We start from the raw sequence: 56,327 nt of genomic DNA on the forward strand, positions 1-56,327 counted from the left end.
GTTGTTCAGACTGGTGGCGAGGTCGGGCAGGAAGGCGTCGGGGCGCAGCCCGGCCAGCTCCCGCCGGATCTCCACGGCCTCCGTGATCGCAGCCAGTCCTTCCTCCCGTCGCCCCAGGTCCCCCAAATGGTTGGAGAGGTTGTTCAGGCTGGTGGCGAGGTCGGGCAGGAAGGCGTCGGGGTGCAGCCCGGCCAGCTCCCGCCGGATCTCCACGGCCTCCGTGATCGCAGCCAGCGCCTCCTCCCGTCGGCCGAGATCCCCCAAATGACTGGAGAGGTTGTTCAGACTCATGGCGAGGTCGGGCAGGAAGGCGTCGGGGCGCAGCCCGGCCAGCTCCCGCCGGATCTCCACGGCCTCCGTGATCGCAGCCAGCGCCTCCTCCCGTCGCCCCAGACCCCCCAACCGGATGGAGAGGTTGTTCAGACTCATGGCGAGGTTGGGCAGGAAAGCGTCGGGGCGCAGCCCGGCCAGCTCCCGCCGGATCTCCACGGCCTCCGTGATCACGGCCAGCGCCTCCTCCCGTCGTCCCAGACCCCCCAGATCGACGGACAGGTTGTTCAGGACGGTGGCGAGGTCGGGCAGGAAGGCGTCGGGGCGCAGCCCGGCCAGCTCCCGGAACACGTCCACGGACTCCGTGATCGCAGCCAGTGCCTCCTCCAGCCGCCCCAGTCCCCCCCAACCGGATGGAGAGGTTGTTCAGACTCATGGCGAGGTCGGGGAGGAAGGCGTCGCGGCGCAACCCGGCCAGCTCCCGGTACACGTCCACGGACTCCGTGATCGCAGCCAGTGCCTCCTCCAGCCGCCCCAGACCCCCCAGATCGACGGACAGGTTGCTCAGGCTGGTGGCGAGGTCGGGGAGGAAGGCATCGGGGCGCAGCCCGGCCAGCTCCCGGTACATGTCCACGGACTCCGTGATCGCAGCCAGTGCCTCCTCCCGTCGGCCCAGATCGTTCAACCGGTTGGACTGGTTGTTCAGACTCCTGGCGAGGTCGGGCAGGTGGTTGGGGTCGCGGGTGCGCGTGCGGTGGTGGTCGACGAGGAGCTGGGTGAGGTGGGCGGCCCAGGGGGCGAGGTTGTGGCTGGTCTGGGGCAGCCGCTCGGCGAGCTGTTCCAGGTCGGGCAGGGAGGTACCGGGGGCGTCGGTGATCTGCTGGAGGGCGTCGAGGAGGGGCTGGGGGGCTTCGGTCTGGGTGATCACGGCGATGGCCGGTGCGGCCAGGACCGTGGCGTGGCGCGCGCACAAGGTGGTCAGGGCTTCGTCGAGCCGGTGGTCGAAAACCGGGTGGGCGGCGGCCCGGACGTAAAGGGTGAGGAGTTGGGTGGCTTGGTTGTCGGTGGCGTCGGGGACGAGGTGATCGGCAAGTTCGGGGTGGGCTTGAAGGTGGCGGCCGAGGAACCGCTCGACCAGTCGGTCGGGCTGCAGGGTGTCCCAGGGGCGGCCGCCGGACGGTGTGGGGTAGAGGGCTGCGATCCAGCCGCGTACGGCGCCGAGCCGGTCGTCGGGCTGCTTGGCAAGGCCGGGGACGCGGTGCAGGAGTTCCTCGGCCTGGGCTCGGTTCTCGGCGCCGAGGAGGAAGGCCGCTGCCAGCGCGTCGGTGAGGGTGTTCAGGGTCAGGGCCGGGTGCAGTCCGAGGGCGGTGGCGGTGGTGGTCCAGTAGCGACGTTCGTGGACCAGCAGTCGGTCCTCGACCCCCTGCGCGCCCGCGGTCCTGGTCCCGGAGCCGGCCGGGATGGAGACTGCGGCCGGGTCCTGGCCCGCACTGTCCAGCAGGTCGGCCAGTGCGGTCATGTGCAAGGTCAGGGCGGTTTCCAGACCTGGACGGTCCAGCGCGGCACCCGCGCGGTCCGCCATGGGGGCAGTGAGCCGGGCGGCGATGACCGGCCAGTCGTGGTGCTGCCAGCCGCGCACCCGCGGCAGGTGCGCTGCATAGCCGTGTACCGCCTCGCGGTAGCCCTGGGTGCGCGCGGCCCCGGGTTCGGGCTCCAGGGCAGGCACGGCGATCGCGTCGGCGCCGTCCAGTAGTTCCTCGGCGATCGGGCTGGCCGCGTGGAGCGCCGGCCACCAGTCGGCTGGGGTGCGGGCCAGCAGCAGCAGTCTGAACGCGCTGCCGCTGCCGGCGCCGTGACGGGCGGCGGCTTCCAGTAGCGCGGTCAGCTGCGGGGTGCGGGCCTCGGCGTAGTCGACGACGACCAGCAGCGGGACGGCCGCGTGCGAGAGCACCGCCAGGGCATCGACGGCCGCATCCCTGTGCAGCCACAGGGTGGTCCAGCCTTCCGAAGTCAGGGTGTCGGCGAAGTGCTGGGCCAGGCGGGTCTTGCCCTGGCCGCCGGGGCCGTGCAGCAGTCGGGCCCCGAAGCCGTCCTCCTGGCTCCAGGCCCGCAGGTCGTTCATCAGGCTGGTGCGGCCGCGGAAGGGCACGATCTGGCGTCGGGCCCGCAACAGCGCTGCGGAGGAGCCGACCAGGCCTGCGGTCACCGGGTCGGCGGCCTCGGCCAGGTGCTGCCATTCGATCGGCTCCAGCACCATGCCGGCCACGGGATCGTGTGCGGCAAGCGCGGCACGGAAGGCAGGGTCGTGCAGCAGTACATAGGCGGGGACGGCCTCGAGGTTGGCGTGGGAACGGCCCGCGGGGTCGCCGGCGATCACACCGGCCAGCAGGTCGCCACAGAACAGCGCCGCCCCCGACATTCCGCCCCACGGAGAGGACCCGTCCGTCGTGGCGGCCGGTGCGTGCTGGCCCAGATTCATCACGTACCGATTGCCGACATAGCGGTCTCCGGGGTTGAGCGTGCCCGACGGTTGCAAAGTGTCCACCGGCCGGCCGGGCCGCTGCACCACCTCGGGAACCCCCCACGCCTCACACGCGGTACCCGGCCGGTGGGTTACCAGGCGCCCCCAACGAACCGACGCCCCGCGCGGTGGGGGCCATGCGGGATCGTCGATGCGGACGAGGGCCGCATCGTCGCGTCCTCCGGGAGTCCCACGCCAGATCACCGTCCCGCACCAGGCCGGCGCCTGGCCCGGCCGAAACAGGGACACCGTGCTGCCGGGCGTGGGGACCACGTGCGCGGAAGTCAGCACCACCCGCGGACCGATCACATACCCGGACCCCGGCCCACCCGCGCCCTCGACAGCGACCACCCGCGCACGATCCACCCTCTGCCCCCGAAATCCCCCTCGTACTTCAGGCCCGCTGCACGATCAGCTCTCGATGTGACCGGAGAGGTCTCCCGGCCCCCGCAGGCGCCCGGCGTCACCACCCACCAACAGGTCGCCGCCACCGGACCGTCGCGGAGTGAGCGTGATCTTCACCCGGTGCGTACGAGCTCGGGCCGCTCCCGTCTCCACGTCCCCGGTGACCACCCACGCCTTGAATCCGGCTTTCGCCTTCAGATCCGCCCGCAACTCCACAGCGAACTCCAGCTCCACGGGTCCGACCTCGAATGCCAGGTCCTGCCCCGCCCCACGCGCCGCGGCCTCGAGCAGCTCATCACGCACTGCCGCCACCGCATTCGCCAGCTCGATCTCCACGACCCCACCCCCGTCAGCGTCCACTCGGCCGAACAGCCCAACCCCACACCACACCCGGTAGCCCGGGCAAGCCCTTTCGCGACCGCGGCCCCCTCAGGTGGCTCTCACACTCCCCGCCCAAGCGGCTCCCAAACCACATGCCGAAAGCGCTTCTTCTTGCCCTTGAGCCAGGAGTGCTGTCCCTCATGCGTCGGGCCACCCGCCGACGGGGCCTGGCACAGGGCTGCGCTGGGCGAGCAGACCTCGCCGCCACGGGAGAGCCGGTCGATCGCCACCGACGGCTCCTTGTGAAGGCCTGTCAGATCAACGGCTCGGCGTGCGGGGACCGCGGTCCTCGGCGGCGTAGACCGGTGCGAGCCGAGGCCGGGTCGATGCGGCAGGCGCAGCGGCAGGAGCCGGCGGAGGGAGCGGCCGGTCCTGTCCGCCGCTCAGGGCCGCGGTGCGTTCCTCGGTCTCGCGGGCGTGGCGGGCCGGCGCCGCGGCGCGCATCTCCTCGCGCAGGGCTGCCTCGCGTCGCATCACGGTCACGCGGTCGTCGTGCCGTGCGGCCGTGGCGCGGTGCGCCGCCGCGTCGGTGCGCAGTTTCTGGGCGTCCTCGGCGATCCGGGTGTCCATGCGGGCGGCCAGTACCGGGACGCGCTGACGCATCGCCTCCAGGAGGGCGGCCATCTCCTGCGCGTCCCTCGGCGGGGTCCAGTTCCCGCCCGGGCCGAGCAGGGAGACGTGCGGGTGGGCGGCGACGGCCTGACCGGCTTCGCGCAGTGCCTCGGCCGCGGCGCGCGACGCCCGGTCGGCGTCGGAGAGCGCGGCCTCGTACTGCTGTTGGTACTGGTCGGTGAGGGCGAGGGTCTCCCTCTTGCTGGTGCCGGCCAGGCGCAGGGCGAGTCGGCCCTTCTGCCCGGACGCCTCGATGCGCTCGCGGATGCGGCGCACCGACTCGGCGTGCCGCCGCGCCGCCGCGCTGCGCCCGGCTTCCTCGTGCGCCCGGTCGGTCCAGGCTCCGGCGCGGGCGAGGACCTCGTACGCGGCTGCGGCGAAGGCCCCGCCCGGGGTGGGCTCGGCGTCCAGCGCGTCCTGCTGCTCGGCGGCCCGGCGCTCGCAGGAGTCCGCGAGTTCCTGGGCACGCCGCGCGGCTGCGTGCTCCTCGGCCTGCCGGGCCGTCAGGTACGGGGCGGGCAGGTGGCCGTAGGGGCGCCGGCGCCAGGACGCGTACGCCTGATCCTGCGTCTCTTGAACCTCCTGAACCTCCTGAGCCTCCTGCGTCTTGGCGGCGGTCCGGGCGAGTTCGTCGGTGACCATCACGTCCCCGGCGTCTGCCTCGAGCCGACGTCCGTACGCGGCGACCGCGCGGTTCAAACGCTCGGCGTCGCTGCGGACCGGTCCGAGCGCGGCCCGGGTGGGATGGTCCTCCAGCTCCTCCAGCGGCAGGTGGAGGTGGCTCTCCCGGCGGGCGCGGGACATGGCCGGGTAGAGGGTGCGGGAGTCGGTGTGCAGTCCGTAGGCGATGGCGACCTCGGCCGTCAGCCCCTGCGCGGAGGCGACGGTCATGGCGTACGCGTGGGTGAGCCGGCCCTCGGCGATGTCGCGGACGGACATCCACGCCTCGTACGCGGCGAACCCGTCGGCATCCGGGCTCGGCCTGCGCCACTGGACGCGTACGCCCCGGCGCTCGTCCAGCGCCAGGACCACGCCGCGGAAACCGTTCAGGACGTCGACCTCGGAGGCGTCCCGCCGGCTGCGGTAGTCGTTGCGGCGGATGTGGACCAGGTCCCCGGGCGCGAAGGCGATCCGCTCCCCGCCAGCGACCGCGTACGTACGCCCCTGCTCCAGCTCACCGCAGGCGACGAGCGCGGCGCGGGCGCCGGCGTTGAGGGCGGCGACATCGGCGCGGCGGGCGGCGAGGAGCAGGAGCTCGGCGACCTGCCCGTGCGGGTCGCCCGCCCAGCGGGTACGGGCTTCGTTCCAGGTACCGAGCATCGCGGTCAGGGACTCGGCGGCGGTGTCCTCGGCGTGGACGCGGCCGTGCGCGGCGAAGGCGGCGAGCGCGCTGGTGCGGGCGCCGGTCCGCCAGTCCCGCAGGGCGGCCCGTTCCACGATGTCGCGCTGGCGGTGGTTCTCCGTGAGCTCCAGTCCGCCGACGAGGCGGTGGACGCGGGCGAAGGCGCCGCCGATGCCGACGGCGCGCAGCTGGAGCGGGTCGCCGACGGCGACGACCTTGGTGCCGGTGGCGGCCGCGTGCCGCAGGAGGGCGGCGAGCGCCCGGTCGTCGACCATCGCCGCCTCGTCGAGGACGAGTACCCCGACTCCGTGCAGGCCGCGGCCTTCACTGATCTCGCGGGTCCACGCGGCAACGGTCCGGGACTCGGTGCCCGCCTCGGTGCCCGCCTCGGCGGCCGGGTTCGCGGCGGCCGGGTTCGCGGCGGCCAGGTTCGCGGAGGCCAGGTTCGCGGAGGCCAGGTTCGCGGAGGCCAGGTTCGCGGCGGCGACCGCGGCCGTGGAGGCGCCGACGACGCGCAGTCCGGCCGCCTGCCAGCCGGTCCGGGCGGCCCGCATGAGCGTGGTCTTGCCGGCGCCGGCCACGCCGATGACGGCGTCGACCGCGTGCCCGCCGGTCAGGAGCCGTGTCACCACGGCGCGCTGCTCGGCGCTGAAGGCGAAGGGACGGCCGTCGGTGGAGTTCGAGTTCGCGTTCGCGACCTCGACGGAGGCGAGCGTCATCTCGGCGGCTTCGGCGGTGAGCCGGGCCAGGCCCCGGTCCAGTCCGGCCGTGGCGCACTCGATCACGCTCTGCTCGGCGGCCACGACCGTGGTGTGCGCGTAGCGCTGGCGGTGGGCGTGGTGGCCGCGGTTGGAGTCGGCCAGGCGCACCGCATGGCCGCCCACGGCGAGGACTTCGTCCGTGAGTGCCGTCAGCTGCTCGACCGACCGCAGGACGGGCAGCGTCTTGGCGACGGCAGCCATGACGTGCGTATGGGAGACCGTCTTGCGGGACGCGGTGAGCCCGTGTTCGGCGTCCCAGATCTGGGCGGCGATCTCGGCCGGTCCCGGCATCCGGGGGCCACCGTCCGAGGAGGGAGGGATCCCGTCCCAGCCGGGCAGCGCGGCCGCGACCATCGCGTCGACCGCGTCCTCACCGCCATCCGCCCCATCCGCCCCATCCGCGCCGTGCTCGCCATCCGCGCCGTGCTCGCCATCCGTGCCGTGCTCGCCGCGGCCGAGCACGGCTGCCGCGCGAGTACGCCAGGCCTCCCGCGGCGCGCCCGGCCCGGCCTCCTCCTTGGCCTCCGCGCTCCTGCGGGCGGCCGTCTTCTGCTGCTCCCGCGAAGCACCCTCGCCCACGAGCTCGACGACCTGCCGGTGCCGTCGGGAGAACGCCTCGCGCAGCCCTTCGCCGATCCCGGCCAGCTCCCACGCCCCGGTGCGCTCCGACCGCTCGAACGTGGCCCCGTACGACTCCGCCAGCCGCGCCCGGAGCCGGCCTTCGGCGATCTCGTTGACGAGGTGGGCGTAACGGTGCAGGTCCTCGCCTCCGCCCGCGATCGTGCGCCACTTGCCGTCCGCGCACTTGGCCATGTGCGCGATGTTCACGTGGACGTGCAGGTGCGGGTCGCCGGGCGACCCGTCCACCGGGCGCGCGGAACGGTGCAGCGTCGTCCAGCCGATCAGCCCGGACGTCTTCACCCGCTCGGCCTGCCGGCCCTCCCCGTGATGGCCGGCCATCCCGTACGCCGCCCACTGCTCCAGCGCGTCGACGGCCTCGCTTACGGACTCCAGCCAGTCCTCCTCGATCCGCCCGGCGAGCTCGGCGCCGGCCAGGCCGTAGGCGGCCGAGATGCTCTTCGGGAGGTCGAGGGTGATGTCCACGCCGCGCAGACCGACATCGACGCGGTGCCGCATCCACTTCCGCGCCTCGGCCACGCTGTCCGCGCCGTACAAGCCGTCCAGGTCCATGCCGGCGGCAGCGGCCAACTGCTCCGCATCGGCCAGCGGCAGCAAGTGCGCCTCGCCGTCCCGCAGGATCCCGCGCTCGGCCCGCGCGAACCGCTTCGCGAGCACGGGCCGCCCCAGGTACGCCGCGACCGTCATCCCGGACCCGGCCCCGGCGGCCGCGTCGCCGAGAGCGTCCACCAGCACCCGCGCGGCGAGCTTCCCGCGCGGATCGAGGGCCTTCTTGCGCACGACGAGCTGCTCACCGGTACGCCAGTCCCGCCCGTCCATCAGCGCGTGCGCGACGACGGGCTCCACCCGTTCCCCGGCGACGAGCCCCACCTCACCCAGCCCGCCGCCGATCCACCGCAGCGTGCTCTCCCCGGCGAGCCGGTACTCGACTTGGGCATCCTCGGCCCGGTCACATCCGCAGTCCTCGCTCAGGCGGTAAGCGACCTGCTCGGGGGCGTAGATGGGCGTCGCGTAACCCACTTGGCCACCCCCTCACCCGGTATCCATCACCGTGCACCATGATCGTGTATCGAAGATACCTGGAGTGCTAAGAGCTTTCTTCCAACTCCCGCTCATCGGCTCGGTCGTCCCCGACTTTTGTCCGCGGACAAAAGTCGGGGACGACCGAGCCGACAGAACTGTCGGGCGCAGGGTTGATGTCAGTGGGGGCGAACGTTGCCTGATGCGGCACCAGGAGTGACAGCCGTGGGGCGCGTGGCCGCAGACAGCCCAACCGGAGGTGTACGGGACTCCTCGTGGGGTGACATTGGGTTCTGGATGAGTCTTGGGACCAGGGAGGCGCTCGATGCACGGAGCCAGCCAGGCCAAGTGGGCCGGAGGGGTGGTGGCTGTCGCTCTCGCAGCGACGGCATGCGGCGGCGGGAGTGGCGCCGACGGTGGTGGCGACACTGACATCGTCAGCTCCTCCTGGGGCGACCCGCAGAGCCCGCTGGAGCCGGGCAACACCAACGAGGCGCAAGGCGCCAAGGTCCTGGACATGATCTTCCGGGGTCTCAAGCGGTACGACCCGAAGACCGGCGAGGCCAAGGACGCGCTAGCCGAGAAGATCGAGACGGCGGACAGCCAGAACTTCACCATCACCGTCAAGGACGGCTGGAAGTTCACCAATGGTGACCCTGTGACCTCGCAGTCGTTCGTCGACGCCTGGAACTACGCGGCCGACGTACGCAACCAGCAGAAGAACGGAGCGCACTTCTCGGACATCGTCGGATACGACGATCTGCACCCGGCCACTGGCGAGCCCAAGGCCAAGACCATGTCCGGCCTCGTCGTCAAGGACGACAAGACCTTCACGGTCGCCCTCAAGCAGAAGAACGGCACCTGGCCGCAGACCCTCGGCTACCAGACCTTCCTCCCGCTGCCCAAGGCCTTCTTCACCGACCACGCAGGCTGGCTGGCCAAGCCCGTCGGCAACGGCCCGTACACGGTGGACTCGTACACCAAGGGCACCGCGCTGAAGCTCCGCAAGTGGGACGGCTACCCGGGCGAGGACAAGGCGCGCAACGGCGGCGTGGACCTGAAGGTCTACACCGACAGCAACACCGCCTACACGGACCTGATCGCCGGGAACCTCGACCTCGTCGACGACATCCCTGTGCAGCAGCTGAAGCAGGTCAGAAGCGACCTCGGCGACCGGTACATCAACCAGCCGGCCCTCAGCATCCAGACCCTCACCTTCCCGCTGTACGACCCCCAGTGGAGCAAGGAGGGCATGGAGAAGGTCCGCAAGGGCATCGCGATGGCGATCGATCGCGACGAGATCACCCGGACGATCTTCCACGGCACCCGCATTCCGGCCAAGGACTGGACCTCCCCGGCCCTCCGGGCCAAGGGCGGCTTCTCCGACGACGTGTGCGGTGAGGTCTGTACGTACAACCCCACCGAGGCCAAACGCCTCATCCAAGAGGGTGGTGGCCTGCCCGGCGGCAAGATGACGCTGACCTCGAACATGGACACCGGCTCGCACCGAGAGTGGATGGATGCTGTGTGCAACAGCATCAACAACGCGCTGGGCGAGGGCCCGAGCTGCACCGTCAACCCGATCGGCACGTTCGCCGACTTCCGTGACCAGGTCACCGCGCACAAGGTCCGCGGTCCCTTCCGGTCCGGCTGGCTGGGCGACTACCCGTACATCCAGGAATTCCTCAAGCCTCTCTACTACACCGGAGCCCCTTCCAACGATGCGATGTTCAGTGACAAGCGCTTCGACAGTCGCGTCGATGCAGCCCTGGAGGAGGCAGACCTCGCCCGGGCGACCAGCCTGTTCGTGGATGCCGAGAAGGTCCTCGCCGAGCAAGTGCCGGTAATCCCGCTCTGGTACCAGAACGGAACCGCCGGATTCTCGAAGCGCCTCTCGAACGTGACGCTCAACCAGTCCAGCACTCCGGTCTACGACCAGATCAAGGTCGGCTGACACCCGGTGGCCGCGGGGTCCCCCGCCGCCGGACGCCTGGACGGCCCAGGCCGGAGCGTCACCGAAGACGCCGTCAACTCCCGCGCGCCGCGACGCGTACGTGGGGTGTGACCGAGATACGCACCAAAGGGGCAACGAGATGATCTTGAAGCCCTGATCCGCTTACGTGCGGCGACGTGCAGCGGGGTCGCGTGCGGCGACGTGCCGGGCAACCGAGTCGACGCCGGGGCGGGCGTACCGCTCCGGGGAGCGGACGGAGGCGTGGCGGGAGCGGGCCAGCAGCATCGGGGTGGAGGTGCCGCCCTCGGCGTCGTGCGTCAAGGCGCTATGGCGGAGCCGGTGCAGCGTGAAACCGTCCAGGTCCTCGATGTCCTCGGGTGAGGCGAGCGGGTTGGCCAGCAGTCGGGTGTTCTCCTCGAAGATCTCCTCGGCCCGGCGGTACGACAGCCTCGCCCGCCCGGTCTCCGGGCACACGTCCAGCGTCGGTGTCCCGGCCGGTGCTTTGCGTCCGGTGAGGAACAGCGGGCCGCGGTTGCGGCCCGCGATCAGGCGGGGCAGCAACTGGGCGGTGCCGGACTGCCAGTGAATCCACTCGGTCGCCCCGCCCTTGGCCAGGGTCCGGCCCCGCTTGTCGCCCGGGTGCAAATCCTCAACGTTCAGGCACAGCACCTCATCGGCTCTCGCCGCCGATTCATAGAGCATCTTCCAGCACGTTTTCTCCCGGAGTCCGACGTCCAGGCGCCACAGGGCGGCGATCTGGTTCTCCGCCAGGGCCTTGGTGCGGTCCGGCGGTGCCGGCCGCCGCTCGATGCCGATCGTCGGGTCGCCGACGATCCAGCCCTGGTGCTGCCACCAGGCGATCGCCTTGCGCACGACGGACAGCTCCCGGTTGACGGTGTCGGCGTCCATCGCGTCCGCCCGCGCCGCCGCCAGTTCGGCCAGGGCCTCCGGCAGCGCCGGGTCGTCGATCGCCGCGACGGGGAAGACGGGCGGCTTCGCGCCCCGGCGCGCGGGTCCGGTCGGTGCTGGTTCGCCGGCGAGCATCCACCCCCACGTCGTCAGTGAGATCCGGTAGATCCGCGCGGAGGACTTCGCGATGCCCGCGCCGGTGAGGTACCGCTCGACCGCCGCGGTGTACGACGCGGGCGGCGCGGCGAAGGGCACCACCCGGGCACGCGGCAACCGCAGCACGCCCCCGCTTCCGAGTTCGGTCACCGGTTCGATCGCCATGCCCACCCCACGCTTCCGGTGCTGCCGCAGTAAATGCGCACACCTCGCCCCTGCGGCCGGAATGCCCCGCCGCAGGTCGCGGTGATCACCGTAGAGCCCCTGCCGCAGTAAATCCGGCATTTACTGCGGTAGTTCTTCCGGCTCCCGCTGAGCGGCTGCGGTCAGCTGGTCGGCGAGGTTCTTGAGCGCCTGTCGTAGTTCGTCGGGGTGATGGATGGTGAAGGGCCATTCCAGGGAGGCGAGCATGTGGGCCATACCGTCCAGCCGTTCTGCCCGTGCGTGCATCAGGACGCTGGTGGGCTGGGCGGTGAGGGTCACCGCTGAGCGAGGCAGCCGGCGGGCGATCGCATCGAGGGGGCCATGGATCGTCACCTCGACCTGCCAGCGGTAGGGCCCCTGGGCCAGGCTTGAGGTCAGGTAGGCGACGGGGTCGAAGCCGTCCGGGGTAGTGAAAGGGCGGGTTCGGGGCGTGACGGAGGCGATGCGATCGATACGGAAGGTCCGCAGGCTGTCGCGGAGGTGGTCGTGGCCGACGACGTACCAGCGTCCGGTGTGGAAGACCACGCCGTAGGAGTCGAGGTCGCGTTCGGTGTGCTCCTGGCGCCAGGACTGGTGGCTGATGCCGACCGTGATCCGGGCGCGGGATGCCTGGGCCAGGGCCAGCAGGACGCCGGTCCCGGGTGCCTGCCCGATGACGGCGTTGGCGGTGAACGAGAGGGTCTCCCGCATGGCGGCGAGCGGTTCGCGCAGGGCGTGCGGGAGCACCCGCTCGATCTTGGCCAGGGCACCGGCACCGGCCGGTGCGGCCGTGCTCATACCCAGACGTTCCGCGGCGAGCAGACCCAGTACAACGGCGAGAGCCTCGTCGTTGGTGAGGACCAGGGGTGGCATCCGGTAACCGCGGGCCAGTCGATAGCCGCCGTGGCGGCCACGTTCGGCCTCCACGGGGATGCCCAGTTCCCGCAGGTGGGCGGTGTACCGGCGCACCGTGCGGACGTCAGTATCCAGGCGGTCTGCCAGCTCTGCCCCGGTAAGTCGGGCGTTTGACTGGAGGAGTTCCAGCAGGGTCAGCACACGTGTCAGGGGATGCGACATGGATCACTCGACATTTCAGGGCGGATTCTGTCCTGTATCGACTCTACGCTCCGAGCAGCACCTCACTTCAGGGAGATCACATGGCCACCTTCGTACTCGTTCCCGGCGCCTGGCTCGGGGCGTGGGCCTGGGAAGACACCGCCCGCGCTCTGCGAGAGCGCGGCCACACAGCGCTGCCGCTGACACTGACCGGCCTGGCCGAACACGCAGACCAGGGCGGACCCCAGACGGACCTGGACACGCACATCGCGGACATCACCGGATTCGTCGAGCGGAACGATCTGCGCGACGTCACGCTGGTCGCCCACAGCTACGCGGCTGCCCCGGTGACCGGGGCAGCCGGATGTCTCGGCGACCGGCTGGAGCGCGTGGTCTATGTGGACAGCGCCCCGTTCGCCGCGGGCATGTGCATGCTCGACCTCATGCCACCGCAGGCAGCGGACCAGCTGCGCCAGCAGGTCGACGCTTCTGGCGACGGGTGGCGGCTACCGATGCCGCCGTTTGAGGTCCTGGGCTTGTCCAGCAGCCTCGACGGGCTCGATGAGGGCCAGCGGGACGTTCTGCGCTCGCGTGCCACCCCTCAGCCGTTCGGCGCCTTCACCCAGCGTCTCGACGGCCCGGCCGAGCCCGGTCCCGGTGTGGACCGTGTCCTGGTCGCCTGCCATGACTTCACGGGACTGCTGGATGCCGGGGTGCCGATGCTGGCCTTCCTGAACCAGCCGCCATGGCGGCGCTTCGATCTGCCCACCGGGCACTGGCCGATGCTGTCCGCGCCCGCCGAACTCGCCGGCATCCTCGACAAGGCCGTCTCCTGACCGCGCTGGATGAGAAGCACAGCCCGATGCATGACCACGAAAGCCTCGGCAGGCTGCGGGCCCACGCCCAGGCCCTGGCCGGCGGAGCACGGGAGACATCTGCAGAGGCGGTCGTCCGACGGGTCTTCGCCATCCAGTCCCAGGACGCCACGGCCGCCGACCTGGGTATCCGGGTACGCGGCCGGGACGTCACCGCCCAGGCCATCCGCACTGCATACGAGGACGAGCGGAGCAAGGAAGTCGAGCACTTCATGCGTGCGGGGGCCGCTCGCGCGGAGGCCACGCTCGCCGTCGTCCATCCCACCGCGTCGGCCGAGCCGTTCGTCCACGGCCTGATCGACGCGACCGCGCCGGAGGCCACGTTCTCCCTCGGGACCGTCGATCAGCTCGTACTCGCCGCCCAGCCCGCACGTCACTGGATGCTGCGGCTGTTCGGACTGTCCTGCAAAACCGTGATCATCGACGAGGCGCACGCCTACGAGCTCTACCAGGCTGTGAAGCCGACTCGGCATCCCCGCACACGCGGGGCACATGACGTCGGTTTCCCTAGAAGGGGCCATCCCCGCATCGCGGGATCCGCCGCACGGCGGTGACCCGCAATCTACCCAGTCACCGCTCCCGCGCACAGCACCCGCGTTCCACGCGCCCGCCCGGCACGCTCCGAGCGGAGCGGCTTTCGAGCGCTGTTCCCGCCCTCCGCCGAGGAGCTTGTCCGGAGGCGTGAGGGCCCCGACTTTTGTCCGCGGACAAAAGTCGGGGCCCGCGTACGCGCCACTCCGGGCGTTCCTGACCGCTTGACCGGTCGCAGCGAAGTTCGAGCGGTCTCACCGAAGTCCGAGCCCGTTGACGAGGGCCTAGGGTAGGAAGAATGGAGATCATTCTGGTGAGCGGGCCCTCGGGCTCGGGGAAGACGACCGTCGCGCGGATCCTGGCCGAGAGCATGCTGTCTCCCGGCGTGCATCTGCACACGGACGACTTCTATGCGGCGATCAAGCAGGGGGCTGTGGCGCCGTATCTGCCGGAGGCGCAGGCGCAGAACGAGACCGTCACCGGGGTGATCGCACGGGCCGCAGCCGGATATGCCGCAGGCGGCTACCGCACCGTGGTGGACGGGGTGGTCGGGCCGTGGTTCCTGGGTGCTTACGAGACGGCGGCCCGGGCCGCGGGGGTCAGCCTGTCCTATGTGGTGCTCCGACCCGATCGGGAGACCGTGCTCGACCGCGGGACGGGCCGCTCCCAGCACCCGCTTACCGACCGGGAGATTCTCGGCCAGATCTACGACGGTTTTGTCGACCTCGGCCCGTACGAGACGAACGTCCTCGACTCCACTGGACTCACCGCGCAGGAGACCGCGGAGGCCGTGCTCAAACTTCGATGAGACGGCTCAAGGTCCGGTGCGACAAGCCCGTCCGGACGACCGGCGATGATCCGCGTATGGAGATATCAGATCGGCTGACGCGGGCTGCGGAGGACGGCGACGTGGCTGCAGATGGCGCGCTGGCTGCTCGGCCGCGGCGCGACACCGACGACGTGTGCCTTGGACTGGGCCTACCACCGCGCACGGCAGTCACCGGAGAATGCGGAGAAGTACGCGGCCGTCATCCACGCCCTGCATGCCGCACTGCACGAAGCCCGGACCGACCAGGTCTGAGTAGCACGGTCGAGAGATGACACGAGGGGCCCACCGCGGCGGAGATCGCTCGCGGTGGGCCCCTAGGTACGGATCAGCGGCCGTGCCGGTTCCGTCAGTTGTTCTCCATCAGGAGCAGCGTGAGCTCCTCGCGGTGCTTGGCCGACATGTTCGCCGAGATGGCCTCGTACACGGCGCTCGGGTCCTGCCACAGGACCGGGTCCGTGCCCGCTCCCCTGGCCTGGGACGGGATGACGCCCTCCGGTTCGCGCGCCCGAAGGGGCTCTGCCGCTACGGGCACGACCCGTTCCTGAGCCGCCGCCGGCAGGCTCTCGGGCGCCCGACTTTTGTCCGCGGACAAAAGTCGGTCCGGCTCCGGGGTGTGTTCCGAGGCATCGGCCGACAGCTCTGGACTTTTGTCCGCGGACAAAAGTCGGTCGGCCACCGGGGTCTGCTCCGGGGCCTCGGCCGACAGCTCCGGACTTTTGTCCGCGGACAAAAGTCGGGCCGACTGCTGATCCCGCTCCGCGTGATCGGGGACTCCCCCGGCCTGGGTCACCCCGGTCCGTACAGGCGCCGGGACCGGCACCGCGTCGGTCTCTTGCGCGCCGCGCAGGATCTCCCGCTGGACCGCCTTGACCTGGGCTTCCTGTTCCTTGCTCTCCTTCAGGAAGGCGAGCAGCTCGGCCGCGTCCGCACCGGGCCGGTCCTTCGCCGTACGGGCGAGGAGGCGGCCGTCCCGCTCCGGCAGGTCTCCCGAGCTCAGCATGCCCTGGATCTCTTCGGGGAGTTCCAGCAGCACCAGCTGGTTGGTCACCCACGACGGCGAGCGGCCCAGTCGCTCCGCGGCGCGGGACTTGGCGCCGTGCTCCCGGCCCTCGTCCGCGCAGGTGTCGACGAGCTGCTGTACGCCTCGGGCGCGCTCGATCACGTCGAAGTCCTCGCGTTCGAGGTTCTCGGCGAGGAGGTGGTCGATGAAGTCGGTCCGGGAGGCGGCGAGGTCGTCGCGTACGACGAAGTCCAGCGACTCCAGCCCCACGTGCAGGGCGCTGCGGAAGCGGCGCTCGCCGTTGATGAGGACGTACGAGGCCGGCCCGATCCCGGACGCGTGGTCCGGCCACAGCCCCAGGTACGCGTCGCGGGTGACCACGACGCACGCGGAGAGCTGGGCTTCGCGCAGCTCCTCGCCGAAGCGGGTCTTCTCCTCGTCCGTGCCGAAGTTCCGGCGGGGGTTGAGGGGCGTCGCGGAGACCTGGTCGAGGGGGACGCGGATGAGCTCGTACGCCGGTACGTCGCCCTGGGCGATGGCCTTGGCCCGCCCGCGCTCGCTGCGTCCGCTGCTGCGGCGGGCGTTGCTGAAGGCGGCTCCGGTGCCGAGGAGGTCGCTCTTGCTCATGCCGCGATCCTCCGGGCGATCTCCCGCATGGCTTCGGCCTGCTCGCATTCGGGTGCGTAGTGCAGCAGGGGCAGCTTGACGCGCACCGCTTCGCGCTGCTCCTTAAGGTCGCCGATGACCGTGATGACCGGCGGGTCACCGAACTCCTTCCAACTGTTGAGGGAGGAGGTGACGACGAAGCCCTTGCGGCTGTCGTAGAGGTTGACGACGAAGCCGAGCTGGGCGATCTCGATGTCGAGGTCGTCGATCAGGTCCTCGAGCTGCTCGCTGAGCATGTCGTACGCGTCGGCGGAGGTGTCCTCGGCCTGGACGGGGACGATGATGCCGGAGGTCTTCTCGGCTTCGCCCTCACGGGTCCGCGCGTAGTAGAGCGCGGTGTCCATGGTGTAGCCGAGGCTGGGCGGGCAGTCGACGACGATGTAGTCGAACTCCTCCTCCAGATCCTCCAGGGCCTTCTCCAGAGCGGTTTCCTTCGTCCGGACGTGGCGCGTGGTGGCCAGCCGGGCGTCGAGGAGGAAGGCGTCCTTGCAGGACGGCAGCAGGAAGAGGCGGCCGGCGAACACACCGTGCTCGATGGGCACGAGCAGCTCGCGGACGCGGCCCTCGATCTCCCCGAGCATGTGCTTGGCGAGGCTCGGCTCCTTGATGCCGAGCATTTCCGCGCCGAGGTGGCGGGTCAGGTGGCCCTGCGGGTCGAAATCGATGACGCAGACGCGCGCGCCCGTCTCGGCTAGTGCCTGGGAGAGGCCGTTGCTGATGGCGCTCTTGCCCACACCGCCCTTCTGGTTGCAGACCACGATCCGGCGGGCGCCCTCGCTGGAGGGCCGGCGCCGGCCGGTGGGGGACGGGTGGGTGTCGAGCCACAGCCGGATCGACTGGGCGACGCCCTGGTTGTACGGGACTTCGCGCACTCTGCAGTCCTCCTTGAACTCCCCGTAGAGGCCGGTGGGGAGATAGGTGGAGAACGAGGCGCCACCGGAGGTGTCCACCGGAGTCGCCGCCGACGCGTCGGCACGCCAGGCGTGGACGCCCTCGGTGACGGCGTCCTGGATGTCCACGCCCAACTGGGCTGCGCGGACCTTGAGTTCCTGCCGCAGGGACGCCGGCAGCTTGACGACTACCTTTTCCCTGACTTCCGGATCGTATGGAGCGGTCATGTGGGTACCTTACTAACCTCTGGGCCAGAAGGTGAAGCGCCACACCGCACCATGTTGCCCACCTATGCCAGATGTTGTACCGAAAGGCGGGCCCGCCGCCGGACGCGGAAAGACAGCCGGCCGGGCGTCTCGGGTGCGCAGTGAGGAAGCCCGCACGGCGACGTCCGCCTGTCCGGATTGAGCCGATCAGGGGACTCCCCAGGGCGGCTCAGGCCGTTCTGGACAACAGGAACGCCCTGAGCGGCCCGCTGACGGGCTTCGAGCTGAGGGAAGGTCACATCACCCAGACCCGATCGAGATCGGGCTCCTGAGGTGCTGTTCTGTGGGTCGGTTTTGGACCGTTGCACCGGAAATCTGCGCTTGGCCCGGTCTGGGGTGAAGCCATCAACTCTTGGCGCCCGCCGGAACAGGGGTCTTGTCCATCGTCATCCGCGGACCGTGAGTCCCAGGGGCCAGCCCCTGGACCCCGCCAGCGCCTGGCCGCGCTGGACCGGCCTTGGCATGGGGGGCTACTCGCCCCCCAGACCCCCTCGCCAGGCGCTAGGGCGCCCTGGACCCGCTCCCCCTCACGCCCTGCACCACCTCCCTGACGGTCGGCGGTGCACCCCTCGGGCGCAGGGCGCCCTCACTGGGCATGAGGGCAGCAGCCAAAAGACGACCCGGGCCGGACCGGGCTGAGGAGGGGGTATTCAGCGCCGTCGCCAAGAGAGGTTGATGGAGGTCAAGGTGTGTCGGCTGAGGTCCATGAGGGGTGATCCGTGGTGCGGCCCTTGGTTGTCGGTGTGTCAGGCAGAGCACATCGGTGGCTCAACTCACCGAAGGCGAGCGGTCGCTGACGGCGTCGGGAACGTTGCTCTTTAATAAGAGGGCGCGGCCGCGACACGGCCTCTGACCTGCAGGTTCGTCCGAGGGTATGTGTCCCCCAGGACACATTTGGTGCTCCCAAATGTGTACCTGGCGAGCACATTTCGCGAAAAACTCAAGCACCCGTGTACTTTCTGCGGCTGCCCATCCGCCTTCCATCGCCGCAGGTCAGAGAGTCGGGCACAACGCCGCCACGACGCTGCGCTCGAACGCCGGAACCCCCGAATGTGTCGCCATCACGACACACATAAATCAAGGAGTCGTGGACTTTCGGGGCTTGAGGGCAAAATAACTTCACGTGTCGTGTAGTTTCGGGGCCTGGATCGAACAGGCCGTGCCAGGACGCAACCCAGAGGCGACTTTCGCCGCGCCGACGCGGCAAAAGACAAGCACCAGTTGATTTTTTGGATACCCTCGGACCGCCTGAGTAACAAGGAGGTCCTGTGACATCTGATCCGCCCGCCCGTCGTCGACAGCGCGGGCCCCGGCCTGTCCCCGTCCCCACGGCCGCCGGCAACGAAGCCGAGTACGGCGACATCCTGGCCGTCCTGGGCCAGCAACTCGGGGAACAGGTGGCCCATGCCGCCGACCCGAGCGGCCGACGCCGGCTCAAGGGAGTCCACTTCGAGTACGCGGCGGACCCCAAGGCCGTCCACGACATGGCCGGGGGCGCCGGGTACAGCCTGGCCAGCAACTGGTTCACCCAGCTGCTGGCGCAGCTGGCCGTCGCGAACAGCATCACCAAGTCCCAGCTGTGCGTCTTCCTCTTCGTGGCCGGCGGGCAGATGCCGGGCACCGGCATCACCCAGTACACGCAGCAGGAGATCACGGACGGACTGAACAAGATCGCCGCCCAGAAGGACGGCAAGATGATCACGCGCTCCACGGTGAACCGCGCGGTGCAGGCACTGTGCGGCTACAACTGGGTGGAGAAGGCCGGCAACGGCCGGATCCAGATCAACGTGCGCCTGTGGTTCCACGGCAACAGCACGGCCCAGCACGAGGTGCTCGCCGACATCGCCGAGAAGCACGACCACGACCCCGGAGCGTTCCCCTACGCGATGGGGCCGGAAGGGGCCCATCAGGAGGAGCTGGACCTCGACTTCGGGGCAGAGGACAGCTTTCGTGGAAGGAAGAGAACCGGGTGATAGCGCTGCCAGGCCAGTACGGCCAGCACACAGGCGACCGTTCACGAGGAAGGCTGTCCTCCCATGGCTAACGTCATGTCTCCGATCGTCGCGGAGCGCATTTGGGCCCTGCCGCTGTCAGGGTCCGCCGTCAAGTTCCTCCAGTACCTCGTCTCCCGCAGCGACTTCGGCGGGACGCTGCCGGTCCGGCAGAAGGACATGGCGGCCGAGTACGGGGTCACGCCCCAGGCCGTCAGCGGGCTCATGGCGCCGCTGTGCGACCTGAACATCGTGCTGCGGCCGCGCAGCGAGGAGCGCACGGGCAACTCGTACCGGCTCCACCCGCTCGCGGCGAAGTACGAGAGCCCGCAGGCCATGGAGGCGGCGTTCCGCGCAGCCCTCGCCCGCATCCAGGCGGGCGACCTGCCGAACCTGAAGCTGCCGACGTACCACCAGGCCCCGCCGACCCCGACGGGCCGCCCCAAGCTCCAGGTGGCCTGACGGGCCGGGCCCTTGGGCCTCGGCCGGTGCCGGCGCTGGAAAAGACTTGAGGCCCTCCACCATGGTGGAGGGCCTCAAGTGCCTGAGTAACAGTTGGTTCCCACACTATATCCGCCGTGCACCGGGTCGGGATAGCTGGATCGAGGGGTGGCCGGGGGCCGTGTCTCGGGTCGTGACGGCCGTCGGGCGCCGGGCCAGGCACGATGACGGACGCCGAGACATCCGTTCTATGGAGGCCCACACCCACGCTTCCGCCGATCGGCTGCATAATGTCGCGCCCCCCGGACGACGCCGCAGTCGAACTGCTCCCTGCTCCCTGCGCGCATGCGGGGATGAACCTCCGGCCCTGCTGTTCTCTCTCCTGGTGAGGGCTCCTTCTTCTCCACGCCGCCCTTCCACGCCGCCCTTCCACGCCGCTCCTCCACGCCGGTCAGCGACCGAAGCGACCGGAGGCCGCGGTCTATGACGGGTTTATGGAGTACCTGAGCATCCAAGGGGGTGCTCATAGATGACCTGTCGGGTCGCTACGGTCGCTGGGGCGGGCAGTGGGTTGGGAAGTAAGACGCTTTGACCTGCGGTTTGGTGGGGAAGGAGGGAGGAGCTACCGAGCCGTCGGAGCCGCCGGCCGGGCGTCCGTCCCCGTGTGTCCGGCCGGTCCGGCCCGGTTGCGGCGGCGGGACGGGTCGCAGCGGGCGTCGGTTGGGTCGCTCGTGGCGTGCCCGCGGGTCAGGAGCGGAAGGGCGGCCTCAGTGCTCGGGCAGGCTGATGCCCAGTTCGCGCATGGCCTCCGATGCGGGACCACCTTCGGAGCGCTGGGTCTTGTAGCCCTTGACGCACGGAGCGATCGTCCGGGGATCGACCGCTTCCGAAGGGGCGCCGCACACGTAGAGGCCGTCCGGCTTGCCGTCGCGGTCGTGGGGCAGCAGCCAGAACACGCGGCGCAGGAAGGTGCCGGAGGCGCGCGAGGAGCGGGCATCGGGGGTCAGGACCGCGTAGCCGACCATGCGGCCGCCGCGGTGGTACGGGGGCCTGCCCGTGCGGGTGGGGAGCCGGTCCAGGGTCTGGCGGACGTAGTCGAGTGCGCTGGTGTCTTCGAGCCAGACGAGTCGGCTCTCGTGCGCGATCTGCTCGGGTTGGATGAGGGCGCTCATGCGGTGTCTCCCGCTACAGGGTTGAGTCCGATGCCGGGGTAGAACTTCCGCTGGTTCGAAAGGATCATTCCCTTGGGGCTGGCGATGCCCACGGTTTCGCGGACCCGTGCGGCAAAGGCACGGGAGGACATGGGCGTTGCGCCTTCGAGTCGGCACCAGGCCTTGTAGCTGGTGTACAGCTGGGCCTGCTCGGCGCGCAGCTGGGGTTGGACGGTGCAGGCCTCGCTCAGGAAGCGGCCCGTGTGGTCCTCGGTCTCGGCGTAGGCGCTGGTGGCGATCCGGACCTGCCGCGGGCCGGTCAGGTCGCGGGGGCCGTTGAGGTAGCGGCCCGCGCCGTCGATCAGCCACTGCAGGATGCCCGGCCCCTCCTCGGTGACCAGGACGTCGGCGAGGTTGTCGACCTTGCGGTTGTCGGCGACGACCTGCTCGAAGGGGATCAGCCGCATCCGGCGCCAGAACGCGTAGCCGCCCGTGCCGACCTCGGGCCGGTGGTTGCCCAGGAGCCACAGCTTGTGGGTGGGTTCGAAGCTGAAGAAGTCCTGCCGCATGCGCCGTGCCTTGAGCCGGTCGCCGCCGGTGAGGAGTTTGACGCGGGCTTCGTCGAAGCGGTCTCCGGGCTTGAGTTCGGAGCAGACGATGATGCGGCGGCCGTGCAGTTCGGCCAGGTCGGTGGGGTGGCCCTCGAAGGGGCGGGCCATCAGGAAGCCGGGCGGGGCGGCGTCCGCGTAGTCGCCCAGGAGCTTGACCATGACGTCGAGCAGGACGCTCTTGCCGTTCTTGCCCTGCCCGTAGAGGAACGGCATGACCTGGGCTCCGACGTCCCCGGTGATGGAGTAGCCCAGCAGCAACTGGAGGAAGTCGACCATGTCGGCGCCCTCGAGGTCGTCGCCGAACGTGTCGGTGAGGAAGCGCTGCCACCGCGGGGTGGCCATGAGTCTGGCACTGACGCTGGTGGCACGCGAGTGGTAGTGCTTGTCGGGGTCGGGCTGTGCGACGGCCCCGGTGGCCAGGTCGACGATGCCGGCGGGCGTGCACAGGGCGTACGGATCGGCGTCGAGCAGCGCGGCGTTGAGGACCATGCCGGGTGCGGCCTTGGCCTGGGCCAGCATGGCCTTCATGCCGGAGGTGGACAGGCCGCGTCTACGGTGGCGGCGCAGCGCGGTGCTGCCGTGCCGGCCGTGCGGGTCGCTCTCGGCGAGGGACTCCGCCATCTCGCCGGCGGCCCAGATGACGGCGTCGTCTTCGTCGGGTTCCCACCGGTGCCCCGACCACCGGTACCAGCCGAGGCCGGGGACGTGCCTGAAGTCCCTCCCGTAGAGCTGTACGAAGAGCTTGGCGTTGCCGCGGTCGCTCAGGGAGTCGGGGAGCAGGCCGCTCGCCGACGCCGCCGGTGGCACGGGAACGGCCGGCGGCGCAACGGGTTCCGCAACGGCTGCGGGTGCGGATGCGGTCTGCAGGATGATCTGGCGGGCGATCTCGACGGCGTCGAAAGCCGGATGGGAAGAGTGGGACGAGAGGGAGGAGTGGGAGGAGTGGGACGAAGCTGATTGGCTCACCGGAGGGCTCCCGCGTAGAGGGGCCGCCGAGAGCCCGCGGTCATGCCGCTGCGGACGATGCGCAGGCTGTGGTGCTCCCGTCCCGGGCGGGCGTGCGCGGCGGCCGCCATGAGTGCGGCTTCCGCTTCCGCCGGGCTCATCCGGCCGGCGCCGACGAGTCCGCCGATGGTGAAGGAGGCCCGGTTGAGCTTCTCCGTGAAGCCGGTGCCCTGCGGCGCGGACGCGCAGCCGGTGACGGGGGCCAGGACCGCGGTGAGTGCCGCGGTGAGTGCCGGGGCGGCGGCGCCGCGGTATCCGCCCGCCGCGGCGACGGCCGCACGGCCTCGCGCGGGTACCGCGGAGCCCGTGCGGGGTGTGGGGGTCGTCCGGGGTGAAGGCGGGGCGGGGCGGTGGCCGGTGCGCTCCAGTTCGGCGGCGAGCCAACCGGGCAGGGGGGCCGGCAGGGCGGCCGGGTCGTACGGGGTGTAGGTGCCCGCGGCCGTCCTCGTACCAGGGGCGACGATGTAGCCGCCGTGCGCCCGTACGTCGACCTGCCAGGCCAGGGCCCGGCCGGTACCGGAGCCGGTGGAGCAGCGCCAGGGACGGGCGGAGGATGCCGGGTCGGCCCGGTACCACAGGTGCATGCCCCCTGACGGGGTGCGCACCCGCAGGGTCGTCGCGTCGTTGACGGGATCGTCCTGGCCGCGCAGCGCGGCCAAGAGGGCGAGGCTGTGGAAGCCGCTCCGCAGGCCGTCGAGCCGTACGGTGTCGGGGATGTGGATCCCCGGCAGCAGTCGGCCGTGTCCGGGCAGCGGCGACGGATGGGCGTCGACGTCGACGACAACGAGACCGGCCGGGCCGCAGGCGACGCCGACGCCGAAGCGCGGTTGGTGGTGCCACCACGCGGTGATGAGGTCCGGGTCGGTGGTGGCGGCGTGGAAGCCGTGGCACCAGCGGTCTTCGCGCAGGCACGCGCAGTGGTCGGGGGCGTGGGGATGGGACCGGCAGCCTCGGCAGTTGGCCGCGGGGGTCTTGCGTCCGGGAGCGAGTGGGTGGACGGGCCAGCCCCGGCGGGCACACCACAGGGCGGTGTCCAGCGAACCCCGGCCGGGCCCGCGTCGATCGGTAGCCGGCCGGCGGCTGGAGCGGCCGGGTAATGACCCCAGGTCGGGGTGCATAAGTTGGTTCCTTTCAGCGACCGAAGCGACGCAAGGGCCGGGTAAGGCAAGCCGTCGAGCCGGCCGTGCGGGGCGGGCGCTCGGGGTGGGGCCGCGTTCCGGCTCGGGGCACTCCGGCCGTGTGTGTGGGGGGCATCGCGTGGGGCGATCCGCGTGACGGGGCAGCCGCCGCCAGGCCCGGGCACGTCGAGGGAACCTGACGGGTCGCGGCAGACAGCTGCCTGAGGCAACGATGCGCCCTAGAGGGGGGTGATGTCGCCGTTCGCGGTGAAGACGGGCACGCCGTTCTGATGGGCGGTGAGGTGGGTACGGGACTGGGCGCCGGCGGAGATGACGGGCACGGCTTCGGCATCGATCCAGCAGGGAGCGGAGAACTCCACGTAGCGGTGGAACTCGATGTCCAGCGCGGTGAGGGTGCCCGCTGGGGAACCCTGGTTGAGGGCGGCGGCGGTCTGTCGTACGGCTTCGAGCAGCACCATGCCGGGCGCGTGGTCGACGGGGTGGTCGAAGAGGACCGGATGTTCGGTGTCGAGTCTGAGCTGCCAGCGGCCGGGCGTGTCGGTGGGGGAGAGGACGACGTCCTGGCTCCGGGTGCGTCCCACCGCGGCGCAGGAGGCGGGGGGCGGGGGCTCGGGGGCGGCTGCGAAGACGTCGGCCAGTCCCGCGAGGCCCGCGCGCATGCGCCGGTACACCTGGGGAGAGTGGCAGCCGAAGCGGGTGCTGGCCATGGCGATCGTCGTTCCGTCCCGCAGGACGTCGATGCGCATGCTCATGGCGGCGGGAATGCCCCGCTGGAGGCGGATGTCGCGACATCGGACGCGTAATTCGAGCTCGGCGGGCGTGCGCTCGACGCGCATCGCCCGGGGGTTGAGGGTGAACTGGAACTGGGACCAGCTGAGCTGGTGGCCGAAGGGCATCCCGTAGGCGGCGTGCATCAGCAGGGGAAAGGTCTGGCGGATCGTTTCCGCTACGAACATGGGGTCGTACACCCCGTCCTCGACGGTGTAGAAGCCGTGGCTGCGCGGCCATTGGGCCGTCACGCTGAAGGCGTCCTTGCCCGTCTTGCGCCATCCCGTCAGGAACACGTCCGCGAGCGCCGCCCGGTGTACGAACTCTCTTGCCACGGTGCTCGTCAAGATCGGTTGCTGCGATGCTGCCGGACGTTCCGCTGAAACAAGCACTCGTGGCCCCCCTTGGCAACGTACATCGGCTCCGCGCGGGGGAATGACCCCTGGTCGAGACCTCTGACGCTCTGTAACATAAGGGGTGTTCGTTTTGTTTGTCGAGGGCATATTGGGGATCTTTGGTGAAGCAGGAACGCGCGTTGAAGACCCGCGAGACGATCCTCCGTGCAGCCGCCGAAGTCTTCGACGAGTTCGGTTACACGGGCACCACCATCAGCAAGATCATGAGTCGGTCAGGGGTGACTCAGGGTGGTATGTACTTCCACTTCAAGTCCAAAGAAGCTCTTGCCCATGCGGTGATGGCGAGTCAGCAGGACTTCGTGGAACTCCCGTCCGGTCCGGACGGCCTGCAGCGCCTTATCGACATAACCTTCCACATCGCCCACGAGCTGACGAATAACGTGCTTTTCCGGGCGAGTGTCCGGCTGGCGGTGGAACAGGGCGAACTCGGCATCGAGGTCGACACCGCCTACCAGGAGTGGGTCGAGCAGTTCCACCTGCAGCTCGTGGCCGCCCGGCGCAACGGAGAGCTACGGGCCGACGTCGACGTCCGGGAGTTCGCCACCGTCCTCGTCGGCGCCTACACCGGTACGCAGATCTTCTCCAACGCTGCCACGCACCGCCGTGACCTGCCCGAACGCATCGTCGTCCTGTGGCGGTACTTCCTGCCGGCGCTCACCAGCGCCAAGACCCGCGCGTGCCTGCGCGTCGGGCCGGGCGTCGGGCCGGGCGTCGCGGTCGGGGCCGCGGGCTCCGCCGCTACCCCGTGAGGGGGTTGCGCCACAGCGGATCGCCCGTCAGGCGCGCGGGCTGAATTCGGGCGGTGTGCCACAGGATTTCCGGGTCTTCGCCCCGCTCGTGCATGTTCTTCCGCAGCAACTCGGCATTCGCTCCCGGATCGGCGCCGCCGACAGCTCCGACCGAAAGTCCACCGAAGACCGCCCGCCACAGGCGGGCCAGGTCTTCGGCGCCCGAGCGGTGCGTGCCATTGCGCGAAGCCGCACCCCGGACGAGGAGCTCCGCGAGCGATCGGACGGTCTCCCTGCTCACTTCGGCGGAGATGTGGCCTTGGTCGAACGCGCCGTCAATAAATTCGCCGATAAGGGGAACCAACACCTCCGAAAGCAGGTCCGGGTGCTTTCGGTCGCGGGCCAGGGTGAGCGCGGCCCGCACCGTGCAGTCCGTGTCCAGCAGTTCCGCGAACGCGACGGACAGCCGGACGACCCCCGCGAGAGGGGGCAGGGAGTCGACTTGTTCCTTGGCCGCCACCAAGGCGGCGGCCACACGTGTCCGCCCTGCCTCCTCCACGGCGTCGGCGAGTTCGCCCTTGGTGCGGAAGTGGAACGTGAGGGCGCCCATGGAGTGGTCCACGGTCAGGCAGACCTGGGCCAGCGACGTGTTGTGATAGCCGTTCTCGGCGAACAGCTCGGCGGCGGCGCGCACGAACTGGAAGCGCGTCCGTACGGCCCGTTCCTGCATGGTCATCTCGACTCCGATCTCACTCCGTTGACAGTGTGTGAAGGGAGGCAGAAGTTCCGCAACGGAGAGTTGGCGAACATGGCGTCCGATATCCGGTACTTGAGCACTGAATATCGGACACACGCCTGCGACATGGCGAAATCGAGCGAGGATCGAGCAAGGGTCTCCAAAAAAAAGGGATGTTCGTTATTCTTTCCCTCGTCTTCGCCAGCTGCCTGCTGGCCGGAGGGGGAGGAGACGCCTCATGACCACGTACGCGTACGCCCCGGCATCCACCACATCGGTCGGGCCGGTCAGGCCGGCCGGTCTGACCGGCCCGACCGGGCCGACCGAGTCCGTCGAGTCCGTCGACGCGTTCGCGGAGGAGCTGTTCGCCGCTCTTCCCCGTGCCGATCAGCGCCGTTGGGCCCGTATTTACCTGCGCGGACTGCTGGTCACACCCGGCAAGAAGTCCCTGCGCCGCATAGCCTCGGCCGTCGCGGCCTCACCGACCGCGTCGCAGTGCATGCACCAGTTCATCAACGTGAGCCCGTGGGAATGGGAACCGGTGCGGGAGCAGCTCGCCCGCTGGATCACCGCCCGCTTGGCGCCCGAGGCGTACGTCCTCGACGTCGCGTACATCCCCAAGCGGGGCGACCACACCTGCGGCGTCCACACCCGCTTCGTTCCGCAGTTGGGCCGGGCCGCGACCTGCCAGGTCGGGCTCGGCGTCTTCCTCGCCTCGGGGCAGGAGGCCCTGCCCACGGACTGGCGCCTGCACCTGCCCGAGCGGTGGCTGACCGAGGCGGAGCGGCAGCGTGCGCGGATCCAGGGGGAGGACTGGGACCGGACACTGGAGCAGCAGGCGACGGACCTCGTCGCGGCCTGGGACGACCGGGCGGGCGCCCATGCGCTGCCGGTCGTCGCCGACCTGACGTCGACGCATGCCGACAACCTGCACCTGGTGCGCGCGCTGTCCCGGCGCGGCCGGCACTTCGCGGTGCGGGTGGCGCCCCACGCCCGGGTCGTGACCGCGAGCGGAGCGGAGCGCGAGGTGCGCTTCCTGACGGACCACGCGGACGGCGCGGCGACCTTCACCACCCGCACCGCGCAGGCCACTTCCACCGCCCCCGTGTGGGTGCCCGGCGCCGCGCCGGTCCGCTGCCGGTTACTGGCGACGGGGCGCGGCGGCGAGCGGACCCGACGCTGGTGGCTGACCAGCCTGGTCGACGAGCGCATGGACAACCTGCTGGCCCTGACGAGCCTGGTGGACCGTTCCGGCCGGTCCGTCGCCGAGATGCACGCGGGGCTGGGGCTGGCCGACTTCGAGGGGCGCTCCTTTCCGGGCTGGCACCACCACATGACCATCATCTCCGCCGCCTACGCCTGGCGGCGCCTCCGGACCGGCCCGCAGCCCGACGCACCCCGGCCGTAATCCGGACCGGCCCGCAGACCGACGCACCCCGGCCGTAATCCGGACCGGCCCGCAGACCGACGCACCCCGGCCGTGACCCGGACCGGCCCGCCGACCGACGCACCCCGGCCGTAATCCGGACCTGCCCGTTTCCTTGCCACCGCCCGCACACAGCACGCCTCAAGGAGAGCCACATGCCCCGTCCGCCCGCCCTCCCGCCCGAGGAGAAGGTAGCCATCGTCCTGGCCGTGCTGGCCGGGGAGACCACCGCGGCCGACGCCGCCCGGGCCGCCGGAGTGACGGACCAGGCCATATACAACTGGAAGAGACGCTTCGTCACCGCGGGCCGCACCGGCCTGGAGACCGGGCTCGACCAGGCCACCCAGCGCGAGCAGCAGTTGATCGGCCAGGTCGCCGAACTCAAGCAGGCATTAGGCGACTCCTACCTCCAGCTCCAGACCATCCGCGCCTCGCTGCGCACCCGTTCCTCCCTGGTCGGCACCCCCCGCCAGCCCGCCATGGCCCGACCCCGAAGCGCCTGAACCGGCATGACCGGACCCGGTCGGGTCGGCGAGCGGACCGTCGGCGCGTAGCCGGCCGCTACCCGCCGTGCCGAGGCGGCCCGATCACGCAGAGGCCGACCTGCTCGGCAAGCCACTCGGCCCGTGCTTGGCCGTTCGCGCGTACATGGACGTGGACGGTGTGGTCCGGCGAGGGATCGTCACTGAAGAGGCCTCGGCAGTTGACGGAGATCTGGACATCGGCGTCCTTCACCTCGGAGGGCAAGCCGAGCGCGGGCACCTCCGGCCACGGGGTGTCCCACCACTCCAGACTGCCGGGTAGCCCGGTAGCCCGGTAGCCCGGTAGCCCGGTAGCCCGGTGTCGCCTGTCGCCTGTCGCCAGGAGTGCCGCCTCGCCCATCGCGCCGAGCGGCTGGTCCTCCACGGACGCCTCTATCGGGTAACGGTCGGCAGGGATGCCCGGGATCTCCTTCTTCCGTGTACCAGGTGATCGGCCCGCTCACGTCCGCCGATCTGATGCAGGTCGCCTCCGGTAGGGCTGCCAGCATGCGCAGCAGCTGCTCCCGACTGTCGGTCTGGCCGAACACGTTGACCGTGGTGTTGCTCGGATCGGCCAGCCGAAGCAGCTCACGCGCGGCCGCGAGGGCCTTCGGCAGATCCTCACTCCGGGCCCTCATTCACCGGCGGGGTGGCCGCAGCATCGAGCCGGCTCCAAAAGGACGGCCGGCAAAGTGCCGTTCACGATCGGGTCTTGCGGCAGGGAGAGCCCGAAGAACTCCTCGACGATGCCCAGCGCGAGGCGGTGTACGTCCCTGTGGTCCCGTTCCCGGTCCGGGAGGCCGGCCGCGGTCAGCAGTTCCTGCACGCGGGCGGCCGTCGCGGGGTCGCCGTCGACTCCGCGGTAGCCCCACGCGTAGTCCAGGTGCAGGTTGCAGGCGCTCAGCAGACGGCCGTCGTGGAAGTACTCGAACTGCGGCGGGACCGGCTTGCCGTTGTCTTCCTCGTACTCCAGGAGGCAGATGTGCGCGCCGCCGCGCGAGACCGGTGCCAGCGGGCCGAACCCGCCCGGCCGGCCACCGTATGCGATCACCTGGCTGCGCCGGCGGCGGGGAAGTGGCCGGGCGGTGGGCGTTGCCTGCGGGGGTCGGGCCTGACCCACCGCCCGGGGCTCCTAGTGCGCCTAGGAAAGGACTCCGGGCGTCAGCGGGAGCGGCTTTGGGGCGGGTTCCGTGCGGTCCAGTCGCTGCAGGAGCGGGCCGGTCATCGCGGTCGTCGCCAGGGCCATGCAGACCAGGACCAGGGCCAGCGGGGCGGTGAAGACACCGGTCGCCAGGGCCGCCTGGAGGACGATGAGTTCGGTGAGGCCGCGGGTGTTCATCAGTACGGCCACCTGCCGGGACTCGTGAGGCGTGATGCCCCCTGCCCGGGCTCCCAGGTAGCCGCCCGCGGTCTTGCCCGCGATCCCGAGGAACAGGGCGAGGGCGAAGAGCTGCCAGGAGGCCGAGGTGAGGCCCTCGCCGAAGACGGTGACGCCCGTGACGACGAAGAACACGGGTACCACTGCCTTCCCGACCCGGGTGACGGAGGCCACGGCGCCCGACCAGGGCGAGCGCTCGTCCGTCGGTATCGCCAGACCGACGACGGCGGCGCCCACGATCGCCGTCATCCCGAGGTGCTCCACACCGAGTGCGACGGCGACGGCCGTGACGCCCAGGGCCGCCGCCGCCGGGCGCGGCGAGCGCGCGCACCAGTCGCGGGCCGGAGCCCAGGACAGGACGCGTCGGATCGCCAGTGCGCACGCGGCGGCGAAGGCGAGTGCGGTCAGGGAGCGTACGAACCCGTGCATGCTGCCCGTGGAGAGGCACAGGGCCAGGGTCAGCAGCAGCCAGCCCAGCGTGTCGATCACGACGGCGGAGGTCAGGGTGAGGGCCCCGGCCGGGGAGTCGTGCATGTTCCGTGCGCTGATGATCCGTGCCATCACCGGCACGGCGCTGATGCTCAGGGAGACCGCGGTCATCAGGACGAACGCGGCCGTGGGGGCCTGACCGCGCACCTCGGCGCCTTCCTGCGTGATCACCCAGACGGCCAGCAGCGTGCCGCACAGCAGGGGCAGGAGCAGGGAGCCGGCCGTCACCCAGGCGACCGTGCGGCGCCCGGGGTTGACGGCTCCGCCGCGCAGGTGGTGGGCGAGGCCGACGAGGAAGAGGATCAGGCCGGCCTGGCCGACCGTCTTCAGGTCGGCGAGCACGGCGTGAGGCAGGGCCGCGTCGAAGCCCGGGCGGCCCAGCAGGGCGAGGACGGCCGGGCCCGCGAGCAGGCCCGCGGTCATCTCGCCGATGACCTCGGGCTGGCGCAACCACCGGGCCGTGACCCTCCCGGCCCGGGCGGCGACGAGTACGGCGGCGAGGACGCCCAGCAGGTGGAGCGTGTGCAGCATGTCGGGAACCTTTCTCGGGGCGGGTCGGGACGCGGGTCGGTCAGGCGGCCAGGGCCTGGCGCCAGCGCACAGTCGCGCCGATCTTGAGCACGGAGGCCCGGTAGATCCGCGAGGCGAGCCACATGCAGGCGGCCGCGGCGAGGAGCATGACCGCGGCGGCGAGGAGCTGTTCGAGAGGAGAGACGGCCCCGACGCTCGCCTTCAGGGGCATCAGGACCCCGGAGAAGGGGGGCAGGTACTGGACGACTTCGACCCACGGCGCACTCAGATCGTTGGCGGCGACGGCGGCGACGCCCACGGGGAGCAGGGCCAGGATCATGACCGGCATCAAGACGGACTGGAGGTCCTCCGGCCGGGAGACCAGGGATCCGGCGGCGGCGAACAGGCCGGCGAACAGCGCGAAGGAGAGCAAGAACCACACCAGCAGGGAGAGCACGGCGCCGGCCCCCGGCACCACACCGCTGCCGCCGCCCGCGGCGGCCCGCGCGCCGACCAGTGCCCCGACCAGGACGAGGATCTGGAGCACGGCCGCCGTACCGATGCCGGCGACCTTGCCGGCCATCAGGCGCAGGGGCGTCAGGGTGGCGAGGAGGACCTCGACGATGCGGGTGGACTTCTCCTCCACCACGCCTTGGGCGATGAGCGAGCCCTGGCCGACGATCTGCATGAACAGGATGATCACCAGGCTGACGGCGGCGCCGAGTTGTTTGCCGTCCACGCCGTCGCCGATGGTCTCGACCCGCGGCGCGGCCGTGGAGAGCTGCCGGGTGAGGCGGTCCCGGTCGATGCCCTGGTCCTGATAGGCCCGGTTCAGCGCCCAGGTCCGGCCGAGGGCCGCGGCCGCGTCGCGGGCCTGCTGGTCGCCGTCGCCGCGGACCAGGAGCGTGACGTGGCCGTCTTCGACGACGACGGCCGCGTCGGTGTCCTCGTCGGCCGTGGTGGTGCGGGCCTGCGCGATGCCGGAGCAGGCACGGATACGGACGCCCTCGGGCGGTGTGCCGAACTCGGCGGTGTCCGCGCCGCACACGGCGACCTGGAGGGTCTTGGGAGATCCCATGGAGGAGAGGCCCATGATGATGGCGACCACGGCCACCGTCATGATCAGCATCCCGGCGAAGTAGCCCTTGGAGGAGAGGCGGGCGGTGACCTCGCGCTGGTAGACGAGGCCGATGTCGCGCAGCGCGGAGGAGCGGGGGCGGGGGGCGGGCGTGGTCGTCATCGGACGGCACCTTCGGCAGGCTGGGCGGGCTCGATCAGATCGCGGAACATCTCGGTGAGGGTGGGGCGCTGCCAGGCCATGCGGCGTACGCGGCCCTGGTCGACAGCGGCCCTCAGCAGGTCGTTCTCGTCGTGTCCGGCGGCGAGTTCGACGAGGATCCCGTCCTCGTGGGCTTCGTACGCGGCCACGGCGGCGCAGCGGTCCGGCCAGTCGGCGCGGGCTCCGTCGACCTGGAGGAAGAGGCGGGCGGGGCCGGCCGAGTGCAGGACGTCGAGGCTGCCGCAGGCGGCGAGCCTGCCCTCCCGGACGACGCCGACGCGGTCGCACAACCGCTCGACCAGGTCGAGCTGGTGGCTGGAGAAGAGGACGGGTGCGCCGTCGGCGGCCTTTTCCTTGATGACCTGCGCCATGTCCTGGACGGCGAGGGGGTCCAGCCCGGAGAAGGGCTCGTCGAGGATGAGGACGTCGGGGTCGTGCACGAGGGCCGCGGCCAGTTGGACGCGCTGGCGGTTGCCGAGGCTGAGCGCGTCGATCGCCGAGTCGCGGCGCTCGGAGAGGTGAAGGCGCTCGGTCCAGCGCAGCATCGCCGCGCGGGCGTCCTTCGTGTTCAGGCCGTGCAGCCGGCCCAGGTAGACCAGGTGCTTGGCGACGGTCATCTTCGGGTAGAGGCCGCGTTCTTCCGGCATGTAGCCGAAGCGGGCGCTGGTGTGGACGTCCACGGGCGCGCCTCCGTAGCGGACGTCGCCCTCGTCGGCTCCCAGGACGCCGACGGCGATGCGCATGGTGGTGGTCTTGCCGGCTCCGTTGCTGCCGACGAAGCCGAAGATCTCGCCGGGCGGCACGGTGAAGGAGAGCGAGTCGAGGGCCAAGCGTTCGCCGTAGCGCTTGGTGAGCGCGTTGATCTCCAGGGTTTTCACGTCCGGATCTCTCTTCCTGGCTGGGGTGTTGCCGAGGAAGCTACTACTTGAAAATCAGGAAAGTACATGCCAACATGGCAAACATGGATGCAGAACATGCCCGCAACGCCCTCGAAGAGGCCCGCCAGTCCTACGACGCTTCCGTGCAGCTGCGACTGCCCGGCTGGGCCCCGCCCGTCTGTGCCGTCCTCGTGGGCGGCGCGATCGCTCTCGCCGGCTCCAGCCCCGAGCCCGGCTGGTTAAAGCTCCTCAGCGTCGCGGGGGGAGTCCTCCTCGCGCTGGCGGCGGCCGCACTGGTCCTGCGGATCCGGGCCCGCCAAGGCGTCGTCGGCCTGCGCGGACCGGCGCGCGAGCGCTGGCGGACGGTGGGCATCAGCTGCGTGACCATCGTCGTGTGCGCGCTGACCTCGTCGCCGAACACCCGCTGGATCTACGCCGGACTGGGCGTCGTCGTCGGCGCCTACACCTGGGTGGCACTCCACAGAAAGGCCCGCGCATGACGGACGAGGACGAATTGGACGACGCCTTCCGCACGGCCAACCGGCTGCGGATGTCGGCCTTCCTGTCCGGCTGCGACGAGGCGGAGTTCCGCGCGGTACAGGAGTACTGCGGCCTCTCCCCGTCGAACCTGTCGAAGAACGTCGCCGCCTTGGAGGAACTCGGCTACCTCGCGGTGCGCAAGGGCCACGTGGGCAAGACCCCCCGCACCTGGCTCTCCCTCACCGACCGCGGCCGCAGCGCCCTGGCGGGGCACCTGACCGCCCTGCGGACCATCGCGGAGACGGCCGCGCGCCACGCCTGAGGCAGCGCCGCGCGACCGGGGCGCCCGGCCCACCGCGAGCGGTGGGTGACGGCGCCCCGTGCGCATCGGACACTGTTCAGCAGGCGATGTCGTACGTCTTCGCCGAGGCGACGAACGACGCGACCGTCAGGGAGACGATCTCGATCGTGGCGGGCGCGCCGTCCAGTGCGTCGGCGGCGAACTCCTCCGCGTCGGTGTAGGCGGCGTAACCGGCGATGAGCTTCTCGTTCATGAGGTTCCTTCCTTGGGCGGGGAAGAGCAGCGACCTCCGAAGTGGCTGCCGGCTCTTCCGTACGGTCGTCTCAGGCGAGCGGCCCGGCGGCCGCCGCAATCAGCACTTGATGTCGTAGGTCTCCGCGGAGGCGACGAACGACGCGACGGTCAGGGAGATGATCTCGATCGTGGCCGGCGCGCTGTCGAGCACGTTGGCGGCGAACTCGTCGGCGTTGGTGTAGGCGGCGTAACCGGCGATCAGCTTCTCGTTCATGGGAACTGCCTCTCTCGAAACGTGGACCGGAGGGCCGGGATCTTTTCGGCCGCTCCGGCTGACGAGGTGAAATCTGGCACGCGCCGCGCGGGACTGTCGACGACCGTTCGGCGGCGACGTTTAGCCGGGAACCGGCCCTATCTGCGGGAACCGGCAGACATCGGCAAGCTGGGGCAATGCTTGGAAAGGACCTCAAAACGCCGCGGTGCGGTTCCCCGGGACCGGGGAACCGCACCGTGTGGTGACACCAGCGGACACGGGAGGGGGGTCTCCCGCCGGGCCGCCGCGTCGAAGAAGCCGGTCGAATGCCGGATTCAGCAGCCGACGTCGAAGGTGGCCGCGACGCTGGCACCCACGGAGGCGGCGGAGACGACCCAGCTCACGGTCTCGATGGTGGCCGGCGCGTCGCCCAGGGTGGTCGAGCCGAACTCGTCGGCGTCGGTGTAGGCGGCGTAACCGGCGATGAGCTTCTCGTTCATGAGAATGACCTCTCTAGCGATCTGAAACCGTGGCCCGAAGGCTTTCCGGCTTTCTTCTGACAAAGAGAAATCTGCCACATCCCCGGAGGGCTGTCGACGCTTTGAAATTTGACCCGTTTAACCAGAATCCCGGCTGACCTGCGGGAATGTGACTGGAACTCAATATTTGCGGATCCGTAGGCCTGACCAGGCCCTGTCCGCACCTGAAAACAAAATGATGCGGCTCCCCGGTAATTACCGGAAAACCGCACCATCGGCAGTGAAATACAGTGCCGGCCTCAGACCGTGGCGGCAGCCGCCACCGCCTCAGACCGTGGCGGCAGCCGCCTCCGCCTCCATACGGGCCTTCGCCTGCTCCGTACGCTCCGTCATGACCTCCACGAGGCCTTCCATGCCCATGGGGTCGAAGTCCACCAGGTCGGCCACGGCGCCGATGCCGGAGATCAGCGCGATGAAGCCGACCCGCGAGGACGTCGTGTACATCTGCGTGACCTCCTGGGCCCGCTGCATGTACTCCTCCCGCAGCCGGTTGGGGTCCATGAAGAAGCGCACGTACGTGAGGATGTCCTTGAACAACTGCCGGTAGACGCCGTCGAAGCGCTGGAGGGCGTGCGTGGCGTTCGCGGGGTCGGCCAGCGCCACGTTCAGTGCGCGCGCCGCGAGCCACGCACCCGAACTGCCGAGCCACACCCCGGAGGAGAACAGCGGGTCGACGAAGGCGGCCGCGTCACCGACCGCGACCCATCCCGGCCCGTGGAAGGTATCGCTGAGGTGCGACCAGTCGCGTGCGGTGTTCAGCTCCGTCTGGGTGTCGTCGGCGTTGACCATGGTCTTGGCGATGTTGCTGGCGGCCAGGCCCCGCAGGTAGATGTCGCGCTGGCTCAGCCCCTGGCGCAGCAGCTCCGTCAGCTGCTCCGCCGGCAGCACGAGCCCCATGCTCAGCTTGTCCTTGGACAGCGGGATGCCCCACATCCACCCCCCGCCCTCGATCGCCTCGCACAGGATGTCGTCGCCGTGCTCGATGGGTGTGAACGTGTCGTAGTAGCCCCAGATCGCCACGTTGCGCAGGTCGTCCTGCCACTGGGTCTCGGTGGTGCGGCGGGCGACGACGCGCGACTGCCCCGAGGCGTCGACCACGTAGCGGCTGTCGACCTGGAACCGCTCACCGCCGTGCGTGTACACCAGGCCGGTCACCGCACCCGAGTCGGCGCCGAGCACCTCGGTGACGTGCGCCTCCTCCAGGACGGTCGCGCCCAGGGTGCGGGCGTTGTCCAGCATCAGCTCGTCGAACTCGCTGCGGGTGACGTGCCAGGCGTGGCTGTAGATGCTGCCGGTCGAGGAGAAGTCGCTGCGCCACGGCTGCGGGTCCTGGCCCCAGCGCAGGGAGATCCCGGACTTGTGCTGGAATCGCCGGTCCAGCTCCTCCACCAGGCCGAGTTCCTCCATCAGCGGGGTCATGCCCGTGACCAGCGATTCCCCGATGTGGTAGCGGGGGAACTTCTCCCGCTCCAGGATGAGCACCCGGTGTCCGGACCGGGCGAGGAGCCCGCCGATCGTCGAACCGGCCGGTCCGCCGCCCACCACGACCACGTCGTAGCTCTGGATGTCAGTCATGTGCGTAGTCCCTTCCAGGGATCTGTCTCGGTGTCGTGGATCCGGTCCGGTTCAGGACGGCCGGAGGACATCGGTGATGGGGGAGGAGAGGTTGCGGGCCGGCTCGGCGGGGTCGATCCCGGCGTCGAGGAAGGCCGTGGCGACGGTGTCGGCCAAGGGCTCGCTCCCGTCGCCCGCGTCCGTCGCGTGCCGTACGAGCGCTTCGGCGAACACCTGCGCGCGGTGCTGGCCGAAGCTCAGCTCCTGCCGTGCCCGCCGCGGGTCGTCCGGCTCGAAGGCGCATCCCACCGACGGGGTGAGGGCCCGGGTGAAGGGCGAGGTTCCCCCGGCGAGCAGTCCGGTGGCCTGGAGCGCCGACGCGCAGTCGCGGGCGACCCTCCAGGAAGGGCGCGGGAGGTAGACGACGAGGGCGTCGTTGCGGGGGTACACGATCGGGGAGGAGGCGATCTTCGCCTGCCAGGGCACGCCCGAGTCCTCCAGGAAGTCCACCAGAGCCCGCCAGACCTCCGGCGCGGCGCCCGGAGTGTCCAGGTGCCCGTACAGGCGCAGCAGCGGTCCCCTGCGCTCGGGCGCGGGGAGGCTGGAGTTGGCCAGGAAGAAGCCCGACGACAGACCCGGCCGGGCGCAGGGCACGACGACGGTGACCCGCTCGCCGCCGCTGCCGTCGTCGCTGCGCGCGCTCACCCGGTCGTGCGGGACACGGACCCGCAGCCCTTCCAGCAGCACGACGAGGTGGTCCTCGGCCTCCGCGGCCAGCCGCCCCACGGAGGTGGTGGTCCGCTCCCCGGTGGCCTCGTCGAGAGCCGCGTCCAGGGCGGCGTTGCGCAGCGACCGCGGCTTGGCGTCCAGCGGCTTGGCGCGGCCGGAGTGCAGGGTGTCGTAGAGGACGGAGCCCAGGCGGCGGGCTAGCGCCTGCGGATTGTCCGCCTCGTAGAGCTCGCCCGCGGTTTCCGCCTTGAGCCCGCCGGCGGTCACGGTGACCCGCTCGGCCAGCACGGCGATGCGGTCGGCCAGGCCGAGGTTTCCGTACGGCATGTCAGGCCTCCAGACCCAGGGACGAGGTGAATTCGGCCGGGGACAGGAGCACCGTGCGCCCGATGCCCGCCGCGGCCTTGGAGACCGGCGACAGACGGGTCGAGGAGCTCGCCGTGGCGAGCATGCGGTCCATCATGTGCCAGCCGGCGTAGGCGGCGGCCCGGGCCGAAAGCTCCCCGTCGTCCCGGACGGAGCGGGGGGCGTGCTCCAGGTAGGCGGCGTAGAAGCGGCGGACGACCGGGCTGCGCTGCTCGATCTCGCCGACGCCGGTCGCGATGATCTCCTCGTGGCTCGGGGTGTGCCCCATCGGGGAGGACTCGGCCAAAGTCACCGGGATCCGCAGGGCGGCCTGGAAGAGCCACTCGCCGGCGAACGCGCCGAGGTCCCTGGCGGGGTCGCCGATCCGGGCCTCTTCGAAGTCCGTCAGGTACAGCCGGCCGCCGGCGAGCAGGAACTGGTCCAGCCGCATGTCGCCGTGGATCGGGCACCGGGACGGGATGGTCTCGTCGTCAGCGTGGCGCAGCCGGCGCAAGGCCTCGGCCAACTGCGGGTCGCCGTGCATCAGCCGCCACGTGGCCAGTTCGGCGGCGGTCGCCCCGGTGAAGAAGGCGTACGGCACCGCGTCGAGGTTCCCGGTCGGCGGCAGCGGGTGCGGCGCGGTGTCGAAGCCCGCCGGATCCAGCCCGTGCACGGCGGCCACGGCGATGGCCGCCTGCTCGGCGAGCACCTCGTCGAAGGCGTCGTCCGCGGCCAGTTCGGCACCGCTGCGGCTCTCGCCGAGCCGGGCGAAGACCAGCAGCCCGTTCTCCGGGTCCGAGCCGAGGAGGCGCGGCGTCGCCACGCGGTCGGCGGCCGCGGCGCAGAACGCCGTGGTGCGCTCCAGCCGGGCTTCCCTGTCGGGCCCGTTGATGCGTTTGACGAAAACATCCGTTCCGTCGGCGGTCTTTCCGCTCCAATTGTCATTGCGTCCGGGATTCGCCTGCACAGTGGCCCGGTCGAGAATTCCCATCCCGAGCCGTGCGAGCAGTGAATCGACCTCCGGAACACCGTCAAGATCGACCGGCGTGAGCTGGACGGCCCCGCCTCGTACACGGCTTCCTGTCTCCATACGGCGGACAGTAGGGAGGGATCCGCGCAGGCGGCAACCTCCAATTTTCCCGGTAAGTTGAAGTTCGGGGAGACCCCGTGCCCGCCCTGCTGGGCTTTTCTCCCGCGGCATTAAGTAATGGTTGGTGGCCCCGCGCCGACGCGGCTGTAATCCTCGGTATGCCGGACGCAGCGGACGCCATCCATCACACGACACTCGACAACGGCCTGCGCCTCGTGGCCCAGCGCGTCGAAGGAGCCAGCGGGGTCGGAGTATCGGTGAACTACCGGGTCGGCTTCCGGACCGAGACACCCGGCCGGTCGGGTTTCGCCCACCTCTTCGAACACATGATGTTCCAGGGTTCCCGCAACACCGTTCCGGGAGAGCACTTCGCCGCCGTGCAGGCGTGCGGCGGGATCGTCAACGGCAACACGTTCCCCGACTCGACCGACTACTTCCAGGTCGTGCCCGCCGGCGCGCTGCGCAAGGTGCTGGACCTGGAGGCCGACCGCATGGGCTTCCTGACGATCTCTCCGGAACAGTTCGCCACACAGCGCAGCGTGGTGAAGGAGGAGATACGCCTCCAGGTCACCGGGAGGCCCTACGGCGGATTCCCGTGGACCGTGCTGCCCGGCGTGATGTTCGAGCGGTGGGCGAACACCCACAACGGCTTCGGTGAACTGGCCGACCTCGACGCCGCGACCACCGAGGACTGCAGCGCCTTCTTCCGTACGTACTACGCCCCGGGCAACGCCGTCCTGGCCATGTGCGGCGACCTCGACCCCGAGATGGCCCTCGCCGAGGCCCGAGCGGCCTTCCGTGGCGTACCCGGCCGGACCGTGCCGGGACCTCCGCCCGACCTGGCTGAGCCGCTGCCCGAACAGGAGCGGCGCGGCGTCCGCTTCGACCCGCTGGCCCCCCAGCCGGCGCTGGCGCTGGGTGCCCGCCTCCCCGACGCCCGGCGCGACCTGCGGGCGTACGCCGCCCACGTCGCGCTCACCCACCTGCTGACCACTGGCAGCCACGCCCGGCTTCGCGCCGCCCTGACCCCGCTCGGCGCGAAGGTGGACTCGGCCGCGGGCTACTTCGGGCCGCTCGCCGTCACCCACCCCGACACCTTCGTCATCGTCGCCCACCACGCGCCCGGGCTGGCCGACGAGGTCGAGGAGACCGTCAAGGGCCACCTCGCGGAGGTCGCGGGCGGCGCGGCCCACGGAGCGGAGACGGCGCGCGCGGTGGCCTGCGCCCGTACCGCCTTCTACCGGGACTTCGACTCGATCGCCTACCGCGTACGGTTCCTCGCCCGCGGGGCACTCCTCTTCGACCGGGCCGGAATCGGCGAGGACCTCGCCCGGCACATCGACGACCTCAGCGACGGCGACCTCGCCGCCGCGGCGGCCGACGTGTCCTCCCCCGCGGGACGCGCGCTGCTCACCCTGCTGCCCGAGGAGCCCGCCCGATGAGCGCCCACACCGTGCCTGCTGTGCCTGGCGTGCCTGCCATGTCCGGCGTTTCGGGGGTCCGCGCCGCCGCTGCCGTTTCGGTGGTGCCCGCCCCGGAGGTCCTCACGAGCCGGACCCCGGGAGGGCTGCGCCTGGCCGCCACCCCCCTGCGCACCGTGCCGCTCCTCCAAGCCCGCCTCGCGCTGCGGCTGCCCCTGCACACCCCGGCCGACCTGGCGGCATCGGACGTCGTGGCCGCCTGCTGGTCCCTCCACCCGGCGACGGCCCGGCTGGAACAGGCCGGCGGCATCGCCGCCGCTAGCCGCCGCCGCGACTGGCTCCTGCTCGGCCTGCACGCCACCGCCGACCTCCAGCCCCTCATGGCGCAGACCCTGGCCGACCTCGTCCACGCCACCTTCGACGCCCGCGCCGTCGAACGCGCCGTCACCCTCGTCACCCGGCAGGCCGCGGCGGCCGCCTCCCAGCCCTCCGTGCACGCCACGCGCCTCATGTGGTCGCAGTACTACGGGCACCTGCCGCCGGCCGTGGACCCGGCCCCGGATCCCGCCCTGACGGCCGCCGTCACCCCCGATGACGTCACCGAGGCGTTCGCCCGGTTCGTCTCCCCCCACCGCGGCCACCTCGCCCTCGTCGGCGCCGCCGAGCCGGAGCAGGTCATGGCCCGGTTCGCGGCCGCGGTGTCCGGCTGGACGGACCGCTCCCAGGACCGCTTCCAGGACCCCGCCCCAGGCACCGCCGGCCGGCCGCGACCCGCGATCACGACCGGCCACCGCCCCGGCCAGGAGCAGGCACGCATCCGCCTGGTCGCGCCCGCCCCGCCCCGACGCGGCCTCCAGGACTACGCCGCCCACCAGATCGCCGCCACCGTCCTCGGCGGCAGCTTCTCCTCCCGCATCAACACGGTGCTGCGGGAACGGGACGGCCTGGCCTACCGGTGCCGGGCCGCCACCGACTACGTCGACCGGGACGTCGTGGTCATCGAGGCCGACGTACACACCCGCCACGCCCCGCGGGCCATGCTGCTGCTGCGGGACCTGACCGAGGAGTTCGCCACCACCGGCCCCACCGAGGAGGAGTTCCTCGCGGCCCGCGGCTACGTCACCGGCGCCTACGCGATCAACGCGGGCTCCCAGAGCGGCCGCGCCTCCCTGCTCACCGCGGCCGTCACCCAGGACCTGCCGACGGCGCTGACCGAAGTACCGCGGGCCGTCGCCCGCCTGACCCTCGCCGATGTCCGCGCCGCCGCCGCGCACTTCGCCCCGGACCGCTTCAGCGGCGCGGTCTGCGCCGACGCGGCCGACCTGCCCGGCTCGTGGCCCTGGGAGTCCGCCGGGCCTGGCCGCACCACCCCGCCCGCCTCCAGCAGCGAAGGATGACCACGTTGCCCACGATCAGCGTCATGTACCCGGCGATGCCCGCGGACATAGGGGACGTGCTGCCCTACGCCCGGGTCGCCGAGAACACGTCCGGCCGCCGCCTGTGGCTCGGACAGTCGTTCACCATCGAGACCCACACCGTCTTCGCCGCCCTGACCGGCATGGGCCTCGACATCGGCTTCGGCACCGCGGTCACCCTCATGCCCCTGCGCCACCCCATGACCGCGGCCGTCAACGCCCGGTCGATCGCGGCCCTGTCCGGGCACTCGTACATCAGCGGCATCGGCCCCGGTGGCCAGGAACTCCAGCGCCGCGTCAACGGAGCCCCGTACGAGAAGCCCGTGACCGCGGCCCGCCACTACGTCCGCATGATGCGCACCCTGCTCGACGGCAAACTCGCCACCGGCGATGGCGGGCCCTGGGAGACCGAGGGGGTCGAACTCTCCGTGATGGACACGCCGCCGGTCGAAATCGGCCTCGGCGTGCTGCGCCCGGCGATGGCACGGCTGGCCGGGCAAGCCGCCGACTGGGCCATCACCTGGCTGACCCCCCTGTCCTACCTCGGCGAGCGCCTCCTGCCCGTCATGGCCGAGGCCGCGCGGGACGCCGGTCGGCCCGGCCCCCCGCGCGTCGCCAGCGTCGTCCACTGCGCCCTCACACGGCCCGGCCGCGACCTGCGACAGGTCGCCCTCAAGGCCGTCGGGCCGCACCTGTCCTCCCCCCACTACACCGACATGCTGCGCCAGGCCGGCATCCCCGTCGACCGCACCGACCCCGCGGCCGGAGCGCGACTCGTCATCGAGCACGGCCTGTTCGCGACCGGCGACGCCGACGAGATCGCCGCCACGCTGGCCGCGTACCACGACGCCGGCGTCGACGACGTGATCGTCAACGTCTGCGGCCTGCACATGCACGAGGGGCCCGGCGCCGCGATCCGCGACCTCGCCGCCATCACCACGGCCTTCGCCCGACGAGGTGGGCGGCGATGAGCGTCCTGCCCACACCCTCCCCGGCGGCCGCACCCGAGTTCCGTGCCCGCCGGCTCCTCTACATCACCACCGGCGGGATACAGGCGATGCTCCTGCCGGCCTGGATGAGCTGGCTGCGCACCCACTACCCGCACACCGAAGTCCACAGCGTGATCACCCGGTCCGCCCGGCGCTTCGTCGGGACCACCGCCGTCGCCGCCACGGGCGGCCGGGGGCTCCCGACCATCGACACCTGGCCGGACGAACCGGACGGCGCCCTGCACACGCACCTCGCCGCATGGCCCGACGCCGTACTCGTCCACCCGGCGACCATGCACTTCATCGCCCGTCTCTCGACGGGCCTCGCGGACACCCCCGTGCTCCTCGCGCTCCAGTGCACCCGGGCCCCCATCGTGATCTGCCCGTCGCTCCCGCCCGGCGGCCACCTCAACCCCGCCTACCAGCGGCACGTGGTCGAACTGTCGACGAGGGAGAACATCACCGTCCTGCCGCCCGTGAACGGGGTCAGCGCGTCCACCGGCGAGGAGGGCATCGGCAGCGCCGCCTACCTCCCCGACGCCCTCACCGCCTTGGAGGACCTGCGGGCATGGGCCGCGCCGAGCAGCGGTGATGCCGCGTGAGCGCGTACGACGCCGGGCAGCGGACGTCCACGATCGACGCCGGGCAGCAGACCTCCACGTACGGCACCGGGCTCCAGACCACCCGCGTCACCCGGCTCCCCGACGGAACCGTCCGCTGGAGCCACAGCCGCGGCAGCAACCACCCGGCCCCCTACCCGCCCGTCCCGCACGACTTCACGACGCGGGCGCACGCCGCCTCCGACGACGAGCTGCGCTTCGCGACGCCCGTGGAGGCCGACGCGCAGCACGGCACCTGGGACACCGCCGGAAGCCGCAGCGCCGCACGGCTCCTGCTCGCGGGGGACGGCTCGTCCGAGCGGGGCGGCACGTCCGAGCGGGGCGGCACGTCCGAGCGGGGCGGCACGTCCGAGCAGGGCGCCACGTCCAGGCAGGGCGCCACGGACGCCACGGTCGAACCGGACGGCCCGGTCGGCTCCATGCTCGGCCGTCTCGGCGCCCGTCTGCGCGTCCTGCACACCGCGCGGCCCGCGACCGCGTACCTCGGCCAGTACCCGGCGCCGCCCGGCCTGACCCGGTTCCAGCCCTGGCTCGACGGCGGCCGCGGCACCCGGGCGGGCGCCGGCTTCCACTACCGGCTGCGCAGCAGCCTCGGTCCCGACCGGCTCGCCAAGCTGCGCGAGTTCACCGAGACCCTGCTGCGGCCGACGGACGCGGACACCGTGCTGCACGGCTGGCTGACGCTCGGCAACATCGTGATGCCCGACGACCCCGGGACCGGTCCCGGAACCGGTCCAGGCCGGCCTGCCGTCGTGCTGTCCGGTCTGGAAGCCGCCCGGGGACGTCCCGAGGCGGACATCGGCTGGATCGTGGGGGAGATCGAGGAGTTCCGCCGTACCGCCGAACTGGCCTCCACGCCCCGGCCCCGCCTCCCCGGTCTGACAACGGCCTTCCTCCAGGGGTACGGCCCGGCCGGCTGGGACCGGGACGTCGTCGCCGCCGGGGCGGTGGTCCGCATCGCCACGCACGCCCACGACTTCGCCAACTACGTCGGCTGGCACGACAGCCTCCACACGTACATACCGATGCTCGCGGACCTCCTGGACAGCGACGGCAACACCGCCCTGCCCGACCTGTGAGGCCCGGCACCGTCGCCCGGCCCTGCCCGACCGTAGACGCAGCACACAGGGGGAATGCCGTGTCGCCGCAACCCGTCCTACCGCCCCAAGAGAAGGCGCGCCTCGTCTTGGACCTGCTGGGCAAGCGCATCACCCTCTCCCAGGCCGCGCAGCGTGCGGGCGTCTCGCCGCAGGCCGTCGCCAACTGGCGCCGACAGTTCATCAGCGCCGGCCACGAAGGCCTGCGCCCTCCCGTCCGCCGCTCCGAGGAGGCCGAGCGCGAACGCCGGCTCCTGGACCAGATCACGCTGCTGAAGGCGGCGCTGGGCGAGGCCCACCTCGCACTGCGCCAGCACCGCCGCGAACCCGGCCGCAGACCCGGCGGGACCCGCATCTGACCCCCGGACGGCCGGAACAACCGGCTCGACCGGCACGACCGGAAGCACCCGAACGCCGTCCCGTCTCCTGCGAAAGGCACCCCGCCATGAGGCAACCCACACCGCACCGAACGCAGCCGCAGCCGCAGCCGCCGAAACCCGACTTTTGTCCGCGGACAAAAGTCGGGGCCCCGGTAGCGATACCGGTCGAAGGCGTAGGCAGAGGAAGAGACGGAGGCGAAAGCGGGGGCGGAAGCGGCGGCGGAGGCCGGCCCATCCGGCTCCTGCGGGAACTCGCCACCACGCCCTGGCCGCTCGCCGCCGCCCTCGTACTGGCCCTGACCGCGACCGCCGCCTCCCTCGCCCTGCCTCTCCTGGCCCGGGACGTCATCACCAGCTTCTCCCGGCACGAGTCGCTGCTCACCCCCGCCCTGTGGATGTGCGCCGCGGCCGTCGGCGGGGCGGCGGCCATGGCCGGCGGGGCCTTCCTCATCGCCCGTGCCGGCGAGCAGATGGTGTACCGGGTCCGCAACCGCCTCATGGGCCACACCCTGCGGCTGCCCCTCCAGACCGTCCGCGCACAGGGCACCGGCAACCTCACCGCACGGATCACCTCGGACGCCCTGCAACTGCGTCAGGTCGTCGACGTCGGCGCCCAGTTCCCGCTGGCCGTCCTCACGGTGCTCGCCACGCTCGGCGTCATGGCCTGGATCGACTGGGTCCTGACGTTGGTGACCCTGGGCTCCCTGCTCATGGTCACCGGTGTCCTCTCCGCGACCTTCCGCCGCCTCCGGGCGAGCATCACCGGCCAGCAGATCGCCAACGGCCGGATCGCCCAGCGCTTCACCTCCCACCTCGAGGCGCTCACCGCCATCAAGGCGAACCGGGCCGAACCGCTCGCCGCCCGGGTCCTGGCCGACGACGCCGACGTACTGCGCCGCGAATCCCTGACCAGCGCCCGGCTGCAGTCGATCGTTCCGGCGGCCACGCAGCTCGGCAACCAGTTCGCGATGATCGCCGTCATCCTGACCGGCGGCACGCGCGTCGCCTCCGGGGACCTCGCGACCGCGGACTTCGCCGCGTTCCTCCTCTACCTCCTCCAGACGATCCCGTCGGCGACCACCCTCACCAACGCCCTGGGCCGCCTGCAGGCCGGGTTCGCCGCCCGGGACCGCTGCAACGAGCTCCTCGCCCTCCCCGACGAGTCCACGGGCTCGCCCGCCGGCCCCGCCCCCGTCGCGGACCCGGCCGCCCCGGCCGTCGCCTTCCGCGAAGTCTCCTTCACCCACCCCGGCGCGGGCACGGCCTCCCTGCGGAAGATCTCCTTCGAGGCGCCGGCCAGGGGCCTGACCGCCTTCGTCGGCCCCTCGGGCGCGGGCAAGACCACCGCGCTCACCCTCATGGACCGCTTCGTACGGCCCGCCGGCGGCACCATCAGCGTCCTCGGCCACGATCAGGACACCTGGCCACTGGCCGACCTGCGCGGACAGATCACCTACGTCGACCAGAAGTTCACCCTGATCGAGGCCAGCGCCCGCGACAACCTCCAGCTGGGCAGGCGCATCCCCGCCACGGACCCCGAACTCGCCCGCGTCCTGGACGCCCTGGACCTCACCGACGCCATCAACGCTCTCCCCGACGGCCTGGACACCGTGCTCGGCCGGGAGACCGACCTCTCCGGCGGCCAGCGCCAACGCATGGCCCTCGCCCGGGCCCTGCTCTCCGACGCCAAGATCGTGCTCCTCGACGAACCGACCAGCCAGCTCGACGGCATCAACGAGCAGCGCTTCCGCAACGACCTGGACACGCTCGCCGAGGACCGCGCGGTCATCGTCGTGGCCCACCGGCTCTCCACGATCCACCACGCCCGGCACGTCGTCCTGATGGACTCCGGCACCGTCGTCGACTCCGGGGACCACCGCTCCTTGATGCGCCGCTGCCCCCAGTACCGCGACCTGGTCGCGACCCAGACCCTCCGCGAGCCGGCCGCCACCCCGGTGGCCGCCGGCGGCTGACCCTCGCCCCGTGCGAGACGAGGGACGCGAAGGACGTGGCCCGGGCCCGGTGGACGGCGTACGCCTCCACCCCCCGGGCCCCGACAAGCCGACAACCCGACCGCCCGACCGACCCGAGAGGAAGAACATGCACCCCCGAACCAAGCGGACGCTCCACGCCACGCTCCTGGCCGCCGCCCTCGCCCTGAGCTTCGCCCCCTACGCCAACGCCGCCCCCGCACCGCAGCCGCCCGCCTCCTCGGCGGACTTCGGCACACCCCCGGCGGGCTACGTCCACGAGACCTCCTTCTACGGAACGGCCGCCGCCTGCCAGACAGCGGGCAAGGCGGGCATCGCGGAAGGCAGGTGGACCGCGTACTTCTGCTACCAGGCGCTTCCCTTCACGCCCTTCCAGGAGCTCTACGTCAAGCTGTGACCCCTCACGGGCCGGGCGCACACACCGAGCTGTGCGCGCCCGGCCCGAGCGCGCGCGGAGGGCTCCGGGCCTACGCGAGGGAGGAGCCGGCGAGACACCCGAGGCCCGGCCGCGGCCCCGTCGCGGTACTCGACGGCTGCTTCTGCGCCTCTCGAACGGGCCGATCGCCGGATCCGGCGAAAGTGCCCGAGAACCGCATGCCGCCCTCATGAACTCCCAGGCTGGAACCCCTGCTCCCGCACGCGCGGGGATGGCGCACCTTCGGGCTGCCGCAACATCACCGGCCTCGGACCCATGCGCCCCCGGGTCACTCTTTGCGCCCCAACGCGCCCTGCCTGTGCATGAGTTGGAACTCCCATGCGCGTCAGTGGCCGGAGCTACCGTCGTGAGTGCGCCCGATGAAGCCGGCTCTCTCCGCTCCTCCCCGACCGACCCGAGGAATCGCTGATGGCAAACGTCCGTGGCCACTACCGGAAGAACGGCTCCTACGTCCGGCCGCACACGCGCAGGGCGAGGGGCGCATCGGCGTCCCCTCGTCCGACCGTCCCCGGCCCGCGGACGGTCCCGGGCGCGACCACGAGCGTCCGCGGGCACTACCGGAACGGCTCCTACGTCCGCCCGCATCACCGCCGGATCAGCGGCCCGGTCGTGGTGGCAGCGGGCGGGGGCGGACTGGTGATCCTGGTGCTCGTCCTGCTCGCACTCTTCGGCGGTGGCAGCGGGCAGGTGTCGCCCGGGACCTCGCCCACGCCTGCAAGCGGGGTGCCCCGGTAGCAGGACGACACTCCGCAGGCCCCGGACGGCTCGGTTTCGGCGCCCGTCACGGGCAGGGTCCGAAGGGCGGACGTGCCCGCCAGTCGCTGCGTCCTGTGGAGGCCAGGCGCCCGACGCTCCGGGCCGAGGCGAGGAACGCCGAATTGGGCTGAGCGCCGGCTCGACGATTTCGCGGAGCCCTAAACGGCACCCCTCTGCAAGGGATTACGGGATCCCGGGTGATCGGGATCATCGGCCGGGGCGGCGGCACGCAGGACGCCGAGAAGTAAGTTACGTGTAACAGACCCGACCACCCACTACTCGCCTCAGGGCGCCGGGCCCCGCCTCGCGCCGTACGTCGGAGTACCGGCCTTGGTACACCGCGGGCAGGGAAGTAGCGGCCTAGGTCTGTTACAAGTAATTTGAGCAAGGTGCGAGGACGCCTGGGCGGGTGCTCGCAGTCTTCTCGGAGAGGCGCCCGGCCCGGCTGCGGCGACGTTGGCGATCGGCTACCTCTACACCCTGGCCCTCTGCCTGCTCTTCGGCGACAGCATCCCGAGCAGAGCAGAACCAAGCGGGAGCCTCCAGCCGCTCTACGACGTTGCACTGGCTGGGAAGCCCGCTGTCCTCTCGTGGCCGGCCCTCTGCTGTGGCTGATGGCCTGCTCGGGTGGTTCGCGCTGGTCGACGGCGAGGCGACAGTGCCCAAGGCACCCGTTTCCGCTCACGGTGTCTTCTGAGGCTGGAGGTCGCCGATCCGGGAGGATGCGAAATGGGCTCGGCGCGGTGGTGGATGCGGGCCGTAGCGCGCGGCTTGACCGTGCTCTCGGCCCTTCTTCTGGTCGCGGCCGTTCTCTCATGGGACCGAGTGGTCGGCCTCGCCGCCCACATCCCGCTGGTCCCGCTCATCTTCGTGATCGGGGCTGTGGGCTGCGCCGTCGTATCGGACCAGCTGTACAACCGTACGCAGCCAGAGCGCCAACGGCGGTTCGCCCCGCGTATCCGCTGGTGGTGGGTGGTGCTTGCATTCGCCGCTGTGCTGACCGCCGTGTTGGCGACCACAGCCCTGCTGCTGCCGCAGATCACCGATCTGCAGCCAGAAAGCGAACGGTCGAAGCAGCGGATCGAGGCGGTGCGTACCGCTCTGGCCGCTGGGGCCGGCGTGGGCGCTGCCATCACGGTGCTGCTGGCTCTTCGTCGACAGCAGCACCACGAGGAGGCCACCGAGAGAACCGAATACGACGCGAGCGAACGGCGTATCAACGAGCTGTACATCAAGGCCGTCGAGCAGCTCGGCAGCACCGAGGCCCCGGTGCGTCTGGGCGGGCTGTACACGCTGGGGCGGCTCGGCCAGGCGGCTGCCGACCACCGGCAGACCATCGTTGATGTCATCTGCGCATACCTACGCATGCCCTACATTCCACCCCCAGCATGGTGGCCGGTGTCCCGTTCCCGCCAGGCTGCCCGTGCACTCTTCGGCAGGAAGGCGGACAACCAACGGCACCAGGAACTCCAGGTGCGCAACGCCGCCGAATACATCCTTCTTATGCACCTCCATGACCCCCGCCCACCCGACCAGCGAGAGATCACCCCTGCCGATTACGTGTTCTGGGACGGCATGGGTGTCAACCTCAACCACGCCACTTTCACCTACTACGGATTCGGCCAAATCCACGTCACCTGGGCAAGCTTCACAGGCGCGACGTTCACCACCGCGGCCTCGTTCCAGTCCGCGACTTTCACTGGTTTCGTCGTGTTCGATGACGCGACATTCACCAGAACCGCCTCCTTCGATGACGCCACGTTCACCGGCACCGCCTCCTTCGATGGGACGACGTTCACCGGCACCGCCTCCTTCGATGGGACGACGTTCAAACACAGTGCCTCGTTCGATGGGGTCACGTTCAACAGCGTCGCCTCGTTCGCCGACGCGACGTTCCAACAAGGTGCCTCGTTCGCCGGCGCACGGGCGCGGCTGACAGCGCCGGATGGCACCCCCTTGGCGCATTCCTGGCCGACGGGGTGGGAGGTCCGTCCCACCGCTAACGGCTGGGCGATTCTCAGTGAGACCTGAGGCTCACTTTGCGGGCCCCTCCTTTGTTCCAGACTCCGATCTCCCCGCCCTTGCCGTAGGCGATCACGGAGTTCGCGCCGTTGGATCCCAGCCCGCGCACCGCTGCAGCGGTCGGGGTCGGCTCTGCCCACGTCGTGGCGAATGCACGCGCTGAAGCCGGATCCGGCGGGCGCTGAGCGGTGGACGCGTCCGCCCAAAGCGCACCTGACGGCCGCAAAGACCGCAGTCTCGTACGGCGCGACGACATGCCTGGCCTGCGCCCCGGCAAGATAACCGGCATGTCACCGCTGGTGGCCTGCGGCAGGGCGCCGGGGGGGGCCCGCCCTCCCGGCAGTCGGGCCCGAGCGGCTAATTTGGTCCGATGGATCACGACGTCGTCGGGCTCGTCGAGGAGTGGCTGGCGGGCCCGAACTCCGAGGCGAGCGGGTACTTCAGCTACCAGGCCGTCGAGCACTACCGGCCGGCGGTCCTGCACTGGCTCACCGCGGCCCGCGACGGCGGTGAGGGGAGCCCGGACCCCGAGGCCTATCTGCGGCCCACGCCGGCGGCCCTGCAGGAGTGGGCCGTCGGCTACGCCGGCGCGGCCCGCTCGCGCGACGCCGCCTGCGGGGCCGTACGGTCCTTCTACCGCTGGCTCGAGACCCCGGCGGGCGCGGGCGGACCCGGCCTCGTACCGGTCGGCACCGCCAGGTCGCTGCAGTTCCAGCGGGGCGGCAACTTCGCCGCAGGCCTGCCCGGCCGCGAGCTCTGGACCCCCGACCAGTGCCGCTGGCTCGCCCAGGCCGCCGACCGCTACCAGGGCACCCGCCGCGAGAGCCCCCACCGCGCCCGCGCCCTCGTCTACCTCTGCCTCAACCACTACCTCTGGGGCCGCGGCTCCGAGGAGGACGTCCTGCGCCCCGGCCAGATCGCCGCCATGCGCTTGCGCGGCCGCCACCAGGAGCAGCACCGCACCACCTGGGACGTCCCCCAGAAGAACGCCGCCAGCGACGCGACGCGCCTCCAGCCCGTCCACCACGACGCCGTCCGCGCCATCGACGAGTACCTTCCCCACCGGGCCGCCGCCGTCCCCGACACCGGCCACCTCTTCACCACCGTCAACGGCCGCCCCCTGGAACCCCAGTCGCTCCTGCGCATCCTGCGCGGGGTCGCCGCCACCCACCCCGATCTGGACGAGACCGCCTCCAAGCTCTCCGCCGACGCCGTCACCCACTCACCGGCCCCGGCCGCTGCCCCCTCCGGCTCCTGACCCGGCCGGCGACTGGGGAATCAGCCCTGCGTGTCGTCATCGCGCCGCCGAGCACGGTGGTTGCCGGCGGGGTCGGTCACGACGGGTCCTCCGCGCACTTGCGGCAGGCCGTGCCCGGGCGTACCCACGTACCGCAGGTGCCGCAGCGGACGTAGCCCGCGCACGGGGGGCACAGTTCGCCCTCCATCAGGACCGGGCGGCCGCACTCCTCGCACTCCCTGAGGGGGCCGGTCGCGTACGTCCCCTGGACGTACGCGGGGGGAACAGGGGTCGGTTCCTGCCGTGCGTACTCCGTCCCGTTCCATGAACCCCGCGCTGCCCGCGGGAGCTCTCCTCCCAGGCGTACCGGGCACGGTGACTGCGCGAAGGTCGTGATCCGCGCGGCCATCACGGCTCCGACGCTCGTCAGGACGGGGCGGGGCAGTGGGCGGGAGAGCCCGGGCGCCAGCTGCTCGGGCAGCCAGCCCTCGTCCAACAGGACGTCCAGCCGCCTGGCCTGGTCGCGCAGGACGGTGCCGTGCAGCGCCAGTGACGGGTCGTGCGCGCCGACGGCGGTGAGGAGGCGGACCCCGGCGGTGTTCGGTACCGCCTCGGGGTCCTCCCCGTGCGAAGGCCGCCAGGGGTCCGTTCCCGCGTGGTCCGCTCCCGCGTGCTCCGTTCCCGCGTGCTCCGTTCCCGCGTGCTCCGGTCCCACGTGCTCCGGTCCCGTGCCGTCGGATCCGGGGTCCTCGGAAGGCGGGAAGGGTTTCTGCTGGTTCCCTGGTGGTTCCCTGACGGTTAGTGGCTCAGGCTGACCCGCCCGCGGGCTCAGGTTGTGTACCCCTGCGGGCTCATCCTGAGCCGGGTGCGGACGCATGGTGAGCCCGGGGGAGGGCTCATCCTGAGCTGTCGGCAGGTCGCGGGCCATGGCCGCGCCGTGGGAGGGGGCAGGCTCATCCTGAGCCGGCCGCAGGTCGGCGGGTTGGGAGACGGTGCGTACGCGTTTTGCCCGCGCGGGTGCCTCCGGTTCGAAGGTGAGCTGCTGGATGGTGTTGTCGTCGTAGTCCTTCGGCGGCCGCTTCATCGAGTTGAGCAGCGGCAGGTTGACCCGCGTCATGTTGGTGATGGACTCGCCGGTCGTGGGGTTGATCCGCCGGACCGACTTGATCAAGTTCTTCCGGATGAGGCGTCCCTTGACCCGCTTGACCGTGGCCGCGGAGGTTCCGGTGTCGTCGACGAGGCGGCTCTGCCCCGGCCAGCAGTACCCGTGGGCATCCGTGCGGTTGCAGTAGGCCAGCAGGAGCAGCTTCTCGGGGCCGTCGAGACCGGCGGCGTTGATCACCATGGCCATGTGCTCGACGCTCATGCCGGACGCACCCGTTCCTCGTGGGCCGTCGGGGAGGCTGAGGACGAGGCGAGGTGGACGCGCCTTCCGGCCGGGGTGGTACGGGCGGCACGCCCGCCGGGGTGACACAGCGGTGCGGGCGCGAAGGGGGCGCGGCCCGGTCTGCGCCGGAGTCTGCGCGGAGCCCGCGACGACGCGTCGTCGCACGGGGCCGTCGCCCCGAGCGGAGATGACGCACTGTTTCTCGTGCAGGCTTGCGTACCCATGTTCTGATCGCCCCCATGTATCTGCTCCCCCCGGCGAATCGCGGCTGCGGCGTCCTGCCGCGGGCGCGACTCGGCGCGCCTGCCGCAGGACGGCAGACGGCAGGGGGTGCCACGTCAGTTTCGCTGAAGTGAAGTTATCTAGCTTTGGTGAAGCGATCAAGTTTGTTGGTGGCTACAGTAGTTACGTCCCCGATGCAGCCCAGGAGTACCCACATGCCAGTTCGTCACGTCGACGGACCCTTGCTTCGCAGAGTGCGCCGCGCCGCTGACCTGACCCAGAGGGACGTGGCGGAGCGGCTCGGGGTCACCGTCCCCGCGGTCGTGGGCTGGGAGAGCGGGAAGTCCCAGCCGGACGGCGAGAAGCTCCCGGCCCTCGCCCGGGCGGTCGCGATGGACCTCGACGAGCTCTTTCCCCGGACCTCGCCTCCCGACCTCGCGGACCTGCGCTGCGACGCCGGCTACTGCCAGTACCAGACGGCGGGCATCACGGGGACGCGCAGTGCCGGGCCGGTGGCCAATGCCGAGCGCGGCAAGCGGCGCCTCTCGGAGAGGTTCGTCCCGCTCCTGGCCGACGCGTACGGGGTGAGCGGCGCCGAGCTGCTCGCCGCCCAGGACCGGTCCTTCGAGGCGGGTCGGCAGGACGGGTCACCGCCCGCCCCGGCGCAACGTCACGTACCCGACGCACCGGCCCCGGTCCCGCCTCCGGCGCCGGCCCGGCTGCCGCGCAGCCTCGCGGAGAAGATCGGGTACCTGCTGGAGGAGACCTACGCGGCCCCCCACCCCTCGGACGCGGAGATCGCGGCACACGCCAACCTCAAGGCCGGCGCCGAGGTGCTGACCGAGGCGATGGTGCGCGGCCTGCGTACGGGCGAGACGCGGACCGTGTCCGACGGGGTCTTGGAAGCGCTGGCGGCGGCCCTGGCCGTTCCGCCGCTGTTCTTCAGGAGCGACGACGCCGAGGTGCACCGGATCATCAGCGGCATGCGCCTCGTCCGCGGCGGGCTCGCCGGGATCGCCGCCCGCGGGGGCGGCGCGGGGCTGCCCGCGGAACTGCTCGACTTCATCGGCGACGTCGTCGACGAATGCGGCTAGGGCGTCTTTTTGAACTGATTTCGTGAGGTGGGGCGTCAGTCGGCCGCCCGTTGATGGTGAACACCCCGGTGACCAGGAAGTCGCGGTCGTGTTGCGGGGCGCCTGGGTAGCGTCGGGCCCAGAGGGAGCCGATCCTGGGGTGCGCGGTCACGTTGCCCAGTCTGTCACTGCCAGGCAGGGGTGGTTGGCCCGTCTGGCGGGTGCCGAGCCGCCGGGTGCAACTGAAGTGTGTTTGGTGAGCGTTGGTGCAACCGGGTCGTGCATGGCATCAGCATCGCGAGCGCGGCGCGGACCTGGGGGAAGGGACGGACCGGCCGGATCAGGGCGGTCCGTCCGTCCCTCCCGCCACCTGCTGATCAGCGTGCGCCAGACCTCCCGGGTGCAGTACCCGGGGCAACCGCTCGTCGGAGGCCAGCCGGAGCAGGACGTCGGGCGGCACGGTGAAGCTCGCGCGGTGTACAGCCGCACGGGAGCGACGTCGTCCCCGGCGAGCTCGCGCAGCCGCTCGGCCGAGACGTCCGGGTCGCGCGGCTGCGCGGACCCGGGCATAGCCGATCGAGACCGGAGAGGACTGATCACCATCGTTTGCGGCTGGTGGCGATCCTGCTGGCCTATTGGGGTCTCAGTAGTTCTCGCCGAAGACCAACGCTAAGCAGCTGCGGCCCAGATCAGAGGATGAATCAGGGCAGCCGCAGCGGGTGCCCGCCGAGGGGTACCCGGGGGGCGCGGGCCTGGTCACCGGCAGAGGGCTCTGACGCGGTCGGCCGACACCATCGCGCGGGCTACTGGAGGAAATCCGCTCGCGCTGGCGCCGACGGTGTCATCCTGTGGTCGCCCCCGGCGTCCGTCGCACGGACGAGCGCCGGTCAACCCGGCGGCGGACGCTGAGCACCCACCTGCACGCGAAGATCGACAACGTCGGATCTCGTCGGGGGGGCGCACATGACCACGCATGCCAGGGCCACAGCAGCAGCAACGGCAGCCGAGATGTCAATCGGCGCGCCGGCCGGCCGCAGGCCCGTCGAGCCCGTTCCCCGCTGGGCGGTCCGGGTGGCCCATGCCATCCCGCTGTGTGTCCTGCCGTCCGGGTTATGGCGTGTCGCGCTGGTGCTGGGCCTGGCCGGCTACGACGCGGACCACCACTGGGCGGTGTGGGAACGCCCGTACGTGATCGGGCTGTCCCTGGTCTCCGAAGGACTCGCGCTGCTCGCCCTCGGGCTGGTGCGGCCGTGGGGCGAAGTCGTCCCGCGTTGGGTGCCGGGGCTGCGCGGTAGACGGATCCCGATCCCGGCGGTGGTCGTTCCGGCCGCACTCGGGGCCGCGCTGATCACGACGCTCTGCGCGTACGCCGTGCTGAACCAGATCTTCGGTTTCGTGGAGCCGATGAACGAGAACGGCGACAGTGGCCCTACCAGCGGTCCGGCCGCCTGGGCGCTGTGGACGACGTACGCCCCGATCCTCGCCTGGGGCCCGCTCCTGGCGATCCTCACCGTTGCGTACTACCGACGCCGCCGAGTGAACCACGCATCGGCTGCCGCTCGGCCCGAAGCCGGGTAGCCGGTGCCGGTCGCTTCGGCGCCTCCATCTGGGCCTTCCAGAACCGCTGGTCCTCCAGGGCAGTCCTGGGCGTAGCTTCTGCGGGTGCTCGACGGGCGGCCGTCGGCGATGGTGCGCACGGCCTGGCGGTCGATGTGCTCCAGCACGGCCCGAGTCGCGGTTGATTCCTCATGCGGTCTGTCAAGCCGCAGGAATCACTGATGGCGGCGGAAACGACGGGCGCGTGGCACGGGGCGGTTGAGTGTCCTGCAGAGTTCGGTGTCGGCAAGGTCGGGGAAGGGTATGCCGGCGGCGTGGTAGTGGGTTCGGGACTGCTGGAGGGTGTGGAGGACGTCGTGATGCCGGCCGGCGGCGCCGTAGAGACGGGCAAGGCGGAAGCCGGCCTGAGCGGCGCCGACGTGGTCGCGGGGGCCGGCGAGGGCTTGTTCTGCCAGCGTGATGGCGTCGCTGAGGCGGTTTGCCTCGGCGTGCAGCAGGGCTTGCACGGTCAGTGCCCTGCTGCGGCCTCGGTGGTCGCCGCAGGCGTCGGTCTCCTGAAGCGCACGGCTGATCAGTTCGGCGGCGGTGTGGTCGCCCTCGTAGAGCGCCATGTCGGCCAGCCCCAGGGTGGCCCAGGTGTGCCCGCGGTGGTCCCGAACAGCGTGCAGGGTCTGGGCAGCGTGCTCGTAGTGGGTGCGGGCCGCGGCCCACCGCGGATCCTGTGCGGGACGGCTTGTGATGTGGCACCCGGGCCAGGGGCCTGTGTACCAGCGGCGAGGGAGCGGGCAGCCTCCCACCGTGCTCTCCTTCTCGGTGTCGGCGCGGGTGCGCAGAATCCACCCGATACCGCGGGGTTCCTCGTTGGCGGCGAACAGGACCTGCGCTTGGTCGAGTTGAGCGAGGGCTTGGCTGTAGTGAGCGTGGTGTCGGCTGATCACCGCTTTTTCCCGCAGGGTCCAGGCCAGTCCGCGTTCAAGCGGCAGGGCCCTGAAGAGACTCTCGGCAGCGGTGAGCGTTCGCGCCGCTTCCCGCAGCTCGCCCTGCTGGCGTTGCAGGATTCCCAGGTTGCCCAGGGCATCGCTTTCGCCGTGCGCGTCGCCCGAGCTGTGGAAGAGAGCGATCGCTTCGCTGAAGCACTCCCCGGCCCTGCCCACGTCACTGCCGCCGTCACGCAAGGCTTCGCCGAGGTTGCGCAGCAGCGCGGCACGGGCCCCGCCATCCCCCAGACGGCCGGCCGCGTCCAGAGCAAGCTCATGGACCTGGCTGCTGATGTCCCAGCGCCACTGATGCTCAAGAGCGATACTCATCGCGTCGGTGATCTCCCAGCACAGCTCCCACCACCCGCGAGCGTGAGCATGGGCGACAGCTGCCACCAGCACCACACGCTCGGCTTCGAACCACTTGACGGCCTCCCCCACATCACCCGCCACAGCGTCGTCCGGCGGCGGACGGCGGACCGCCCCGT

General features: G+C 71.2%; 51 protein-coding genes and 1 pseudogene (1 of these 52 running past the window's edge). 26 read left to right on the forward strand and 26 right to left on the reverse strand.

Features of this window, described 5'->3' with window-relative positions; translation table 11 throughout:
- Both ACFWBY_RS33710 and ACFWBY_RS33715 read right to left on the reverse strand, forming a co-directional pair.
- The coding region (locus ACFWBY_RS33710) for a tetratricopeptide repeat protein (RefSeq protein ID WP_385409744.1) at positions 1-627 on the reverse strand (627 nt) is incomplete at its 3' end.
- A gap of 163 nt (positions 628-790) precedes the next feature.
- Positions 791-955, reverse strand: a pseudogene (locus ACFWBY_RS33715) (hypothetical protein); the annotation flags it as partial.
- A 69-nt stretch (positions 956-1,024) separates the two neighbouring features.
- On the opposite strand from ACFWBY_RS33715, the gene ACFWBY_RS33720 reads away from it, so the two are divergent.
- On the forward strand, positions 1,025-2,023 hold the full coding sequence (locus ACFWBY_RS33720; protein ID WP_385342347.1) for a hypothetical protein: 999 nt from the start codon (positions 1,025-1,027) through the stop codon (positions 2,021-2,023).
- A gap of 1,179 nt (positions 2,024-3,202) precedes the next feature.
- Here the strand turns inward: ACFWBY_RS33720 and ACFWBY_RS33725 are convergent.
- The gene (locus ACFWBY_RS33725) at positions 3,203-3,532 is read right to left on the reverse strand and encodes a trypco2 family protein (protein ID WP_385342349.1); all 330 of its coding nucleotides are present in this window, start codon (positions 3,530-3,532) and stop codon (positions 3,203-3,205) included.
- Between the two features lie 303 nt (positions 3,533-3,835).
- Positions 3,836-7,951, reverse strand: a complete 4,116-nt coding sequence (mobF, locus tag ACFWBY_RS33730) for a MobF family relaxase (RefSeq protein WP_385342350.1) — start codon at positions 7,949-7,951, stop codon at positions 3,836-3,838.
- A gap of 325 nt (positions 7,952-8,276) precedes the next feature.
- On the opposite strand from mobF, the gene ACFWBY_RS33735 reads away from it, so the two are divergent.
- Positions 8,277-9,905 (forward strand): ABC transporter substrate-binding protein, encoded by a 1,629-nt coding sequence (locus ACFWBY_RS33735; RefSeq protein ID WP_385337088.1) that lies wholly within the window; start codon positions 8,277-8,279, stop codon positions 9,903-9,905.
- A gap of 162 nt (positions 9,906-10,067) precedes the next feature.
- Here ACFWBY_RS33735 and ACFWBY_RS33740 read toward each other — a convergent pair whose 3' ends face one another.
- Positions 10,068-11,135 (reverse strand): tyrosine-type recombinase/integrase, encoded by a 1,068-nt coding sequence (locus ACFWBY_RS33740; protein WP_385337091.1) that lies wholly within the window; start codon positions 11,133-11,135, stop codon positions 10,068-10,070.
- 120 nt (positions 11,136-11,255) lie between these two features.
- A complete protein-coding gene (locus tag ACFWBY_RS33745) occupies positions 11,256-12,230 on the reverse strand; it encodes a helix-turn-helix transcriptional regulator (protein WP_385337094.1) in 975 nt (324 codons plus the stop codon).
- 80 nt (positions 12,231-12,310) lie between these two features.
- On the opposite strand from ACFWBY_RS33745, the gene ACFWBY_RS33750 reads away from it, so the two are divergent.
- The 4 genes from ACFWBY_RS33750 (at position 12,311) to ACFWBY_RS33765 (ending at position 14,696) form a co-directional block, all read left to right on the forward strand.
- Positions 12,311-13,045, forward strand: coding sequence for an alpha/beta fold hydrolase (locus tag ACFWBY_RS33750; RefSeq protein WP_385337097.1), 735 nt, complete (start codon positions 12,311-12,313; stop codon positions 13,043-13,045).
- A gap of 26 nt (positions 13,046-13,071) precedes the next feature.
- Complete coding sequence (locus tag ACFWBY_RS33755) at positions 13,072-13,638, forward strand: hypothetical protein (protein ID WP_385337099.1); 567 nt, start codon at positions 13,072-13,074, stop codon at positions 13,636-13,638.
- 275 nt (positions 13,639-13,913) lie between these two features.
- Positions 13,914-14,423 carry an AAA family ATPase gene (locus tag ACFWBY_RS33760; RefSeq protein ID WP_385337102.1) on the forward strand — a complete coding sequence of 170 codons (510 nt, stop codon included), beginning with the start codon at positions 13,914-13,916 and terminating at the stop codon, positions 14,421-14,423.
- Between the two features lie 111 nt (positions 14,424-14,534).
- Positions 14,535-14,696 (forward strand): hypothetical protein, encoded by a 162-nt coding sequence (locus tag ACFWBY_RS33765; protein WP_385337105.1) that lies wholly within the window; start codon positions 14,535-14,537, stop codon positions 14,694-14,696.
- Between the two features lie 94 nt (positions 14,697-14,790).
- On the opposite strand, the gene ACFWBY_RS33770 is transcribed toward ACFWBY_RS33765, so the two are convergent.
- Positions 14,791-16,071 carry a ParB/RepB/Spo0J family partition protein gene (locus ACFWBY_RS33770; protein WP_385337108.1) on the reverse strand — a complete coding sequence of 427 codons (1,281 nt, stop codon included), beginning with the start codon at positions 16,069-16,071 and terminating at the stop codon, positions 14,791-14,793.
- Entirely contained in the window at positions 16,068-17,228 is a 1,161-nt protein-coding gene (locus ACFWBY_RS33775; protein WP_385337111.1) for a ParA family protein, read from the reverse strand. The genes ACFWBY_RS33770 and ACFWBY_RS33775 overlap by 4 nt, the downstream gene beginning before the upstream one ends.
- Positions 17,229-18,535: 1,307 nt before the next feature.
- Here ACFWBY_RS33775 and ACFWBY_RS33780 point away from each other — a divergent pair.
- Entirely contained in the window at positions 18,536-19,240 is a 705-nt protein-coding gene (locus ACFWBY_RS33780; protein ID WP_385337114.1) for a hypothetical protein, read from the forward strand.
- Positions 19,241-19,303: 63 nt separating this feature from the next.
- Complete coding sequence (locus tag ACFWBY_RS33785) at positions 19,304-19,720, forward strand: hypothetical protein (protein WP_385337117.1); 417 nt, start codon at positions 19,304-19,306, stop codon at positions 19,718-19,720.
- Positions 19,721-20,466: 746 nt separating this feature from the next.
- Here ACFWBY_RS33785 and ACFWBY_RS33790 read toward each other — a convergent pair.
- From ACFWBY_RS33790 to ACFWBY_RS33805, 4 genes are all read right to left on the reverse strand, one after another.
- Positions 20,467-20,871 carry a DUF6009 family protein gene (locus ACFWBY_RS33790; RefSeq protein ID WP_385337120.1) on the reverse strand — a complete coding sequence of 135 codons (405 nt, stop codon included), beginning with the start codon at positions 20,869-20,871 and terminating at the stop codon, positions 20,467-20,469.
- Positions 20,868-22,346, reverse strand: a complete 1,479-nt coding sequence (locus tag ACFWBY_RS33795; RefSeq protein WP_385337284.1) for a phage/plasmid primase, P4 family — start codon at positions 22,344-22,346, stop codon at positions 20,868-20,870. The genes ACFWBY_RS33790 and ACFWBY_RS33795 overlap by 4 nt, the downstream gene beginning before the upstream one ends.
- 77 nt (positions 22,347-22,423) lie before the next feature.
- Positions 22,424-23,584, reverse strand: coding sequence for a bifunctional DNA primase/polymerase (locus ACFWBY_RS33800; RefSeq protein WP_385337123.1), 1,161 nt, complete (start codon positions 23,582-23,584; stop codon positions 22,424-22,426).
- A 239-nt stretch (positions 23,585-23,823) separates the two neighbouring features.
- Positions 23,824-24,720, reverse strand: coding sequence for a ScbA/BarX family gamma-butyrolactone biosynthesis protein (locus ACFWBY_RS33805; RefSeq protein WP_385337126.1), 897 nt, complete (start codon positions 24,718-24,720; stop codon positions 23,824-23,826).
- Between the two features lie 170 nt (positions 24,721-24,890).
- Between ACFWBY_RS33805 and ACFWBY_RS33810 the strand changes: the two genes are divergently transcribed.
- Complete coding sequence (locus ACFWBY_RS33810) at positions 24,891-25,538, forward strand: ScbR family autoregulator-binding transcription factor (RefSeq protein WP_385337129.1); 648 nt, start codon at positions 24,891-24,893, stop codon at positions 25,536-25,538.
- Here ACFWBY_RS33810 and ACFWBY_RS33815 read toward each other — a convergent pair.
- Positions 25,528-26,253 (reverse strand): TetR family transcriptional regulator, encoded by a 726-nt coding sequence (locus ACFWBY_RS33815; RefSeq protein WP_385337132.1) that lies wholly within the window; start codon positions 26,251-26,253, stop codon positions 25,528-25,530. The genes ACFWBY_RS33810 and ACFWBY_RS33815 overlap by 11 nt on opposite strands.
- 238 nt (positions 26,254-26,491) lie before the next feature.
- Here ACFWBY_RS33815 and ACFWBY_RS33820 point away from each other — a divergent pair, with 238 nt between their 5' ends.
- Together ACFWBY_RS33820 and ACFWBY_RS33825 are read left to right on the forward strand one after the other, a co-directional pair.
- Positions 26,492-27,661 (forward strand): IS701 family transposase, encoded by a 1,170-nt coding sequence (locus ACFWBY_RS33820; RefSeq protein ID WP_385337135.1) that lies wholly within the window; start codon positions 26,492-26,494, stop codon positions 27,659-27,661.
- Between the two features lie 173 nt (positions 27,662-27,834).
- The gene (locus ACFWBY_RS33825; protein WP_385337138.1) at positions 27,835-28,182 is read left to right on the forward strand and encodes a helix-turn-helix domain-containing protein; all 348 of its coding nucleotides are present in this window, start codon (positions 27,835-27,837) and stop codon (positions 28,180-28,182) included.
- Between the two features lie 58 nt (positions 28,183-28,240).
- Here the strand turns inward: ACFWBY_RS33825 and ACFWBY_RS33830 are convergent, their stop codons facing one another.
- The 5 genes from ACFWBY_RS33830 to ACFWBY_RS33850 form a co-directional block, all read right to left on the reverse strand.
- On the reverse strand, positions 28,241-28,585 hold the full coding sequence (locus ACFWBY_RS33830) for a hypothetical protein (RefSeq protein ID WP_385337141.1): 345 nt from the start codon (positions 28,583-28,585) through the stop codon (positions 28,241-28,243).
- 249 nt (positions 28,586-28,834) lie between these two features.
- Complete coding sequence (locus ACFWBY_RS33835) at positions 28,835-29,251, reverse strand: hypothetical protein (protein ID WP_385337143.1); 417 nt, start codon at positions 29,249-29,251, stop codon at positions 28,835-28,837.
- 90 nt (positions 29,252-29,341) lie between these two features.
- Positions 29,342-30,598 (reverse strand): cation:proton antiporter, encoded by a 1,257-nt coding sequence (locus ACFWBY_RS33840; RefSeq protein ID WP_385337146.1) that lies wholly within the window; start codon positions 30,596-30,598, stop codon positions 29,342-29,344.
- A gap of 40 nt (positions 30,599-30,638) precedes the next feature.
- Entirely contained in the window at positions 30,639-31,817 is a 1,179-nt protein-coding gene (locus ACFWBY_RS33845; protein WP_385337148.1) for an ABC transporter permease, read from the reverse strand.
- Positions 31,814-32,734 carry an ABC transporter ATP-binding protein gene (locus ACFWBY_RS33850; RefSeq protein WP_385337150.1) on the reverse strand — a complete coding sequence of 307 codons (921 nt, stop codon included), beginning with the start codon at positions 32,732-32,734 and terminating at the stop codon, positions 31,814-31,816. Before ACFWBY_RS33850 ends, ACFWBY_RS33845 begins: the two co-directional genes overlap by 4 nt.
- A gap of 83 nt (positions 32,735-32,817) precedes the next feature.
- On the opposite strand from ACFWBY_RS33850, the gene ACFWBY_RS33855 reads away from it, so the two are divergent.
- The gene (locus ACFWBY_RS33855) at positions 32,818-33,234 is read left to right on the forward strand and encodes a hypothetical protein (protein WP_385337153.1); all 417 of its coding nucleotides are present in this window, start codon (positions 32,818-32,820) and stop codon (positions 33,232-33,234) included.
- On the forward strand, positions 33,231-33,536 hold the full coding sequence (locus ACFWBY_RS33860; RefSeq protein WP_385337156.1) for a transcriptional regulator: 306 nt from the start codon (positions 33,231-33,233) through the stop codon (positions 33,534-33,536). Before ACFWBY_RS33855 ends, ACFWBY_RS33860 begins: the two co-directional genes overlap by 4 nt.
- A 76-nt stretch (positions 33,537-33,612) precedes the next feature.
- Here ACFWBY_RS33860 and ACFWBY_RS33865 read toward each other — a convergent pair whose 3' ends face one another.
- The 6 genes from ACFWBY_RS33865 to lxmK form a co-directional block, all read right to left on the reverse strand.
- Positions 33,613-33,768, reverse strand: a complete 156-nt coding sequence (locus tag ACFWBY_RS33865) for an LxmA leader domain family RiPP (RefSeq protein ID WP_214947142.1) — start codon at positions 33,766-33,768, stop codon at positions 33,613-33,615.
- A gap of 99 nt (positions 33,769-33,867) precedes the next feature.
- Positions 33,868-34,023 (reverse strand): LxmA leader domain family RiPP, encoded by a 156-nt coding sequence (locus ACFWBY_RS33870; protein ID WP_214947143.1) that lies wholly within the window; start codon positions 34,021-34,023, stop codon positions 33,868-33,870.
- 314 nt (positions 34,024-34,337) lie between these two features.
- On the reverse strand, positions 34,338-34,502 hold the full coding sequence (locus tag ACFWBY_RS33875) for an LxmA leader domain family RiPP (protein ID WP_214947144.1): 165 nt from the start codon (positions 34,500-34,502) through the stop codon (positions 34,338-34,340).
- Positions 34,503-34,808: 306 nt separating this feature from the next.
- Positions 34,809-36,116 (reverse strand): NAD(P)/FAD-dependent oxidoreductase, encoded by a 1,308-nt coding sequence (locus tag ACFWBY_RS33880; RefSeq protein ID WP_385337160.1) that lies wholly within the window; start codon positions 36,114-36,116, stop codon positions 34,809-34,811.
- A gap of 51 nt (positions 36,117-36,167) precedes the next feature.
- Complete coding sequence (locus tag ACFWBY_RS33885) at positions 36,168-37,151, reverse strand: T3SS effector HopA1 family protein (RefSeq protein WP_385337163.1); 984 nt, start codon at positions 37,149-37,151, stop codon at positions 36,168-36,170.
- Position 37,152: 1 nt separating this feature from the next.
- On the reverse strand, positions 37,153-38,259 hold the full coding sequence (gene lxmK, locus ACFWBY_RS33890) for a class V lanthionine synthetase subunit LxmK (protein WP_385337167.1): 1,107 nt from the start codon (positions 38,257-38,259) through the stop codon (positions 37,153-37,155).
- Positions 38,260-38,417: 158 nt separating this feature from the next.
- Here lxmK and ACFWBY_RS33895 point away from each other — a divergent pair, with 158 nt between their 5' ends.
- The 11 genes from ACFWBY_RS33895 to ACFWBY_RS33945 all read left to right on the forward strand — a co-directional run bounded on the left by ACFWBY_RS33895 (position 38,418) and on the right by ACFWBY_RS33945 (position 50,644).
- Complete coding sequence (locus ACFWBY_RS33895; RefSeq protein ID WP_385337170.1) at positions 38,418-39,701, forward strand: M16 family metallopeptidase; 1,284 nt, start codon at positions 38,418-38,420, stop codon at positions 39,699-39,701.
- Between the two features lie 38 nt (positions 39,702-39,739).
- Positions 39,740-41,077 carry a M16 family metallopeptidase gene (locus tag ACFWBY_RS33900; RefSeq protein ID WP_385337173.1) on the forward strand — a complete coding sequence of 446 codons (1,338 nt, stop codon included), beginning with the start codon at positions 39,740-39,742 and terminating at the stop codon, positions 41,075-41,077.
- On the forward strand, positions 41,074-42,066 hold the full coding sequence (locus ACFWBY_RS33905; protein WP_385337176.1) for an LLM class flavin-dependent oxidoreductase: 993 nt from the start codon (positions 41,074-41,076) through the stop codon (positions 42,064-42,066). Before ACFWBY_RS33900 ends, ACFWBY_RS33905 begins: the two co-directional genes overlap by 4 nt.
- Entirely contained in the window at positions 42,063-42,686 is a 624-nt protein-coding gene (locus ACFWBY_RS33910) for a flavoprotein (RefSeq protein ID WP_385337178.1), read from the forward strand. The genes ACFWBY_RS33905 and ACFWBY_RS33910 overlap by 4 nt, the downstream gene beginning before the upstream one ends.
- Complete coding sequence (locus ACFWBY_RS33915) at positions 42,683-43,783, forward strand: hypothetical protein (protein ID WP_385337181.1); 1,101 nt, start codon at positions 42,683-42,685, stop codon at positions 43,781-43,783. Before ACFWBY_RS33910 ends, ACFWBY_RS33915 begins: the two co-directional genes overlap by 4 nt.
- Before the next feature lie 59 nt (positions 43,784-43,842).
- On the forward strand, positions 43,843-44,160 hold the full coding sequence (locus ACFWBY_RS33920) for a helix-turn-helix domain-containing protein (RefSeq protein WP_308379001.1): 318 nt from the start codon (positions 43,843-43,845) through the stop codon (positions 44,158-44,160).
- Between the two features lie 86 nt (positions 44,161-44,246).
- Positions 44,247-46,154 carry an ABC transporter ATP-binding protein gene (locus ACFWBY_RS33925; RefSeq protein ID WP_385337185.1) on the forward strand — a complete coding sequence of 636 codons (1,908 nt, stop codon included), beginning with the start codon at positions 44,247-44,249 and terminating at the stop codon, positions 46,152-46,154.
- A gap of 127 nt (positions 46,155-46,281) precedes the next feature.
- A complete protein-coding gene (locus ACFWBY_RS33930; RefSeq protein ID WP_385337188.1) occupies positions 46,282-46,569 on the forward strand; it encodes a hypothetical protein in 288 nt (95 codons plus the stop codon).
- Between the two features lie 447 nt (positions 46,570-47,016).
- Positions 47,017-47,343 (forward strand): hypothetical protein, encoded by a 327-nt coding sequence (locus ACFWBY_RS33935; protein ID WP_385337191.1) that lies wholly within the window; start codon positions 47,017-47,019, stop codon positions 47,341-47,343.
- A gap of 750 nt (positions 47,344-48,093) precedes the next feature.
- Complete coding sequence (locus tag ACFWBY_RS33940) at positions 48,094-49,395, forward strand: pentapeptide repeat-containing protein (RefSeq protein ID WP_385337194.1); 1,302 nt, start codon at positions 48,094-48,096, stop codon at positions 49,393-49,395.
- A gap of 361 nt (positions 49,396-49,756) precedes the next feature.
- Positions 49,757-50,644, forward strand: a complete 888-nt coding sequence (locus tag ACFWBY_RS33945; protein WP_385337197.1) for a hypothetical protein — start codon at positions 49,757-49,759, stop codon at positions 50,642-50,644.
- A gap of 76 nt (positions 50,645-50,720) precedes the next feature.
- Here the strand turns inward: ACFWBY_RS33945 and ACFWBY_RS33950 are convergent, their stop codons facing one another.
- The gene (locus ACFWBY_RS33950) at positions 50,721-51,989 is read right to left on the reverse strand and encodes a helix-turn-helix domain-containing protein (protein ID WP_385337200.1); all 1,269 of its coding nucleotides are present in this window, start codon (positions 51,987-51,989) and stop codon (positions 50,721-50,723) included.
- A gap of 458 nt (positions 51,990-52,447) precedes the next feature.
- Between ACFWBY_RS33950 and ACFWBY_RS33955 the strand changes: the two genes are divergently transcribed.
- Complete coding sequence (locus ACFWBY_RS33955) at positions 52,448-53,326, forward strand: helix-turn-helix domain-containing protein (RefSeq protein WP_385337202.1); 879 nt, start codon at positions 52,448-52,450, stop codon at positions 53,324-53,326.
- Positions 53,327-54,268: 942 nt separating this feature from the next.
- Positions 54,269-54,883, forward strand: a complete 615-nt coding sequence (locus tag ACFWBY_RS33960; protein ID WP_385337204.1) for a hypothetical protein — start codon at positions 54,269-54,271, stop codon at positions 54,881-54,883.
- 194 nt (positions 54,884-55,077) lie between these two features.
- On the opposite strand, the gene ACFWBY_RS33965 is transcribed toward ACFWBY_RS33960, so the two are convergent.
- Positions 55,078-56,327 carry the 3' end of an NB-ARC domain-containing protein gene (locus ACFWBY_RS33965; RefSeq protein ID WP_385337206.1) on the reverse strand. It continues 1,447 nt past the right edge of the window, so only the last 1,250 of its 2,697 coding nucleotides appear in the window; its start codon lies off the right edge, out of view; it ends in the stop codon at positions 55,078-55,080.

The organism is Streptomyces sp. NPDC060049, assembly GCF_042736715.1.
Lineage (GTDB): Bacteria > Actinomycetota > Actinomycetes > Streptomycetales > Streptomycetaceae > Streptomyces.

What these genes read in the sequence shown, in the direction of transcription:
- ACFWBY_RS33735 (WP_385337088.1), top strand. Translation starts at nt 8,277, where the DNA reads ATGCACGGAGCCAGCCAGGCCAAGTGGGCCGGAGGGGTGGTGGCTGTC.
- ACFWBY_RS33740 (WP_385337091.1), bottom strand. Translation starts at nt 11,135, where the DNA reads ATGGCGATCGAACCGGTGACCGAACTCGGAAGCGGGGGCGTGCTGCGG.
- ACFWBY_RS33745 (WP_385337094.1), bottom strand. Translation starts at nt 12,230, where the DNA reads ATGTCGCATCCCCTGACACGTGTGCTGACCCTGCTGGAACTCCTCCAG.
- ACFWBY_RS33750 (WP_385337097.1), top strand. Translation starts at nt 12,311, where the DNA reads ATGGCCACCTTCGTACTCGTTCCCGGCGCCTGGCTCGGGGCGTGGGCC.
- ACFWBY_RS33755 (WP_385337099.1), top strand. Translation starts at nt 13,072, where the DNA reads ATGCATGACCACGAAAGCCTCGGCAGGCTGCGGGCCCACGCCCAGGCC.
- ACFWBY_RS33760 (WP_385337102.1), top strand. Translation starts at nt 13,914, where the DNA reads ATGGAGATCATTCTGGTGAGCGGGCCCTCGGGCTCGGGGAAGACGACC.
- ACFWBY_RS33765 (WP_385337105.1), top strand. Translation starts at nt 14,535, where the DNA reads ATGGCGCGCTGGCTGCTCGGCCGCGGCGCGACACCGACGACGTGTGCC.
- ACFWBY_RS33770 (WP_385337108.1), bottom strand. Translation starts at nt 16,071, where the DNA reads ATGAGCAAGAGCGACCTCCTCGGCACCGGAGCCGCCTTCAGCAACGCC.
- ACFWBY_RS33775 (WP_385337111.1), bottom strand. Translation starts at nt 17,228, where the DNA reads ATGACCGCTCCATACGATCCGGAAGTCAGGGAAAAGGTAGTCGTCAAG.
- ACFWBY_RS33785 (WP_385337117.1), top strand. Translation starts at nt 19,304, where the DNA reads ATGGCTAACGTCATGTCTCCGATCGTCGCGGAGCGCATTTGGGCCCTG.
- ACFWBY_RS33790 (WP_385337120.1), bottom strand. Translation starts at nt 20,871, where the DNA reads ATGAGCGCCCTCATCCAACCCGAGCAGATCGCGCACGAGAGCCGACTC.
- ACFWBY_RS33800 (WP_385337123.1), bottom strand. Translation starts at nt 23,584, where the DNA reads ATGCACCCCGACCTGGGGTCATTACCCGGCCGCTCCAGCCGCCGGCCG.
- ACFWBY_RS33815 (WP_385337132.1), bottom strand. Translation starts at nt 26,253, where the DNA reads ATGACCATGCAGGAACGGGCCGTACGGACGCGCTTCCAGTTCGTGCGC.
- ACFWBY_RS33820 (WP_385337135.1), top strand. Translation starts at nt 26,492, where the DNA reads ATGACCACGTACGCGTACGCCCCGGCATCCACCACATCGGTCGGGCCG.
- ACFWBY_RS33825 (WP_385337138.1), top strand. Translation starts at nt 27,835, where the DNA reads ATGCCCCGTCCGCCCGCCCTCCCGCCCGAGGAGAAGGTAGCCATCGTC.
- ACFWBY_RS33840 (WP_385337146.1), bottom strand. Translation starts at nt 30,598, where the DNA reads ATGCTGCACACGCTCCACCTGCTGGGCGTCCTCGCCGCCGTACTCGTC.
- ACFWBY_RS33845 (WP_385337148.1), bottom strand. Translation starts at nt 31,817, where the DNA reads ATGACGACCACGCCCGCCCCCCGCCCCCGCTCCTCCGCGCTGCGCGAC.
- ACFWBY_RS33855 (WP_385337153.1), top strand. Translation starts at nt 32,818, where the DNA reads ATGGATGCAGAACATGCCCGCAACGCCCTCGAAGAGGCCCGCCAGTCC.
- ACFWBY_RS33860 (WP_385337156.1), top strand. Translation starts at nt 33,231, where the DNA reads ATGACGGACGAGGACGAATTGGACGACGCCTTCCGCACGGCCAACCGG.
- ACFWBY_RS33865 (WP_214947142.1), bottom strand. Translation starts at nt 33,768, where the DNA reads ATGAACGAGAAGCTCATCGCCGGTTACGCCGCCTACACCGACGCGGAG.
- ACFWBY_RS33870 (WP_214947143.1), bottom strand. Translation starts at nt 34,023, where the DNA reads ATGAACGAGAAGCTGATCGCCGGTTACGCCGCCTACACCAACGCCGAC.
- ACFWBY_RS33875 (WP_214947144.1), bottom strand. Translation starts at nt 34,502, where the DNA reads ATGAACGAGAAGCTCATCGCCGGTTACGCCGCCTACACCGACGCCGAC.
- ACFWBY_RS33880 (WP_385337160.1), bottom strand. Translation starts at nt 36,116, where the DNA reads ATGACTGACATCCAGAGCTACGACGTGGTCGTGGTGGGCGGCGGACCG.
- ACFWBY_RS33885 (WP_385337163.1), bottom strand. Translation starts at nt 37,151, where the DNA reads ATGCCGTACGGAAACCTCGGCCTGGCCGACCGCATCGCCGTGCTGGCC.
- lxmK (WP_385337167.1), bottom strand. Translation starts at nt 38,259, where the DNA reads ATGGAGACAGGAAGCCGTGTACGAGGCGGGGCCGTCCAGCTCACGCCG.
- ACFWBY_RS33895 (WP_385337170.1), top strand. Translation starts at nt 38,418, where the DNA reads ATGCCGGACGCAGCGGACGCCATCCATCACACGACACTCGACAACGGC.
- ACFWBY_RS33900 (WP_385337173.1), top strand. Translation starts at nt 39,740, where the DNA reads ATGTCCGGCGTTTCGGGGGTCCGCGCCGCCGCTGCCGTTTCGGTGGTG.
- ACFWBY_RS33905 (WP_385337176.1), top strand. Translation starts at nt 41,074, where the DNA reads ATGACCACGTTGCCCACGATCAGCGTCATGTACCCGGCGATGCCCGCG.
- ACFWBY_RS33910 (WP_385337178.1), top strand. Translation starts at nt 42,063, where the DNA reads ATGAGCGTCCTGCCCACACCCTCCCCGGCGGCCGCACCCGAGTTCCGT.
- ACFWBY_RS33925 (WP_385337185.1), top strand. Translation starts at nt 44,247, where the DNA reads ATGAGGCAACCCACACCGCACCGAACGCAGCCGCAGCCGCAGCCGCCG.
- ACFWBY_RS33930 (WP_385337188.1), top strand. Translation starts at nt 46,282, where the DNA reads ATGCACCCCCGAACCAAGCGGACGCTCCACGCCACGCTCCTGGCCGCC.
- ACFWBY_RS33935 (WP_385337191.1), top strand. Translation starts at nt 47,017, where the DNA reads ATGGCAAACGTCCGTGGCCACTACCGGAAGAACGGCTCCTACGTCCGG.
- ACFWBY_RS33940 (WP_385337194.1), top strand. Translation starts at nt 48,094, where the DNA reads ATGGGCTCGGCGCGGTGGTGGATGCGGGCCGTAGCGCGCGGCTTGACC.
- ACFWBY_RS33945 (WP_385337197.1), top strand. Translation starts at nt 49,757, where the DNA reads ATGGATCACGACGTCGTCGGGCTCGTCGAGGAGTGGCTGGCGGGCCCG.
- ACFWBY_RS33950 (WP_385337200.1), bottom strand. Translation starts at nt 51,989, where the DNA reads ATGAGCGTCGAGCACATGGCCATGGTGATCAACGCCGCCGGTCTCGAC.
- ACFWBY_RS33955 (WP_385337202.1), top strand. Translation starts at nt 52,448, where the DNA reads ATGCCAGTTCGTCACGTCGACGGACCCTTGCTTCGCAGAGTGCGCCGC.
- ACFWBY_RS33960 (WP_385337204.1), top strand. Translation starts at nt 54,269, where the DNA reads ATGACCACGCATGCCAGGGCCACAGCAGCAGCAACGGCAGCCGAGATG.